This is a genomic window from Acinetobacter sp. 102 (genome assembly GCF_037028485.1).
GTDB lineage: Bacteria > Pseudomonadota > Gammaproteobacteria > Pseudomonadales > Moraxellaceae > Acinetobacter > Acinetobacter higginsii.
The window spans coordinates 1-50807 of record NZ_JAZEZK010000030.1; the positions used below are offsets into that span (position 1 = coordinate 1).

The 50807-nt window shown below is 40.8% G+C and carries 47 protein-coding genes and 1 pseudogene; 23 read left to right on the forward strand and 25 right to left on the reverse strand.

The features are described from left to right. From WA352_RS20380 to WA352_RS20400, 5 genes are all read left to right on the forward strand, one after another. Positions 1-985 (forward strand): HesA/MoeB/ThiF family protein (locus WA352_RS20380; protein WP_336143770.1); only part of this gene is annotated, 985 nt, incomplete at its 5' end. 5 nt (positions 986-990) lie between these two features. Beyond that, positions 991-1452, forward strand: coding sequence for a Mov34/MPN/PAD-1 family protein (locus tag WA352_RS20385; protein WP_005314752.1), 462 nt, complete (start codon positions 991-993; stop codon positions 1450-1452). Positions 1453-1454: 2 nt separating this feature from the next. Continuing rightward, positions 1455-2846, forward strand: coding sequence for a CD-NTase-associated endodeoxyribonuclease Cap4 (gene cap4, locus WA352_RS20390; RefSeq protein WP_005314749.1), 1392 nt, complete (start codon positions 1455-1457; stop codon positions 2844-2846). 44 nt (positions 2847-2890) lie between these two features. Next, complete coding sequence (locus WA352_RS20395; RefSeq protein WP_005314747.1) at positions 2891-4762, forward strand: hypothetical protein; 1872 nt, start codon at positions 2891-2893, stop codon at positions 4760-4762. Between the two features lie 213 nt (positions 4763-4975). Continuing rightward, the gene (locus WA352_RS20400) at positions 4976-5287 is read left to right on the forward strand and encodes a hypothetical protein (protein ID WP_225761778.1); all 312 of its coding nucleotides are present in this window, start codon (positions 4976-4978) and stop codon (positions 5285-5287) included. Positions 5288-5443: 156 nt separating this feature from the next. On the opposite strand, the gene WA352_RS20405 is transcribed toward WA352_RS20400, so the two are convergent. The 6 genes from WA352_RS20405 to WA352_RS20430 all read right to left on the reverse strand — a co-directional run bounded on the left by WA352_RS20405 (position 5444) and on the right by WA352_RS20430 (position 12664). After that, positions 5444-6493, reverse strand: coding sequence for a hypothetical protein (locus WA352_RS20405; protein WP_005314744.1), 1050 nt, complete (start codon positions 6491-6493; stop codon positions 5444-5446). 181 nt (positions 6494-6674) lie between these two features. Next, the gene (locus tag WA352_RS20410) at positions 6675-8105 is read right to left on the reverse strand and encodes a hypothetical protein (protein WP_005314740.1); all 1431 of its coding nucleotides are present in this window, start codon (positions 8103-8105) and stop codon (positions 6675-6677) included. An 18-nt stretch (positions 8106-8123) separates the two neighbouring features. Beyond that, entirely contained in the window at positions 8124-9215 is a 1092-nt protein-coding gene (locus WA352_RS20415; RefSeq protein WP_005314738.1) for a TniQ family protein, read from the reverse strand. A 19-nt stretch (positions 9216-9234) separates the two neighbouring features. Next, the gene (locus tag WA352_RS20420; RefSeq protein WP_005314736.1) at positions 9235-10086 is read right to left on the reverse strand and encodes a TniB family NTP-binding protein; all 852 of its coding nucleotides are present in this window, start codon (positions 10084-10086) and stop codon (positions 9235-9237) included. Continuing rightward, positions 10083-11972 (reverse strand): Mu transposase C-terminal domain-containing protein, encoded by a 1890-nt coding sequence (locus WA352_RS20425; RefSeq protein WP_336143776.1) that lies wholly within the window; start codon positions 11970-11972, stop codon positions 10083-10085. The genes WA352_RS20420 and WA352_RS20425 overlap by 4 nt, the downstream gene beginning before the upstream one ends. Then, positions 11969-12664: a heteromeric transposase endonuclease subunit TnsA gene (locus WA352_RS20430; RefSeq protein WP_004756440.1), complete on the reverse strand. Its 696-nt coding sequence runs from the start codon at positions 12662-12664 to the stop codon at positions 11969-11971. The genes WA352_RS20425 and WA352_RS20430 overlap by 4 nt, the downstream gene beginning before the upstream one ends. A gap of 113 nt (positions 12665-12777) precedes the next feature. On the opposite strand from WA352_RS20430, the pseudogene WA352_RS20435 reads away from it, so the two are divergent. After that, positions 12778-13368, forward strand: a pseudogene (locus WA352_RS20435) (ATP-binding protein); the annotation flags it as partial. 41 nt (positions 13369-13409) lie between these two features. Here WA352_RS20435 and WA352_RS20440 read toward each other — a convergent pair. Then, positions 13410-14198 (reverse strand): TorF family putative porin, encoded by a 789-nt coding sequence (locus WA352_RS20440; RefSeq protein ID WP_005314725.1) that lies wholly within the window; start codon positions 14196-14198, stop codon positions 13410-13412. Positions 14199-14607: 409 nt separating this feature from the next. Between WA352_RS20440 and WA352_RS20445 the strand changes: the two genes are divergently transcribed. After that, positions 14608-15372, forward strand: coding sequence for a sulfite exporter TauE/SafE family protein (locus tag WA352_RS20445; RefSeq protein ID WP_005314722.1), 765 nt, complete (start codon positions 14608-14610; stop codon positions 15370-15372). 99 nt (positions 15373-15471) lie between these two features. On the opposite strand, the gene WA352_RS20450 is transcribed toward WA352_RS20445, so the two are convergent. Continuing rightward, the gene (locus tag WA352_RS20450; RefSeq protein ID WP_005314719.1) at positions 15472-16284 is read right to left on the reverse strand and encodes a TorF family putative porin; all 813 of its coding nucleotides are present in this window, start codon (positions 16282-16284) and stop codon (positions 15472-15474) included. A 740-nt stretch (positions 16285-17024) separates the two neighbouring features. Here WA352_RS20450 and WA352_RS20455 point away from each other — a divergent pair. Next, positions 17025-18326 (forward strand): OprD family outer membrane porin, encoded by a 1302-nt coding sequence (locus WA352_RS20455; protein ID WP_005314717.1) that lies wholly within the window; start codon positions 17025-17027, stop codon positions 18324-18326. Positions 18327-18425: 99 nt separating this feature from the next. On the opposite strand, the gene ppa is transcribed toward WA352_RS20455, so the two are convergent. Both ppa and WA352_RS20465 read right to left on the reverse strand, forming a co-directional pair. Continuing rightward, complete coding sequence (ppa, locus tag WA352_RS20460; RefSeq protein ID WP_004656389.1) at positions 18426-18953, reverse strand: inorganic diphosphatase; 528 nt, start codon at positions 18951-18953, stop codon at positions 18426-18428. A gap of 115 nt (positions 18954-19068) precedes the next feature. Beyond that, the gene (locus tag WA352_RS20465) at positions 19069-19467 is read right to left on the reverse strand and encodes an MAPEG family protein (protein WP_005314714.1); all 399 of its coding nucleotides are present in this window, start codon (positions 19465-19467) and stop codon (positions 19069-19071) included. A gap of 150 nt (positions 19468-19617) precedes the next feature. On the opposite strand from WA352_RS20465, the gene WA352_RS20470 reads away from it, so the two are divergent. Further along, positions 19618-20010: a hypothetical protein gene (locus WA352_RS20470; RefSeq protein ID WP_004656392.1), complete on the forward strand. Its 393-nt coding sequence runs from the start codon at positions 19618-19620 to the stop codon at positions 20008-20010. A 48-nt stretch (positions 20011-20058) separates the two neighbouring features. Here the strand turns inward: WA352_RS20470 and WA352_RS20475 are convergent, their stop codons facing one another. From WA352_RS20475 to WA352_RS20500, 6 genes are all read right to left on the reverse strand, one after another. Beyond that, entirely contained in the window at positions 20059-21738 is a 1680-nt protein-coding gene (locus WA352_RS20475) for a long-chain-fatty-acid--CoA ligase (RefSeq protein ID WP_005314711.1), read from the reverse strand. Positions 21739-21894: 156 nt separating this feature from the next. After that, positions 21895-24114 (reverse strand): DNA topoisomerase IV subunit A, encoded by a 2220-nt coding sequence (parC, locus tag WA352_RS20480; RefSeq protein WP_005314701.1) that lies wholly within the window; start codon positions 24112-24114, stop codon positions 21895-21897. Positions 24115-24229: 115 nt separating this feature from the next. Next, the gene (locus WA352_RS20485) at positions 24230-24868 is read right to left on the reverse strand and encodes a tetratricopeptide repeat protein (protein ID WP_005314699.1); all 639 of its coding nucleotides are present in this window, start codon (positions 24866-24868) and stop codon (positions 24230-24232) included. 100 nt (positions 24869-24968) lie between these two features. After that, positions 24969-25613 carry a trimeric intracellular cation channel family protein gene (locus tag WA352_RS20490; RefSeq protein ID WP_004802075.1) on the reverse strand — a complete coding sequence of 215 codons (645 nt, stop codon included), beginning with the start codon at positions 25611-25613 and terminating at the stop codon, positions 24969-24971. Positions 25614-25665: 52 nt separating this feature from the next. Beyond that, positions 25666-26136 carry a YchJ family protein gene (locus WA352_RS20495; RefSeq protein ID WP_005314698.1) on the reverse strand — a complete coding sequence of 157 codons (471 nt, stop codon included), beginning with the start codon at positions 26134-26136 and terminating at the stop codon, positions 25666-25668. A gap of 81 nt (positions 26137-26217) precedes the next feature. Continuing rightward, the gene (locus WA352_RS20500; protein WP_004802070.1) at positions 26218-27801 is read right to left on the reverse strand and encodes a TerC family protein; all 1584 of its coding nucleotides are present in this window, start codon (positions 27799-27801) and stop codon (positions 26218-26220) included. A gap of 326 nt (positions 27802-28127) precedes the next feature. Here WA352_RS20500 and WA352_RS20505 point away from each other — a divergent pair, with 326 nt between their 5' ends. Further along, the gene (locus WA352_RS20505) at positions 28128-28754 is read left to right on the forward strand and encodes a TIGR00730 family Rossman fold protein (RefSeq protein WP_032859160.1); all 627 of its coding nucleotides are present in this window, start codon (positions 28128-28130) and stop codon (positions 28752-28754) included. A 57-nt stretch (positions 28755-28811) separates the two neighbouring features. On the opposite strand, the gene WA352_RS20510 is transcribed toward WA352_RS20505, so the two are convergent. Continuing rightward, entirely contained in the window at positions 28812-30599 is a 1788-nt protein-coding gene (locus WA352_RS20510; protein ID WP_005314696.1) for a choice-of-anchor I family protein, read from the reverse strand. A gap of 164 nt (positions 30600-30763) precedes the next feature. Between WA352_RS20510 and mdtD the strand changes: the two genes are divergently transcribed. The 8 genes from mdtD to WA352_RS20550 all read left to right on the forward strand — a co-directional run bounded on the left by mdtD (position 30764) and on the right by WA352_RS20550 (position 38784). Further along, a complete protein-coding gene (mdtD, locus tag WA352_RS20515) occupies positions 30764-32152 on the forward strand; it encodes a multidrug transporter subunit MdtD (RefSeq protein WP_005314695.1) in 1389 nt (462 codons plus the stop codon). A gap of 153 nt (positions 32153-32305) precedes the next feature. After that, positions 32306-33067: a glycoside hydrolase family 25 protein gene (locus WA352_RS20520; protein WP_005314694.1), complete on the forward strand. Its 762-nt coding sequence runs from the start codon at positions 32306-32308 to the stop codon at positions 33065-33067. Further along, the gene (dinB, locus tag WA352_RS20525) at positions 33057-34124 is read left to right on the forward strand and encodes a DNA polymerase IV (RefSeq protein ID WP_005314693.1); all 1068 of its coding nucleotides are present in this window, start codon (positions 33057-33059) and stop codon (positions 34122-34124) included. Before WA352_RS20520 ends, dinB begins: the two co-directional genes overlap by 11 nt. A 299-nt stretch (positions 34125-34423) precedes the next feature. After that, complete coding sequence (gene creB, locus WA352_RS20530; RefSeq protein WP_005314692.1) at positions 34424-35143, forward strand: two-component system response regulator CreB; 720 nt, start codon at positions 34424-34426, stop codon at positions 35141-35143. Positions 35144-35146: 3 nt separating this feature from the next. Beyond that, a complete protein-coding gene (gene creC / locus WA352_RS20535; RefSeq protein ID WP_005314691.1) occupies positions 35147-36613 on the forward strand; it encodes a two-component system sensor histidine kinase CreC in 1467 nt (488 codons plus the stop codon). Positions 36614-36688: 75 nt separating this feature from the next. Next, entirely contained in the window at positions 36689-38086 is a 1398-nt protein-coding gene (creD, locus tag WA352_RS20540; protein ID WP_005314690.1) for a cell envelope integrity protein CreD, read from the forward strand. A gap of 63 nt (positions 38087-38149) precedes the next feature. Beyond that, on the forward strand, positions 38150-38353 hold the full coding sequence (locus WA352_RS20545) for a hypothetical protein (protein WP_005314689.1): 204 nt from the start codon (positions 38150-38152) through the stop codon (positions 38351-38353). Positions 38354-38427: 74 nt separating this feature from the next. Beyond that, a complete protein-coding gene (locus tag WA352_RS20550; protein WP_004802050.1) occupies positions 38428-38784 on the forward strand; it encodes a RidA family protein in 357 nt (118 codons plus the stop codon). On the opposite strand, the gene WA352_RS20555 is transcribed toward WA352_RS20550, so the two are convergent. The 6 genes from WA352_RS20555 to WA352_RS20580 all read right to left on the reverse strand — a co-directional run bounded on the left by WA352_RS20555 (position 38781) and on the right by WA352_RS20580 (position 45772). Then, a complete protein-coding gene (locus tag WA352_RS20555; protein ID WP_004802049.1) occupies positions 38781-39323 on the reverse strand; it encodes a DUF2726 domain-containing protein in 543 nt (180 codons plus the stop codon). The genes WA352_RS20550 and WA352_RS20555 overlap by 4 nt on opposite strands. A gap of 303 nt (positions 39324-39626) precedes the next feature. Then, entirely contained in the window at positions 39627-42008 is a 2382-nt protein-coding gene (locus WA352_RS20560) for a YgiQ family radical SAM protein (RefSeq protein WP_005314688.1), read from the reverse strand. A 208-nt stretch (positions 42009-42216) separates the two neighbouring features. Then, positions 42217-42603 (reverse strand): hypothetical protein, encoded by a 387-nt coding sequence (locus WA352_RS20565; protein ID WP_005314687.1) that lies wholly within the window; start codon positions 42601-42603, stop codon positions 42217-42219. Positions 42604-42665: 62 nt separating this feature from the next. Continuing rightward, the gene (locus WA352_RS20570; protein WP_005314686.1) at positions 42666-43880 is read right to left on the reverse strand and encodes an MFS transporter; all 1215 of its coding nucleotides are present in this window, start codon (positions 43878-43880) and stop codon (positions 42666-42668) included. Between the two features lie 78 nt (positions 43881-43958). Further along, entirely contained in the window at positions 43959-45215 is a 1257-nt protein-coding gene (locus tag WA352_RS20575) for an esterase-like activity of phytase family protein (protein ID WP_171068193.1), read from the reverse strand. Positions 45216-45367: 152 nt separating this feature from the next. Then, positions 45368-45772, reverse strand: a complete 405-nt coding sequence (locus tag WA352_RS20580) for a helix-turn-helix domain-containing protein (RefSeq protein WP_005314680.1) — start codon at positions 45770-45772, stop codon at positions 45368-45370. Between the two features lie 81 nt (positions 45773-45853). Here WA352_RS20580 and WA352_RS20585 point away from each other — a divergent pair, with 81 nt between their 5' ends. The 5 genes from WA352_RS20585 (at position 45854) to WA352_RS20605 (ending at position 48906) form a co-directional block, all read left to right on the forward strand. Further along, complete coding sequence (locus WA352_RS20585; protein WP_005314678.1) at positions 45854-46345, forward strand: DUF2938 domain-containing protein; 492 nt, start codon at positions 45854-45856, stop codon at positions 46343-46345. Positions 46346-46356: 11 nt separating this feature from the next. Further along, complete coding sequence (locus WA352_RS20590; protein ID WP_005314675.1) at positions 46357-46932, forward strand: flavodoxin family protein; 576 nt, start codon at positions 46357-46359, stop codon at positions 46930-46932. Next, on the forward strand, positions 46929-47147 hold the full coding sequence (locus WA352_RS20595) for a DUF2798 domain-containing protein (RefSeq protein ID WP_004656444.1): 219 nt from the start codon (positions 46929-46931) through the stop codon (positions 47145-47147). The genes WA352_RS20590 and WA352_RS20595 overlap by 4 nt, the downstream gene beginning before the upstream one ends. A 315-nt stretch (positions 47148-47462) precedes the next feature. After that, positions 47463-48026 carry a lytic transglycosylase domain-containing protein gene (locus WA352_RS20600; RefSeq protein WP_005314663.1) on the forward strand — a complete coding sequence of 188 codons (564 nt, stop codon included), beginning with the start codon at positions 47463-47465 and terminating at the stop codon, positions 48024-48026. A 361-nt stretch (positions 48027-48387) separates the two neighbouring features. Continuing rightward, on the forward strand, positions 48388-48906 hold the full coding sequence (locus WA352_RS20605) for a lytic transglycosylase domain-containing protein (RefSeq protein ID WP_081401671.1): 519 nt from the start codon (positions 48388-48390) through the stop codon (positions 48904-48906). A 55-nt stretch (positions 48907-48961) separates the two neighbouring features. Here the strand turns inward: WA352_RS20605 and cysK are convergent, their stop codons facing one another. Together cysK and WA352_RS20615 are read right to left on the reverse strand one after the other, a co-directional pair. Continuing rightward, positions 48962-49963 carry a cysteine synthase A gene (gene cysK, locus WA352_RS20610; protein WP_004802030.1) on the reverse strand — a complete coding sequence of 334 codons (1002 nt, stop codon included), beginning with the start codon at positions 49961-49963 and terminating at the stop codon, positions 48962-48964. 190 nt (positions 49964-50153) lie between these two features. Further along, positions 50154-50696, reverse strand: a complete 543-nt coding sequence (locus WA352_RS20615) for a GNAT family N-acetyltransferase (RefSeq protein WP_005314656.1) — start codon at positions 50694-50696, stop codon at positions 50154-50156. Positions 50697-50807 lie beyond the last annotated feature (111 nt).

Consider the following 50807-nt stretch of genomic DNA (forward strand, 5'->3'; position numbering starts at 1 on the left):
AGAGGAATTCACAAATTCCATACAGCCTATATTGTTATATGACTTAAAGGGTAACTTGGAACTATTCTTGATTAATAATACAGCACCACTTTTCGTAAGTTATCCTGCTATTAATCTACATGATGATCAGAATCAAAGATTGCCAGCACAATTTAGCCATCTCAATAATACAAGGATAGCAATTGTAGGTCTTGGATCGTTAGGAAGTAAAATTGCAATTTCACTGGCACGGTCGGGCTGTAAAAACTTTCTACTTATTGATGATGATATTCTGGCTCCACACAATCTTGTCCGTAATGAACTCAACTGGTTAGATGTTGGCTTTGCTAAAACCCATGCTGTTGAAAGAGCATTAAAACGAACTGCATTAGACATGCAGGTTGAAACGTATGAAATGCAAATTGGTGGACAGGAAAATCCTCATTTAAATTCCAATATCGCTAATGCCATTGGTACATGTAATCTGATTATTGATGCGACAGCAAGCTCACATACATTTCTAACCTTAGCTGCAATTGCTAAAAGAAAACATATACCAATGGTATGGGGTGAAATCTTTGGTGGCGGTGGTGGAGCAATGATGGCCCGTAGTCGCCCAACGTTAGATGCCTCACCTTTAGAGCTTCGCAATCATATTTATGGTGTCTTACAAACGTTGGAACCAATCCCAGAAGGCAAAGTTAATAATTACGGCTTTCAAACACAAAACCAAACATATATTGCATCAGATGCAGATGTAACGGCTCTTGCAGCGTCTATGACGCAGTTCACATTAGATACTTTATGTACAATTGATGAGCAATCCTCTTATCCATATTCAGCATATTTAATAGGGTTCCGTAAATATTGGATATTTCAATGTCCTTTTGATACTCATCCTATCGATTGTTCAGGTGCGTTAGTAACAGAATCTCCTACGGATAAACAGATATCTGAAAGTGAAAATGGCAATTCTATTGAAGAGCCTGAACCGATGAAAGGTTAATACTGATGCTGAAAATATCCATTCCTACTGATATACAAATTTTACTGATAAAAGCCCTGTTGAAGTCTGGAACCCACGAATGTGGCGGTGTTTTAATGGGTGAGCATATAGGTACAAACCATTTTAGAGTTAGCTCATTAACTGTTCAAAAGAGTGGAACGATAGCATCCTTTGTACGTGGAATTACGGATGCTATCAAAGCAATCCGCCTTTTTCATAAATCAACAAACAATAATTATCAAAAATTTAACTATTTAGGTGAATGGCATAGCCATCCTCTCTTTAGTGTACAACCCAGCAGTAAAGACCATCACACCATGAGGGAATTGGTGTCCGATCCAAAAGTGGGTGCAAATTTTGTAGTCTTACTGATTTTTCATTTAAAAAACAATCATCTTGAGGGCAGTGCCCATACCTACCTACCAGATGGTTCCTGTTACCCATCCACCCTGGATTTAGAGAGATAATAATGAGTGCAAGTCTGTTAGAAAAACAATCAACTGGTGGTGCAATTGCACGAGTAGGGTTTGATTATCAGGATGCCTTTGTATTAAAGAACCTGCCACTATGGCTATCTGAAAGTGCTTTTAGTCACATTGTGAGTGAATCAATAGGTGATGTGGAGGTTTGCTATTTTTCTCCAGAAAAAAATTTACACCGTGTCATGTATGAAGCCAAGAATCATTCTCTTACTCCCACAAAATTTTGGGAAGAAATTGAACGTTTCAAGCAGGCTTTTGACATTCCATCAAGTGAATATATTCGCTTCGGTTTAGTGTGCCCCAGCTATTCAAATACACTTCACCCATTCCTTGCCCAGATTGAGAGAGTTAGAGGCGTTGGTGCTTCATACAATACAGATTCTGTAATTTTGTTAAAAAGCCGTCAGGATATTATTAACTGGTGCGTTGAAAAAGAATTTGACTCCTCGCTTGTTGAATTCGCTCTTGATCACGTTGATTTTATAACTTTCAACGCTGAGAGCAGTGATTCTATCTTTATGGGTGAAATAGGACATTTATCCAACATCGAATTGACTATGACTAAAGTCAGACAGTTAAAAGACCAATTTAAAGATTTGATTTCCCTTTCATCTTCTGGACCTATATACCGTAAAGACTATGAAAATCTTATTTGCCAGGCTTTAGGAAAAGAGAGGGATCAGTGGCTATGCAGTCCTATTAAAATTAACCTTTCTACTTCAACCAGTCAGTACCAAGACCTAAACTTAGATATTCGTGATTTCAATGGTCCTGATCGTGCCCAAAAAACCTCCAGCGACTGGAATAACCTAATCAAAAAAGCAGTATTGATTGGGGATTTCATTCATAACAGTGGTGACCGTAGAATCCTCCTTATAGATGGCAAACAAAGAATGTCCACTGCATGTATGCTTGGCTATGTTTTTAGTGCCACACGTAATTTCCTACTCGAAATAGAACATAATGGCCTCACTTATCGCACTGATGACCATAAACAGAAAGAGGGACAATTTTTTACTAAAATCGACTCTGTTGAGCTACAGAGTGAAACTGAAGCCATAGTCACTATTGGATTTCCTACAGCTATAGGTAAAGACATTGACTCTACGATTAATGAAGTAAAGAGCTTACCTAGACTGAATTTAGAAAGCTGTCATGCCATTGATAATATGGAAACTCTAAATCTTGCTGTCAGAGAGGCAAAATCCGCTTTAGTTTCATTCAAATCTGAAAATAAGTTATCTAAATTACACCTCTTTATTAAGGCACCCTCAGTTTTTGCAATGATCTTGGGACATCGCTTGAATGGTATTTGTGATATCCAGCTTTACGATTGGGTAGATGGGCAGTATATCCCTACAGCCGAACTGAACTTATAAGAAGAATTGACTAGTCGATAATATTACCAATAGAGAGGTTGATCATGAACAATCATTCTAATGAAGAAAATACTGATAACTCTTCAGATAAAAAAAAATCCCCCGCATTCAAAGTTCTTGAATCCAATGCTGAAAAGTTCTTAATGGTGTGGTGGTATGGGGCGTTAGCAAAAGCTGAACGTAGAAATACCCAACCTAAAGTTCATGTTGCTTTTAGGGAACTTCTTGAAGATTACACACCCACAAATAATTTTATTTTTATTGATGCCAATATAACAGATTTGGTGTCTTGGCCTATTGGCACAGTTTGGCATCATGAACGATTGGTTGATTATCTTCCTTTAGAAATACGGGAGTTTGATATTGACCATACGGATTTTACACATACCTATGTTCAAGCATATAAGCGAGACGAAAAGACAGGGAGAATAGATCATTTCTTCTCAGACAAGAATAAATTTTATATTAATCCAAGCCAACGTGAGAATTGCATTTCTTTCTCCTTAAAGGATCAGGAATATAAGGAACTACTCGTACCTTGTTTTGAGTTTCTGGTAAGAGGATATGGTCTCTCTACAGAACTTCCTAGAATTCTGACAACATATGATGAGGCCGAAAGACATGAACGGCTCTACACACCTCATCCACAAGAAGAAAATACCTGGACGATCCTTATAGGTGATAGCCTCACATCAGATGATCATGTATTTATTGCCTACTATAAATACAGCGAATATACCCAGGATGCCGTAAGGATCTTATTTAGCAGTATTGCAAAACATGATGATTTTACTCAAAGAAACCATATATACCCTAAAGTAATGCCATGGCATGAGGAAACGAGAAAAATTAGGGTTTCTGGTTTCTGTCTCCCTGACACCAATGCCTTTTTAGCCTTGACTATTCTTGGAATAGAATTACCTGATCAAACACTCATCAGACGCGTTCCAAAAGTAATTCACCGCGTTAAGAAACCTGTAGATGTTAACTCACCTAATCCTCCTCAATTGCAACTAGGTCCTGGTCAGATTAACGTATCTGAAGATCAAGGGGGGCGCAAACCATTATCACAATCAGTTATTTTAGGTCATGAATTTACCTGGTTAGGAGCAGGACCAGTAGGAGAGAAAAGTAAAACAAAACATGAAAAAACCATCACCCAACCACAAAGAAAGAAAAATACAAAGGAGACAAATACGATTGGTACAGGGCAACCAGATAGCTCCAAGGATATTCTTAATGCCACAATTAATCCGACCACTAATAAAGATAATGCCACAGAATTTGAAGCTCCAGAACAAGGAAGAATTATGGACCTTTGGAATGCTTGCGTAAAAGCACACTCGTTAAATCCCAGTATTGTCAATGCAGTACACTATTATACTTTTGAAGAAGACTTTAATTACAACGATAAACCCACTCTCATGGCCTTTTCCGTCAATTCAGAAACTTTAGAAAATGAAGATATTTCAGATGAAGAAAAACAAGCTTATAAAAATTGGTGTTATGCAAATTCAAATAAAACAGCAACCCGCGGAGCATTAGTCATTCGACTATCTCTTAGAAATTACCCTCCAGTTTATATTTTCGATATACAACCTGCGATTTATGTTTCAAATGCAGAAGGAAAGAGCGTCTACAAGGAACGTGGGCATTCTGGACTAATATTTAGGTCAAAGACCCTAGAACAATTCGAACAGTATATTTCCGATCTCATGAAAAGCTTGCCTTTGTCAGAGGGTTCTTATACGAAAACTCTTCAGGGCTCCAATCTTGTTACCCAATTATTTGTTTTTAGGCGCTCAAAATCTGCTGGCTTTTCAGATGGTGAATCAACTTTATTGAATGCTCTAAGAAAAATTGGAATTACCAATATTCAGCTAAAGGAAGAAAAAAAAGAAAAAAATGAGGGTTAAAATCCAAATTTGACAAATGTAATCATTTTCTTATAAGGGATTAGCACTAAACCTGTATATAAGCTCCCTTCCATAAAATAGTTGCAACAACCTTTGTCAATTTCTATAATTCAATAGTTGTTGAAATATTGAAATGTTGTTTTCTGAAGCCAAACACAATATTAGGAATGGATACCTGCTACAGCACTTGTTCTGTTTATTGTGCTCGCATCAGTGACGCCTCAAATTGGACTTGCTCAAAGTGCTGCCCTTCAGGCTTTACCAATTTACATCGCATTTGCCATTATTGCTCCCTTTGTAGGCTGGGCTATCGCATCCTTGTTTAAACTGGAGCCAAGTTCTACAAGAGCAGTATCTTTTTCAGCATCATATCGAAACTCTTTGGTTATCTTGCCACTAGCCTTAGCAGTACCAGGAAGTATGCCTATTATCCCTGCTGTAATTTTAACGCAAACAATTGTTGAGCTTTGCTTTCTACCAATATATATCCGCTTGATTCCTAAAATATTTCCACACAAGCATTGATTACAAACTCATAAACCAACGCCAAAAATCCCAAATATTTATATTTGGGATTTGTTATTTATGAATTTAGGTAAGTATGGATAATGCGCTTATACATGTTATTTTTATAAGAACTGTCAGAAATACATAATTTGGCTGTTGGAGAAATCCATTAGCTTATTTTTTCAAAATATTCTGCTTAGAAAGTTTTGCTGCAAGTTTTCTTAATGTTATTAGATTCTTTTCATAATGTTTATTTCGCCCCTTTAGTAAATTAGTCAATCGTTGCTGAAATAAACACTCCTCAAGCAGATTCTTCTGCTTACTGGCAATTTTACGTGCTTCTGAATACAACCATAATGCATTGTCCAAAGGGTCTTTGCGTCTAACTCTTTCATCCTGAACAATCCACCTTTTCACATACAGCATTGCAGCAGACATATCCTGATCCATCAGATTTTTAAGTACATCTAGATCATAATTTTCTGATTTGTCTGTTTCGTACATCTTGTGATCTAAACGTAAGACTTGCTCATTTCGCTCTTTGGCGTACTGCCATCCTAGTGGCAGGGGTTCGGGCGGTACAAAATCTTGTTGCTCTGTTAATCGTACTGTTCCACGCTCAATGACTTTGGCAATTAAAGCAACCATGGTCAGTTCTTTTTCATGAGGATAGTCAACAAAATATTGGTCAAAAACAATTTGGGCCTGTTCTTGTCTATCAGCAGCAACCAATGCTCGGACAGCTTTATCTAATAGTTGGATAGAACCCAGAGGGCGCAGAGCAAGAAGCTCCGCCAGTAAACCATTTTCAATAATAGTGTTTGCAAATAATTTGTGATACCTCAATGCTTCTATAAATAGATCAGCCTTTTCATTCACCTCCGTCGCTAACTCAGCATCCAACTCAGTTTTCTTTAACTTTGACTCAATCTCATTTCGATGACTTAAAGCCTCCATATTTAAGCTTCGGCTCATATTTTGACGATTAACCAACTGATCGCCATATTTTGAAAAAAGCTTTTCCTCTTCTTCTAATGCTTGGTTTTCTGATAATTGATCAAGTACGATTCTAACGTTGTATTGATTATTTAGATATTTTTCAACATACAAATCCCAATTCAAATCTCGACCTTTACGCCACGCTCTATCACCACATCCCTTGCCAACATAAAATACTTCACCTGATAATGTTTCATGTACATAAACGTAATACTTATAATCCATTGCTTTTCCTATAGTTGATGTCCATTTTTCTAATTATGAAACATAGAATATAAATAGACCATGTTTATAACAAGTACGTCTAACTTTCACCCTATTTATTGATATTTTCCCCACTATCCTTTCTCATTTTAATTTCTATTTTATAGACAGAAATCATGTGAGGGAGTTACTTACTTCTGGATTAGAATCTTATTGAGGAAAACTCCATGTTCGGTATCCAATATTGTTGATTATTGATCAAGACGTTAAAACCATCTATTTCAACATTCATATCAACTTTATCTACACGATTACAAATGTTTTTATCCAGTCCATGAAAATATCCCAAACACAGTCTCACCCAGGTTAACTCATCAAAATTTTCTGTTGGATTTTTCATCATTGTTAGTAAATCTTTTTCTAACTTCTTCAAATTACTTTTATTTTTCGATTCTTTATCCAACATTCTTGTTGAGTTCAACTGAGTATCATAATTTTTATTTAGAAAGTTAAGAAAGCCTGTTAATGCTGCTGCTTGTCCTGGTGATTGATATAAGTAATGTTTCACATGCCACATCGTAGGTAAGTCTAATCGAGACTGATTAACCAATTGCATTAATGCGGAAGCTGGTTTCATGGCTAAACGGGTCGAGCGAAGAGTGGTGTTACCCAGTTTCATTTTATTTTTTAAATATTGATCATATTCCTGAAGCACTTGGGCAGACAAAGTTAATTCTGGGGATGACTTTACCAACCTCTCCAATTGATCCAATTCTGAACACTGATCTTTTAATTCAGTATTGATTTCTAGTTTATACATTGAAACTAACCATCGCATTGGTAGCTCATATTTGCGTAGACCGCTTGCTCTTAGTCTGTGTAATAAAGGGGCATAATCTGGGATCTGTTCTCTCCAAAGATTATTGGTCTTTTCAAAGAACTGAATGTGTTTATGAATTAGCAATGCAGCCTTATGTGGTCCTAGCTCATGATCAAGCCAATTCATATATTCTTCAAAGTAACCTTTAACACTTGGATTCACTAATGTATTAACTAGTTCTTTAATCCTATTGCCCAATATTCTTCGCCATGAACATGATTCACAATATTTTCCACATCCAGCAGGAATTTGTTGCTGACAGGTTAAACATTGAAGTGGTGGACAGCTTGAACATTTTTTACAAAGCATTTTGCCTGACACAGCATCCTGTTCAACCGACCTATATCTTCTACAACTTTGGCATGTCTGGTAATCACGGGTTGCACACTTTGTGCAAACTCTTAAATTATCCTCAAAACGGCTGATACGAGACAAACGTTGTGATGCCATTCCACATCGTTCACAAGCTTGAAACTCTCTAAAATAAACTGAGCAGCTATTACAAACAGGTCCTTGTTCCGTTATTTTGCCTACAGGGTAATCAATACGTTGACATCGAATACAGGGGCGATTAGTTTCACATTTTTGGCAAACAGCCAATTCATCAGTTTTGTGCAATCTTGAGCTTTTACCACATGATGGGCAATCTCTTTTTTTAAAAACTCGCACATAGCATTTATGGCAATAGTTACGCTGTTTATAGCGTCGGTGTATCTTTTCAACCGCATTACCACATTCATCACACTGAGACATAGCGTTTCCCTCCAAACACTATCCTAATTTTCTTTTTAATCTCAAAAACTTTCGTATTACAGCCTCCTTACTTTTAGGTTTGCGTGTATCAACTAATGCTCTCTTTGGAGGGTAGTTCCTATAAACCGAGCCCAACTGTTCTTCAATAGGTCTTAATATGGCTGGCAACTGGTTTCTCTTATCCCAAAATGAAGATCTGTTCATATTTAAAGATTGTGCTGTTTCAATAAATTTTTCTAGAGGAATGATGAGTAATTGATAAATACAGGAAAATAGCCGTTCCCTCTCGATAACTTGAAGTTGGCTAATAACCAATCCATTCGAGATAAGCTCAGAATGGGGTACCTGAATCTTGAGTTGTTCAAGAAAAGCCCATCCTTTTCCATTTGATGAACTAGCTAGAACTTTTCTAATAAATTGTGAAAATAACTTAATCACCGTTAACCAATCATTTAGTGAAATCAAATTATCCTGATAGGTTGCACGGCCTTGTTCCAAGAATTGATCAAAGATTTTTTGGAATGCCAAGGCATGACAATCCATAAAACGTTCATTAACCTCCAATAAGCTTTTTTTACATATTGAACAGCAAGTCATAACCTGATCAGGGGCTTCAAGTCGCCTAGGTTGAATGGCATTATGACAATTCGGACATTGATCATGTAAACGCTGATTATGTTTCATACAGCCTGTATGCCAGGCAAAGCGCCAGGGCAAACGGAAATAGGCAACATCATCCTCAGACAAACACTTAGGACAATATTGCCAGCCACCTCGATGCTTGCGGTTTCTTGTACCTAATACCAGATACCATGAATCAAGGGTTCCATTATCCAAGTTATATTTAAATAAGAAATTGCGAAGCGTAGCCGAATCAAATTGGCTTTCATCAATTTTTGTTGTATTGACCAAGGCCCGTAAATGCTCTGAGCTTAAACCTCGATCTACATCTACTGACCAAATTCGCCATTTAGGCCAGAGTACCCCTGTTAGACTTAATGGGTCACAACCACTATCGAGTGCAGCACGTATCAACCATGAAGACAATGCCTCATCTTTCTGTAAAGTCGTGGGGATAATCCATGAATGGACTTCTGTTGTACCTATCATACCTAGTCCTCCACATGGCTTATTTCACACTTTCTAGTAAGCTGCGGTCGATAAACTCCTGACCAGAAACAATAGCTTTCTTTGCAGCTTCCCGTAAAAGCGTTCGCAGATTACCTAAATTTCCATCGGTAATATCATGTAGATATTTTACTGTTGCTGGCTCAGCCAGTTTTGAAGCCTGTTTGAGTGGAAGAACTTTTTCAAACTTATTTACCATGGCCTGAAAGTCCTTATCTAGCTTCCATAAGGGCAAATTAACCACACGAAAACGGCTTACATGCTGTGGATCAGTACGCAGGACACTAATCGCTTCTTCTGTACCAAACCCAACAATGGGTATCTGTGTTTCATTACACAAATACTTAATTGCATTCATTACTGTTCTTTGCTTAATCGGGCTGCCACATAATAAAGAATTCATTTCGTCGATAATGAGGAGTTTTACCTCGTAAAGTTTAAGGCAATGGACCACTTGGTAACGTAGCTTCGCAACAGGATCTCTTTCTCGAAAGGGAACCCAGAACTTATCAAGAATAGCCATATACAAAGCTTTTTCATCAGGTGAAACAGGTGCCTGCACAACAATTACAGGTTTTACTGCATTATTTTCTGCATTGACATAACCCTCCCCATACAGCTTAAAGAACTGATTAATAATTGAGGTCTTACCATTATTTGGCTTACTCAATACCAGTAAGTTGGGCATACGGCTCCGCTTCGGAAGTGTCAGGAATCCTTTCAATTGGTCTAGTAAGTCATTGGCTGCTGGATACCCAATCCATCGGTCCTCTTCCAGGAAGTAGAGCCTGTCCTCATTAGACTGTTCCACAATAGGGCGAAACTCTTGAAAAACATGTGAATAGTTACTCATGAAATATCCTCATCATTTTCCAGTTCATCGAGAGGCAATAAACCATATACGCTATCAAGCTGTTGCTCCAAAATCGTACTCTCTTGTTGAGGTTTTTTGCCCTGAATTGATGCAGGATTAACACTCATTTGGTGTTGGGTACTGCGCTGACGTGATCTGCGAGCCCGTCGAGTTTTAGTGCTTGCTTCCTGAACACGTTCCCTAAGTTTAGCTAGAGCCTGTCCAAGTTCATGATCTTTTAGATATTCGCCATTTTCCTTTTTTAGCTCTTGAATCTTTTTGTGTTCCCAAATACTAAATGGCGGAATACTTTGATCCGCTAAAGGTACCTTAAAATAATTTTTGATTTCGGGATCAAAGAACCATATCTCACTAATATTTCTTGGATCACGCCTAAAGATAAATTTACGTTTTTCCTTTTGATTATAGGGGTCTACAGCATTAATCCAACCTCTTAATACATCAGCATAATAAGCAAGGCCATCAATTGTTACACCTGTTGTTTGAATCGTCCTTTCAAAACTTGGTAGAAAATCAAGAAAGAAATTATGATCATTTGCAGGCAATCTGGCAGCTCCAGAACCTAACGTGTTTTTATCGCCAAAGATACCCAACTCAAAAGCATGTAGTGGAGAAGTACCTAAAGCAGAGTGTTTTCTTTTGTGGTAAACATTACAGATAAAATCAATTAGCCAGTCCTCAAATTCGGAAAATGTGAAAACTGCTTCCGTATCTGAGTTATAGCCTTTTCTTTCAAAAATATTTGAAAAAGTTGTTCCTGGAACTGCGTGAATATCCGTTGCAAATGTTCCCATCAAACGTTCAATGTGCCCACCAAAACGTGGTTTTTTAACTGGTCGGTATTCCAGACGAATATCATGTGCCATACAGGCATTTCTGAAAGTTTCTGAGTGAAACTCAGGTCCATTATCGACATGAATGGTGTTCATAATTCCCCAGACAGGCCATTCAGCTTGAATCTTGCGCGAAGCTAGCCATTTCTCTTTGGGCAGTACAGCTTGAGAAACGCTCATTGCAATCGACATAACAGAGGGAGCATCTAATGATAAGTAATATCCCACAACTACCCTTGTACGCACATCAATTGCCAATGTAAGAAAAGGTCGTCCTATAGGGCACCTGCTAAAATCATCAACCAGAATAAGATCAACGGGTGTATGGTCAATCTGTACAACGGCAAGTGGATAATCAGCATGAGGGAATTTCCCTGCGGCAGGTGTAAATTTGTTATCGGCCTTTTCCTTATACCCCCTCTTACGAAGAGAGTCTCTCTGGCTAATCGCTGCAATACGATTTCTTACTGTATTGGCATGAGGCACCTCTAGGATATGGTATTCATGACATAAGCGTTTCACTTCAAGTACAACTTTTTGAACACTTATTCTTTGATTAGTTAGGTATAAATCGTTGATGGCTTTTTCAATGATTGCTTCAGCATGTTTATTAATTATCTTCTTGCCTTGTGGCAATCCCTCTTTTCTAGGTCGCAATCCATCAATAGTTCCATATGCTTTATAAATTTTTAACCATCTATATATGGTGGCTGGATTTATATCATGTTCCTGAGCACGTAATTCTACTTCCTTACGACCACTCACACCTCCCTCAATGAAAGGACGGATGATGTTGAAACGCCTTTCAGCCTCAATCCAGTCTTTATCAGCGATGAGCTCTAGATCTTCATGTTGTTCCACAGCTATTGACGGCCTTAATTCACTGATAGCCGCAACATTTTTCCTACCTGTATTATTGTTTTCAACAAAAACTGATTTCAGGTCAATGACTTCAATAATCGTATGGGGAATCCCTTTTATCTGAACAGGCTCCCCAGCAGCTATTTTGATATTCACACGTCTATCATTCATGACAAACTCCCACTTACCCAAAGTTCAGTAGATGGCTGTAAAGGTGCATTTAAATCGCAAACCAGATAACCATGAGCAACTAAATACCAAATTTGACTAATTCCATTTGCTCTGTCCCATTTGCCAAGGAAATGTCTGGCTAATAGAGTCTCAAAAGTTACGGCTCCTCGATCTCTCACATAAGCCAATAGGTGCATTGAATCGGCAGGAGGAAATTCCATCTTTCGGTACTTTTGTAAAAACATGGCATTCGACCATAACTGATCCCGAATCCGACCCTCATGTGCAATATGAAATTTCCAACCCTCTTCTTTGCATACCCTCATGGCAGCACGATATCTAGCTTTCCATAAATGTAAATTAACTTGCAATTCATCTATAGGTTTTACTTCAACCAGTTTAGGTGCAATAAATGGAAGAAAATCATCATGCTTATAAGTTACGAGAAAGTCAGGGGTATAAACTCGTTTCTGTCCATTATCAAAATACTCAATGGTAAAGGGTTGAGACTCAACAGCAAGAACATTAGGGTCAACCTCTAATCGAATGAGAAAATCGCGTTCCAATGTTGATTCAAAGGCCACTGCGGAATCTTTTTTAAAAGGGTATAAACCAGATACACTAATGCGTGTATTACCAATTTTTCTTCGAGCTGGTACGATGTTAACGGTGTCGCATGATTGATTGTTCATTCTAGGTTCCGTTGCATAGTTCTTTATAAAATTTGTCGCATAGTTCTTTGTAAAATGGGGTCTAAGTCATTGAGCCTAAATCATATTGTCGCATAGTTCTTTGGAAATGACATGAATTACCTGAGTTTGATCGCAAGGTGCTTGAGGTACTACGCCAACCACTGGAATCTAAAGAGATCGTGATTTCACGCGCGGCGCGGCAAATGACTTTTCCTGCAAATTTTCAGTTTATAGCCGCAATGAACCCTTGCCCTTGTGGTTATGCCTTTAATCAGGATAGTCGTTGCCAATGTTCTCCAGACAGCATTCAACGTTATCAAAATCGAATTTCCGGCCCGCTATTAGATCGGATTGATTTACATATTGATGTTCCACCTTTACAGACACAAGAATTACAGGATCGTACTCCAACCGAAAACTCTAACACGGTACGACAACGCGTCATCCATGCTTATGAAAAACAAATCCAGAGACAACATTGTTTAAATCAGGCGCTCTCTCCCAAATTATTGGAACAGCATGCCTTATTAGATGGCAGCTCGACCAAAATTATTGAAATGGCACAACAGCGGCTCAATCTTTCTGCTCGCGCCTATCATCGGGTGTTAAGAGTGGCTCGAACCATTGCAGATCTAGCCGAAAGCGAACTCATCAGTAGCAGCCATATCACTGAAGCCTTGTCCTACCGCAGTCAGCAAAGCTAAAAAAGCGACCTTGAGGTCGCTTTTTTATGGCTCAGACTCCATTAGAAGGCATAACCTAATGCTAAGACTACTTTATTCTTTTGTTTGGTTTCATCACGAGTATAGCCACCAAAAATATAATCCAGACTCCACGTTGCGCCAGTATTGCCCAATGGGTGCGATAAACCGAGCGTTGCATGACGGAAGGCAAAATCCGTTTTGGTTACATCGCCAGCTTTGGCTTGGTAAGCCAGATATTCATCGTCATCGCCATAATAATAGGCTGCAACTTGCGCTTTACCTGTAAATCCACCTGCTAGTTTTGGTGCATAGGTCGCCAAGAAATAGGTATCTCCCTTATTTCCGAAGGTGACATTATTCAACAAAGTCTGTGCTGTAATGCTGAAATCTTTATAGCTCAAACCCAAGATGGTTTCATAACCTGTCGATTCCCAACCTGGATAATAGTAATAAACCGTTCCGCCGATTTGATAACCAAGATCCTCGGTAATTTTGCCTTTATAGCCCGCGTAAAAATCGTTTTCGAAGGATTTTTTCTCTTCTTTCACATCAGTAGGCGAAGTATTAAAGTCTGCATAGGCAGCGGTTAAAGTCGAAAACCAATAGCCCAAATAAAAGCCACTGTCATGTGTATAATCCAGCCCCCCTTGCACTGCGGGTGTATCACTTTCTGGTGAGTTGGTCATCCCACGTAAATTATAGCTTGATACCACATTGACATTACCCGTAACGGTACCTGGAAAAGGGAGTTTACTCTCCTCAGCCAAGCTTAATGTTGATGCTGTGGTCAGCATTCCCAGTACCGCAGCCTTGCATGCAAGTTTCATCATATTGGTCTCCCCCTATATTTTAGATACTCAATTGATTTTTAAGCTTTAAATTGCATCACCAGCTATTTAGCAAATGCTGTGCCAAGCTCAAATAAAAAAGAAATACCAATAAAATCAATGTTTAGGAATACAAAAGATGGAACTTGGGGGTGGAGAGCAGCATTTGTGCAGCCAGAAATATGGCTATCTTGCAACCAAAATGGGCTATTGATGCTCGCCATAGCGCACAAACAGCACTGTTTTAGCCAAGCAAAGAACTTTCATACATTCAAATCTTTATTTTTAATCTGCATAAAAAAACAACAAAGCTAAGCAAACGATGTTTTAATCATTCGATTAGATTCTTATTTAAAACACTGCATAAAGCACATACAACAACATCATTTTTCCCTCAGATTGGCTGATTTTTATGATTGATCAAACCGCCCTACTAACTTTAGGACTCTTTGCCTTCTGTGGTGGTCTGATCGATGCCGCAGTAGGTGGTGGTGGTTTAGTCCAAATTCCGGCGCTGTTACATGCCTTGCCTCAGCACAATATTGCAACCGTTTTTGGCACCAATAAATTAGCGGTTTGGGCGGGAACCACCGCCTCATTTTTGAGATATGTTCATAAAATTACTTTTGTCTGGAAGCTTCTGATCCCCACCATGCTTGCGGCATTTATATGTGCATTTGCGGGTGCAATGACAACAGCCCATGTTCCAAAGCAGCTCATGAGCTATGTTGTTTTCTGTTTACTCATCTTGATGGCCATCTATACTTTTTTAAAGAAAGACTTAGGTGCGCGCAGTACCTATGTGAAATGCGGACATAAAGAAATTTCTCTGGGCATCCTTTTTGGCGGGTTGATTGGATTCTATGATGGCGTTTTTGGGCCAGGCAGCGGCAGCTTCCTGCTTTTTCTGTTTGTAAAGGTTTTTGGTTTTGATTTTCTCAATGCCTCGGCATCGGCCAAAATCGTGAATATTGGTACCTTTAGTTCAGCACTTTTATTTTTTATTCCCACAGGTCATGTACTCTGGCAAATCGGTTTAATCGTTGCCTTGTGCAATGTGCTGGGTTCCTTCGCGGGTGTTTTTCTGGCATTACGTTATGGTAGCCAATTTATCCGATGGTTTTTTCTGATCCTTTTAGTTTTTCTCATTTTAAGAATGGGATTCTCTCTCTTTTAAATCGGCCATAAAGTGCAGAACCAAAACGAGTAAATCACCAAGCGTATAAAATAAAAAAAGCCAGCATGGTGACTGGCTTTTTTATTTATTCGAAGAATATTAGAAGGTTTTGGTCAAACTAAATAACACACCAGTGTCATATGGTTTCTTCTGCGCATTAGTCATACCAGATTTACTGATATTTGTACCAACCACATCAACCTCAGCTAAGATACCAAGAAAGTTATAATTTACACCCAGTTTATAATCAACATAGTTATCGTCCTTGCCGGGCCCGCCAGCAACAACACTTAATGAGTCTGCATTTTTGAGTTTGTTGTAACCGACAGATGCAAGACCTGTTAAGCCTGTATCCGCAATTGGTGCAGAATAGCCAAGGTTAAAATACCAAAAATCATCACTTCTACCCCAGTAATCTGGCGAATAATTCACACCAACACTTAGAGCATCACCAGCAAAAATGGTTTCAGGGAATGTTAACTTTCCGAATACTTCAGTAAATGCCAGACCTTTTTTACCATTATAGCTATTTGTATAATTTGACTTAGAGCCAATATAACCATAATGGATAACACCAACGTCATATACTGGCTTAATTTTATCGGTCAAAGCAAAACTATTGGTAAAACCTAATGTAGCGTCAGTTTCAGTTGATACACCTGATATACCAAAATCAACACTCGATCCCCAAAGAGCTAGATAAGCACCTGAAGTATGTGAGAATGTAAAACCGCCTTGAATCGCAGGATTATTTGAGGATTGTGTTACACCACGGAAACGGTAGTCTGTTGTTGCAGAGACATTACCTGATGCCGTTACACCATAAAGTGAAGGCTTATCTTCCGCCATAGCAAAAGTCGAAGTCACTGCACAAATACTCAACGCGATCGCTTTACATGCAAATTTCATCATATTGATCTCCCCCATGATGGATATTCGACTGATTTATGTTTTAAATTGCATCGCAAAGTAATTAGCAATTGCTGTGCCAACTCTATAAAAGCTGCGTCAAATCTCGATTCCGTTCCATAAAAGTGCCGATACAAGAATATCAATGCCTCCGAATTGCGCTTTGTCAGGAAATCTTTTTATTTTTTGAGCGATTTCAAGGCAGCAGAGATTTTAAGCATTTTTTTTGCACAAAAAAGAGGCATATCCATAAAAACAAAATCATTCGAAATGCTTAAAAGATCGGCGTTATGCCGTAAAAATCAATAATGTTCTATAAAAGTGCATGAACAAAAAACTTAAATCAGCCTGAAGCGCTGTAACTATTGGATTGATCAGTCACTGTCATTCGTCGGGATGTCATTTTTTGCAAATCGATTCGCTTGTTTTTTAAACAAAGAAAAAATAACTCTTTCAATAAAAAGAAAAAATACAGCAATAAATCACATATTTTTATAAAAATAAATCAAAAAATATACAGCTCATTTTACAACCAAATTAAATTAATTAATATATAAAAATCATTATCTTAAATTTAATTTGATGACTTTTTAAACGAGAAACAAATCATAAAATTATATAAGTATTTTATTTAATAATAATTAAATTATTTTAATAAAAATCTATCTTTTTTATGCATAACTTATACAATTGGTCAAAATTTCGGTCTTATCCCAAATTTATTTTTTTTAATGAGGCGAGCTATGCCAAAGGCAAATAAACTTACTTTAGCGGTTTTGATTAATGCCGCGTTAATTACCTCAACATATGCAAGCGAACAAAGCGAAGCAAAAGGACTTGTTGAAGATGCCAAAGGGGATATTTTATTCCGTACTGGTTATTTAAATCGTGACAAGAAAAACTACATTGATCAAAAAGGTGAAGAAATACGAGTTAAAGATACTAGCTCATATGCCCAAACTGCAATGGTAAAACTGGAAACTGGTTTTACTCAAGGTTTAATCGGTTTTGGTGTTGGTGTGATCGGTGACGGTTCTTTCAAATTAGGCTCAAACAACAATTCTGGCAACGGTATGATTCCGAAACGTCCAGATGGTTCGGCTTATGATCACTGGGCACGTGGTGGCGGTTTTGTTAAAGCCCGTATCTCGAATACAACTGTGACTTATGGTACTCAAATTCTAGACCTACCTGTCTTGGCAAGTAATACCACGCGTTTGGTTCCTGAATACTTTGAAGGTGTTTTGGCAACTAGCCGTGAGATTGATGGCTTAGAATTAACAGCGGGTAAATTCACCAAAGACCAATACTCTGATCAAATCAATCGCGATGGCCGAAAGCTTGATAGTGCTGTGGTTTGGGGCGCAAAATACAAATTCGATGACAATTTAAGTACATCTTATTTTGGCATGGATAGCAAAGACAAACTAAAACGTCATTATGTCAATGCGAACTATAAACAACCCTTGGATAAAGATAGCGCACTGACTTATGACTTAAGTGCTTATCATACTAAGTGGGATGAAAAAGCGACAACGTATTCAAGCACGACTGATGATTTGTCTAATCGCAAAAATACCATTTGGGCGCTTTCTACGACCTATAACACTGGTCCGCACAGCGTGATGTTGGCTTATCAACAAAACAATGGCAACACTGGTTATGACTACGGCGAGAACGCTGATGGCGCTCAAAGTATCTATTTACCAAACTCTTACCTATCTGACTTTATTGGTAACAGCGAAAAATCTGCGCAATTACAATATAACGTCGACTTTGGTGGTTATGGTGTTCCTGGCTTAAGCTGGACCACTGCATTTGTTTACGGTTGGGACATTAAAGTTAAAAACGTAACAGACAATGCTCAAGAACGTGAATTCTTTAACCAAGTGAAATACACCGTTCAATCTGGTTTTGCAAAAGATGCAAGCTTACGTTTACGTCACTCTTATTACCGTGCAAGCGATGCTTATCAAGCGGGTAACTATATCGGTGATACCAACGAATGGCGTATCTGGCTTGATATCCCTGTGAAATTATTCTAATTCACAGTTGATCAAGCAATAAAAAAACTCCATTCAAATGAATGGAGTTTTTTTATGACCAAACTTTAAAAAACTAAAGCTTGGTCTAATATTTCAAAGTTACTTTTTAGCAGCTTCGATTGCTTTAAGTACTTCTGCTTTCGCAACATCTGCACCTTCCCAGCCACTGATTTTCACCCACTTACCAGGCTCTAAATCTTTGTAGTGAGCAAAGAAGTGCTCAACTTGGCTGATCAATAACGGTGGAAGATCCGTATATTCTTGAACATCTTTATAAAGTGGAGATAATTTTTCGTGTGGAACAGCGATGAGTTTCGCGTCGATACCACCGTCATCTTCCATTTTCAATTTACCGACTGGACGGCAACGAATCACAGAACCAGCAGCGACAGGGTGTGGAGTTACAACAAGTACGTCTAATGGGTCACCATCTTCAGACAATGTATTTGGTACATAACCGTAGTTTGCTGGATAGAACATTGCTGTACCCATGAAACGGTCTACAAATAACGCATCTGAATCTTTATCGATTTCATATTTGATTGGCGCTGCATTTGCAGGAATTTCAATGATGACATAGATGTCGTTTGGTGCGTCTTTACCCGCAGGAATATTGCTATAGCTCATATCAACACTCGTTTATATTGTGAAGTCAGATGTAAATCGGACAGATTATAACGTGAATACAATGAAAATGATGCTAGATATACGCCGAGCTGGTGAATTTTATAGCCAGCCATGCTTAAGTCATTTTGATTGTGATCACGAACAGTAAAATTGGACAAAGTAGCGAGAAAAACCAAATGATTGAACGCAAAGTTGCAAGATTGGCTAAATAACAAATCCCATAAATCACGCGAAATACAACATAGGCCCAGCCCAAGCTAAAAATGAATCGCTCTGGTACCACCATATATTCAGCCATCAAAATCGCAGCGATAAACAAAGGTAAGCTTTCAAAGCTATTCTGTTGCACCGCATTGGCACGTGCAGACAAGCCCGTGGTTTTGGCTAAAAACTCACGCGGATTTTGATTATCTTTTGCTTGAAAACCACCTTTTGATTTCGCAATCAAGGTAAACACATACGGCAACAAACATGCGACTATAATCATCAATATAATGCCGCTAATACCTTGCATGCTGATATCCATCATTTGAAGTTCTTCTGATCATGCTATCATAATCTATAATTTATTGAACTTTCATTTGTGCTTGTTCAACAAGCGTTTCTTTTACACAGCATGTTTGTGTAAAAGTTGTGTTTTTTCATACAGTTTTAAGGTCAACCTATGCAGCAGCAAGATCAAAAAGAAATGTTTGATGTTCTGGCACAGCAACGACAACATCAGCTTTTGGTTGATCGTGTATTGAAAGTCGTGCTCCCAATCATGGCGTTTTTACTCAGCGTCATTTGTGCAAATCTGAATTGGCAGTCGACCTTGGGTACTTTTGTGATCCTCAGCATTGCCTTCTATGCGGTCGGTATTTACCGTTTGACCCTATGGCACTGGCTAGCAGTGATTGTGCTCTATGCTGTTGCTGATAATTATTTTAGCTTTAATGGTATTGATCCAACCCGTTTACGTTTCCAACTGGCAACCATGGTGGTTTTTGTCGGCATTGTCGGTATCGGACGACCGTATATCGATCGCTGGTTAATGAAATCAAATCGTACTAAATAAATCCAAATAAAAAACGCCGCAATTGCGGCGCTTTTTTTAGCTTTATGCTTAAGCTGGTTTACGTAAGTCTTTACGTAAGATTTTACCTACGTTTGACTTCGGTAATTCTTCCATAAACTCAACATAACGTGGGCACTTATAACCTGTTAGGTTTTGTTTTGCATAAGCAATAATTTCTTCAGTGGTTAAAGACGGATCTTTCTTCACGATGAATAATTTTGGCACTTCACCTGATTTTTCATCTGGAACGCCAATTGCAGCCACTTCCAATACTTTAGGATGTTTCGCAATCACTTCTTCAATTTCACTTGGATAAACGTTGAAGCCAGATACCAAGATCATGTCTTTCTTACGGTCAACAATCTTCACATAACCACGTGAATCCATCACACCGATATCACCGGTACGGAAGTAATTGTCAGCAGTCATCACTTTGGCAGTTTCGTCTGGACGGTTCCAATAACCCTTCATCACTTGTGGGCCACGGATCGAGATTTCGCCTTGTTCACCTAGTGCAACTTCATTACCGTCGTCATCCAAGATTGCAACTTCAGTTAATGGCAATGGAATACCAATGGTGCCACTGAATTCAGTTGTCGCAGGTGGATTTGCTGTTGCAACTGGCGAAGTCTCAGATAAACCATAACCTTCGATAATGGTTGTACCTGTGATCTTTTTCCATGCTGCTGCAGTCGATGGCAATACTGCCATACCACCACCCATCGCCATCTTCAGATTGCTATGGTCAAGCTGTTTAAATTCTTCATTGTTCACCAAAGCATTAAACAAAGTGTTTACCGCTGGGAAGAATGAAGGTTGGTATTTACGTAATTCACCAACAACGGCAGGTAAATCGCGTGGATTCGGGATCAAGATATTCGCTTGGCCTTTGTACATACCGTAAAGCGCGCACACCATGAATGCAAAGATGTGATACAGCGGCAATGCACAAACAATGCGATCACCTTTCGCACTGTCAGAAGTACCAAACTTACTTGAGAAAATGGCTTCACACTGAAGTAAGTTCGCCACAAGGTTACGATGCGTTAATTCAGCACCTTTAGAAACACCTGTAGTACCACCCGTATATTGCAGGACCGCAGTATCGCTTAAGGTTAAGCTTGGACGTTTATAATTGCTTGGATTGGCTTTGTTTAATGCAACATTAAATTTGGTATGGCCCGGAATATTCCACGCTGGGATTTGCTTACGCACTTTACGTAGCACGAAGTTGACCAATGTACCTTTTAGCGTACCCAACATATCACCTACAGAAGCCACCACAACATGCTTCACAGGTGTTTTACCAATAATGCTTTGATAAACGCTGGCAAAGTTTTCAATGATTACCAACGCTTCAGCACCCGAGTCATTCAATTGATGCTCAAGCTCACGCGCTGTATACAGTGGGTTCACGTTTACAAGCACTAAACCTGCACGGAATACCCCTAAAGCCACCACTGGATATTGGAAAACGTTCGGCATCATGACCGCAACACGTGTTCCTTTTGCTAAACCTAAGCTTTGTAAATAAGCAGCGAATTTACGGCTAGCGACTTCTAATTCATTAAACGTTAAAACTTTATCCATGAAGATAAAGGCATCACGTGAACCAAATTTTTGGAAATTGCGTTCAAAAATATCAACAAGTGAGGTGTTTTCAGCAGGCAGTTCAACTGTTTCTGGAATTCCTGTCTTTTGGTATTCAGCAAACCAAATCTTTTCCATAATGCCATTATCTCCGAGTGGTAATCCTTAAAAATGTAACAACGTTACGTCCATGACAAAACATTTTTTTTAACTTTTTGAATTGCCCTGTCAATCTATCCAAACAATATGAATACATTGTCATATATAACGTATTTGTATCACAGAATACTAGCCTTATCTCTGAATGAAGAGTCTATTTGCTTTTTGATATCCGCGTGGTAAAAGTTGCCCCTTTGTTGCTCTTTTTCCTAGATATTTTTGGAGATCATCCCCTTTCAGTTTGAGATGCTGTTGTCCTGCAGCGACTTGGATTATTTCATCTAAACTCAGGGTTGTCATGGATAAAATTTGCTCTTTTTCATCAAGTTGTATCAACTTGTTACCTTTACCTTTATTCAGAACTGGAAGTTCAGCTAAATCAATAATCAGTAGGCGCCCTGATGAACTGAGAATTGCAACATGGCTTGCTTGCTGAATTGGCAGCAATGGTAAAGCCGTTGCCTTATCTGCAACCGTCAAAAACGCCTTACCGGCTTTGGCATTGGTATCCAGTTGCGCAGCTTGGGTTTTAAAACCATAACCTTTCGAACTGACCGCAAGTAATTCACTATTATCGTCATCAATAAACACTTGAATAAATGAAACACCACTGGCTGGAGATAGTTTTGAACTGAGCGGTTCTCCTAAGCCACGCGCCGACGGTAAGCTGCTAATTGGCAAGGCATAACTACGCCCTGTTTCATCCAAGAAGTACACCCGCTGATTGGTTTTACCCACAGCATGACTTAAATACTGATCCCCCGCTCGGAAGTTAAGATTAGCAGCATCGACTTCCGCACCTTTGGCAGCACGCACCCATCCAGCTTCTGACAAGACCACGGTCACTGCTTCAGCTGGCATTAAATCTTGTTCTTTAATCTGAACCGCGTCTGCACGGGCAACGATTGGTGAACGGCGATCATCACCAAATTTTTTCGCGTCTTCTTTTAGCTCACCGATAATAAGATTTTTCAATGATTCTGGATTTGCCAATTGCTCACGAATAATAGCAGCTTTGGCTTCTAGCTCTTCTTGCTCACGGCGAATTTCCATTTCTTCAAGCTTGGCTAAATGGCGGAGCTTGAGTTCCAAAATTGCTTCAGCTTGAATCTCATCAATACCAAAATGCTGCATTAATACAGGTTTTGGCTGGTCTTCTTCACGAATAATCCGAATCACTGTATCAATATCTAAGTAGGCAATTAAAAGACCTGCCAAGATATGTAAACGCTTTTCAATTTTGGTTAAATGATATTGCAAACGACGCGTTACCGTTTGCTTACGAATCTCAATCCATTCGAGCAAGATGCGGCGAATCGATTTCACCTGTGGGCGACCATCCGCCCCAATCATATTCAAGTTGACACGATAGCTTGATTCTAAATCAGTTGTTGCAAATAAGTGACTCATCACCGTTTCGGCATCGACACGATTGGAACGCAGCACAATTACCAAACGGGTTGGATTGCGATGATCAGACTCATCTCGAATATCGGCAACTAGTGGCAACTTCTTGGCAATCATTTGATCGGCAATTTGAGTCACAACTTTTGAACCAGAAACCTGATATGGCAATTCGCTAATCACGATTTCATTTTTTTCGACTGTATACACCGCCCGAACACGATAACTACCACGACCTGTGGTTTGAATTTTCAGTAATTCTTCAGGCGGAGTAATAATTTCAGCTTTGGTCGGTAAATCGGGGGCAGGAATATATTCTGCTAATTTTTCATCGGTGGTTTCAGGATTACGAATCAGCGCAATGGTACCTTTCACCACTTCACGCAAGTTATGTGGCGGGATATCGGTTGCCATCCCGACCGCAATCCCCGTGGTACCATTCAATAAAATATTGGGAATACGTGCAGGTAAGGTGATTGGTTCTTTCATCGAACCATCAAAGTTATCCTGCCATTCACTAGTGCCTTGCCCGAGTTCACTCAGCAATAACTCACTATAAGCCGAAAGTTTGGCTTCGGTATAACGCATGGCCGCAAATGATTTTGGATCATCAGGCGAACCCCAGTTGCCCTGACCTTCAACCAGTGGATAACGATAGCTAAATGGCTGTGCCATCAATACCATCGCTTCATAACAGGCGGAGTCACCATGCGGATGGTATTTACCGAGTACGTCACCGACAGTACGTGCCGATTTTTTCGGTTTGCCTGTCGACTTTAAGCCGAGCTCGCTCATCGCATAGACAATACGGCGCTGTACAGGCTTTAAACCATCACTGATATGGGGCAATGCACGATCCATAATCACGTACATGGCATAGTTCAAGTAAGCCTGCTCAGTGAATTCGGCTACGGAACGGTTTTCTGTTGCATGATGTGCAAGGCTGGTCATTTCAGCGAGTCATCCAAAATCATTTATTATCGTCAATGTTTTGTATGCTATGTGGATGAAGGCGTTGTGACAAGCCCTTGTTGTTGTTTAAACGTCAAATGGTGTCTTGTTAAGCTTAATGCAGCATATTCAATAGAATTTCTGATGCTGGAAACCAGCCATTTTTCTCCGCCTTTTTTAACCACTCTCTAGCAACTTCGTCATCTTTCTCAACATAAAGCCCCTTTAAATAAAAAAGACCCAAGCTAAACTGAGATGCTGCAATTGCGTGATTGACTGCGGCAGAATAAAACTCAAAGGCTATTTTTAAATTTTTTGCAACGCCAGTGCCATTTTCATATTTATCTGCAAGATTATTAATCGCAGGCGGAAACTGCTGCTGTACGGCTTTCTCATAATATTTTAATGCAAGCTCAATATCCAAATGTTCATCTTCATTCGAACCTGAATAGTAAACACCTAACAGATATAACGCCGCAGCATTACCTTGTTCAGCAAGTGCCTCAAGCTCTTCAGTATAAATCATGTCATTTTCATTATAGATGGGTTGCGCCATCCAAGTTGAAGCCCAATTATATTCAGCAACAAGTGATTGATTATAGGTAGCAGCAATCCATAACCAATTTCTACCCAACAAGAGATTTTGAACGACTCCATTGCGTCCTAGACAATAATTAAGTCCTGTTTTTATTTGCTCACTTACATCTAACTCCATCACTTCGGGAGCCATTTCTTGCACAGATAAAAGATTCATTTTTAATTTAATAATCGTATAAAAGTGATCATATTTAAGATCAATAATTCTAAGTAGGCATTAAACCTGCAATAAACTAAATTGCAGGCATGCTTTCCAATCAATGCTCATCGGTTGAAGACGCGGACTCGGCATCATCTTCTTTATAAATAAATTTTGGCATTTCCAAACCAAAATAGATCGCAATCAAACGTAAGGTAAAGCCAAAAACCAAAGTAAAAATCACGGTAAGATCGTGTGGCAAACCAACTTCCAAACACACCCAATAACAAATTACCGCAACAAAGGAAATACTGGCATAGAGCTCACGACGGAACACCAACGGTACGTCATTACACAAAATATCACGCAGAATACCACCTGATACTCCAGTTAATACCCCAGCGACCGCAGACACCACAAAGCCATGCCCCATCGATAACGCAATCTGGCAACCAATGATGGTAAAGCCAATTAAACCCAAGGCATCCAGTACCAAGAAGATATTACGCAAATGGCGCATCCACTTGGCAATAATAATGGTGACAAAGGCCGCAATACAGGTCAGCACCAAATATTCAGGATGTTTGACCCAGGTCAAAGGATAATGCCCGAGCAGCACATCACGTACTGAGCCACCACCTAATGCCGTGACACAGGCAATCAGCACCACACCAAACCAGTCCATACTGCGTCGACCTGCGGACAATGCGCCTGTCATCGCTTCCGCAGTAATGGCAATAATATAAATTACGGTGAGTAACATCTGCCTACATCCCTAAATCAGGCGTAAAAGTGTGCGCTATTCTAAGACAAACTTAGATGAATTGCGCACAACATTGCTTAAATTTTTTCCCCGAGCCACAAATGCAGGGTTGTTTCATGGTGATTTGCATGTCCAGCGTCGGGTCAAGGAAATACCACTGCTGTTGGTGCAATACAAAATGTGAAATTTCATGATGAACATGGGCTTGTGTACCATCATGATAATGTGCCTTGAACTCAACCAACGCATGAGTTTTATCTAGCTTGGGTTGATGCTGCACCACGTCCAGTTTGAGCCATTGGTTCGATTGACTCCAGTCAGCAATCGCAGCCCGATCTAAAGCGCTTTGCTGCCCCAAGGCTGTCGTTTGCAAAATATAGTCAATCTGCTGCAAGGCAAAAGCACTATAACGTGAACGCATCAATTGTTCTGCAGTTTGAGCAACTTGCTGTTTTAAGTGCAAAGGCTGACAGCACGCAGCATATTGCCCCTGCCCACATGGACAATCTTGTGATGATGTCATTTCCGATTCTCAAATAAAAATAGCCCTGAGACAAACCTTGTACCACAAGGTCAAACTCAAAGGCTATTTGCTAAAACTTAATTATTTCTCGGTCGTCTTCTCTTTCGCGATAATGCGCACTTTTTCAATCTTGTGCCCATCCATTGTCACCACCTCAAAACGATAACCATCCACTTCAATCATGTCACCATTTTCAGGTAAACGACCCAGATGGAATAAGATATAGCCCGACAAAGTAGAGTATTCTTCGCTTTCATCGACCAAATCTTTGCCCAATAACAAAGAAACATGACGAATATCGGTTGAACCTTCTAACAACATCGAACCATCATCTAGACTTTCGGCAGTTGCTTCCAATTCATCTTCATCAGGGAATTCACCTGCAATTGCTTCTAGCATATCAATCGGTGTTGCAATCCCTTCAATCGAACCATATTCATTCAGGACAATCGCCATTTGCAACGGTGCTTGACGTAATTGCTCCATCACCATCAGGACTTGTGCATTTTCATGCACAATCACAGGTTCGCGTAAGTGTTTACTGAAATCAATCGCACCTGTTTCGATGTATTCATTCAATACTTTATGGGTGAGAACAATCCCTTCGATATTGTCTAACTCGCCACGCGCAATGATCAAACGCGAATGGGTCATTGCCATTAAACGTTCTTTTAACTCAGCAGGATCGTCATCCAAGTCTAACCATTCCAACTCTGGACGTGGTGTCATCACCGACTTAACTGGACGCTCAGATAAACCCAAGACCCCTTGAACCAAGACACTATGATATACCCCATTGTCTTCATCAAAGACTTCTTTGGCATAGGCCTGTGTCGCTAACACATCTTCCGCTTCTTTGTTCTGACTTTCATTACCATTGCCTTTACTACCCAACATACGCAGTACGGCAGAGGCAGTGCGATAACGTAAATCAGTGGTGGTGACCAATTTCTCTTGGTTACGGCGCATGGTTTGGTTGACCATTTCCACCAATACCGAGAAACCAATCGCAGCGTATAAATAACCTTTTGGAATATGGAAACCGAAACCTTCGACCACCAATGAGAAACCAATCATCATCAGGAAGCCAAGACACAGGATCACCACGGTTGGATGCTTATTGACGAAATCCATCAATGGGCGTGAAGCCAGCAACATGATACCAATCGCAATCGTTACCGCGATCATCATCACCGAAAGCTCTTTCACCATCCCCACTGCAGTGATCACACTGTCAAGCGAGAAGACAGCATCAAGGACCACGATCTGCACCACAACCATCCAGAACACGGCATGCACTGGATTTTCTTCTTTATGTGCTTGTGTACCTTCAATCCGCTCATGCAGTTCCATGGTGCCCTTAAACAATAAGAACACACCACCAAACAGCAGAATCAAATCACGTCCAGAGAACGGATGATCAAAAATATGGAACAGCGGTGTAGTTAATGTCACCACCCATGCGATCGAAGCAAGCAAGATCAAACGCATTAACAGGGCGAGAATCAAACCAATTTTACGCGCAGCATTACGTTGTTCTGGTGGTAATTTCTCTGCCAAAATTGCAATAAAAACAAGGTTATCAATACCTAATACAATTTCAAGCACCACCAATGTGGCTAAGCCAACCCAAGCAGCAGGATCTGACATCCATTCCAGAATCATTGAGGTGACTCCTCTGCAAAATCAGCAATATTGTTATGAAGTTGAGATTTTAAAAGGTCGGCACAAACAGCCAAAACATTTTTTTTAGGAAATAAGAACAATGCGGAGCGACAACAACCACTACTCATAGAGGTACATAAATTAATAAAAGGATTTTTAGTATAGGCAAGATTTCAGTGAAATTCATCTTTTTTTGTGTTGAGGATGTTTTCAAATTCTTTCGAGACGCGACAAAAGTACATTGTATGTAAAATGTGCATAAAACTGTCACAAACCTGATTTAGCCTAGACAAGCACAGCGAAAATGATAAGGTGAAAATAAACGAATGAATAGTGTTCTGATAATGACTGAAAAGAAAACCACAAGCTCTCCCCCTATAAAAACCACTCAATCTCTTATTGCGTTATATTGCGGTTCGCGTACTGGCAACAAGCCAATTTACCGAGACAAAGCCATTGAGCTTGCCCAGCATATTGCCAATCAAGGCTTTGGTATTGTCTACGGCGGCGCCAGTATTGGTCTGATGGGGCAAGTTGCGGATACTGTACTAGAACATAGTGGCGAAGTAGTCGGTGTGATTCCAGAATTTATGCTGGATTATGAAATTGCCCACCATAAACTGACCGAACTCCATATCGTCAACAGCATGCATGAACGTAAAGCCCTGATGGCAGAGCGCGCCAGTGCCTTTATTGCCTTACCAGGTGGTTTGGGTACTTTTGAAGAAATTCTGGAAATTGCCACCTGGGGACAACTCAATCAACATCAGAAACCCATGATTATTTATAACGTCAATCGTTTTTATGATGCCTTGATTGCACAGCTTGATCATGCTGTTGAAGAAGGCTTCTTACCACCGCAACATCGTGCCAAAGTGATTATTTGCGACACACTGGAACAGATTTCAAGTGTGATTAAAAACTTAAATACACCTAGCCATATCGAAGTCTAAAACCGCCCAATATAAAAAAAGCGGATCACATCGATCCGCTTTTTTTATATTGAGAACTTATTGCACATTCACTTGATAGACAGCAGTTGAGCCACTGACTTCATTTCCCACCACCAGTAAAGGCTTGCCATTTGGTGAATCTTTTGCCGTAATGAAAATCAAACCTTCAGGTCCTAAATCTCCCTGCTTGGCCGCATCGGTTTCGACAAAATTACGTGTCGTAAAATATTCAATAAATTTCGGTTTATTCGGTGTAGTGATGTCATACACCATCACTCCACTCATCCGCTCTAAGCCAATAAAAGCAAAGGTTTTCTTACCGATCGTACCAACAGCAATACCCTCAGACTCTGGACCTTTATTATCACTACGATCATCAAAAGCTACCGCTTCGTGGTCACTATTAAAATAGTTCGGGAACAATTCAGCGGTTTTCTTTTCAAACTCGCTGCCTGAGTCCCAAACCAACTGACCTTGAGTATTCCAGATACTGAATGAACGCGCGCCATAAGCGTAGAGCTTGTCATAAGTGAGCAAGCCATTGGCATCTAGTTTGGCTGAACCATCTGCATTGGTTTGATAACCCATGTTCCATGCAATATTGAGACGCCCCAATGCAGCATCATCACGGCATGCACCCGCAGTTGTCGCAGTGGCGCCACAATATGCAAAGGTCACTGGATTGAGTTTTGCCCCTTTCACCCCTGCAGCCAGTTGCTGTAAATGTGCTGGATAATCGCCATCCTTATTAAAGCCTTTGCTGTTAAACAGATGCTTCATTCGGATATTTTCAACAAAACCTTTACTGGCATCGCCCGCATAATAGGCTTTGGAATCCTTCAACCATTCACGGCTATCGCCTTCATTCGCAGTGACCAGATAGGTTTGACCATTGGCTTGATAATTGGCAATCGAGTCAGGTTGATACATCCCGACCAAGCCAGCCCAAGTCTTGATATCAATCTTTTTGTCTTTATCACTGACATCTAGTTCATTGCCAATTTGCCCATGATCTTTATAGCCCAATGGATAAATATCCGTCACTTTCTGCTGTGTAATATCGATCCGAGCAATCGCATTATTTTCCTGCAATGTCACCCAAGCAGTTTTGCTGTCTGCAGAAATGGTTATATATTCAGGTTCTAAATCCTGAGCCACACTCGCATTTGGTCCAAAAATACGTACCCCTTTGCCGATTAAATCCGCCTTTTGTGAATTCCACGCCTTAAAGTCCGCTACGCTGGCTTTAGGTTGTTGAATATTGCTGATATCGATAATGCTGACTGAACCTTCAGGATCAACCGAGTAGTCATCGTTTGGCTCGCCTTCATTGGCCACTAAAACAGTTTTGCCATCGGGGCTAAAAGTCAACATATCGGGCAATGAACCCACAGCAACTTTGCTGATAAAACTTAAGTCCTTGGCATTAAAAAATACCACGATCCCTGTATCGGTTTTCTTCTCGGCTTGGACTGCAATTGCAACAATGCCATTTTTAACCGCAACGCTGTTGACTTCCGAGTTGGCTAAATAGGTACGGGCAGACAGTTCTGCAATATGGACGGGCTTTTCAGGTTTAGATGCATCTAAAACATCGACTAAACCCTTCTGGGCATTGACCACAAAGAGACGTTTGCTTACAGCATCATAAGCGGGAATTTCAGCAGCACTTTTGGCAAAGACATTGGTTTCATAGCGCCCTAATAAACTTAGCTTAATCGTTTCAGGGGTTGTTTCAACTACTTCTGCTGGCGTGTTTGTTTTACTATTGTCGTTGTCATCATTACACGCCACTAACCCCACCGACAGTAACGCTGTCAATAATACTGAAATCCTAAATTTCATGATCAAATTCCATACAATTTATTCTGTATGGCTAATCTAGTCGTTGGTGATGCAAATTCGATGACACTTTAATGTCAGTTTCATGACCACTCTTTGACAATTTTAGGCTTTATTTCACGCACAGTTGCATTAAACTAAAACTGCCTTTTTATCCATCATGGCTCATGACAACGACAACACATCAAGCGGTACAGCCTGAATTCCGAATGTTGGTGCTCTTGGTCTCGATTGGCTTTTTTATGCAAGCCTTAGACACCACCATCGTCAACACGGCAATTCCTGCCATGGCAGTACAACTCAATGAAAATCCCCTGCAAATGCATAGCGTCATTGTGGCCTATGTGCTGTCGGTTGCGGCCTGTATTCCGCTCAGTGGCTGGTTAGCCGATCGTTTTGGCATCCGCAATATTTATCTGAGTTCCATGGTGATTTTCAGCTTGGCCTCGCTAGGCTGTGGCTTGTCACAAAACCTAGAACAATTATTATTTTTCCGCGTCATTCAAGGTGTTGGTGGTGCCTTACTGATGCCCGTGGGGCGCTTGGCACTGTTAAAACTGATCCCACGCTCCCAATTTCTGTCTGCCATGAGCCTGATGAGCCTTGCAGGTCTGATTGGGCCATTGATGGGACCAACTTTAGGGGGTTGGCTCGTCGAAGTAACAACTTGGCACTGGATCTTTTTAATTAATATTCCGATGGGAATTTTGGGAATGATTATGACCTTCAAAGTCATGCCAAACCAGAAAGAACCAAGCGTTAAATCCTTCGATTTAAGTGGCTTTATCCTGTTAATGGTCGCAATGGTAGGCTTGTCTTTAGGCATTGAGAATATTGCAGCATCGCAATATTCCCGCTGGATCAGCGTGGCTTTATTGATTTCCGGACTGCTGGCAGCCACCGCTTATGCCTACCATGCGCATACGCATCAAAATGCCCTGTTTCATGGTCGCCTATTTCGCTACAAAATCTTTTCAATCGGCGTATTGGGCAATTTCTTTGCCCGCCTCGGTAGTAATGCGATTCCCTTCATTTTACCGCTGATGCTGCAAGTCGCCTTTGGTTTTGAACCTTTCTATACCGGTTTAATGATGATTCCACTGGTGCTCGGCTCCTTATTTTCCAAACCGATTATTCGTCCCTTGATTCAACGGGTTGGTTATCGTCGTTTCTTACTCACCAATACCGTTTTAGTCGGTTTATGTATCGCCAGTTTTTCTCTGATGACCGCAACAACGCCATTGTGGTTAAAAGTCCTGCACCTGTTTATCTTTGGTACGCTCAATTCATTGCAATTCGTGGGCATGAATACGCTAACTTTGAAAGACTTAGCACAACAGGATGCCAGTAGCGGCAATAGCTTCTTGTCGATGATTATGATGCTTTCCATGAGTATCGGGGTGGCCTTGGCAGGAACCTTAATTAATCTGTTTGGGCAACAGTTTTCCAGTGCCTCGATTAGCACCGCCTTTCACGCCACTTTGATCACTCTCGGCTGTATTAATATCATTACCGCCTTGGTGTTCTGGCAAATTCCCAAAGAAACCACAGATTAAAAGATGCCCAGAAAATTGCTCAAATGGGACACCATGCAGCATCCAAATGTGTGGCACAATTGTAGACACAGATCAGGTTTCACAAGGCAAAACCTGTACAATTCACTCATAAACAAGCGCGTTATTACTTAGGCACCGCATAACACAAACGATATGGCAAAAAAATCTGCGAAATTTCCATCGACACCACATTATCCGACTTATGCCAGTATCGGTTTAGCGGTCATGCTGGGTGTGGTCAGTTACTTTGGTTTGTTCTATCAGCAGAAAGCATCAGCACAGGATTATTCCATTCGCGGCTTTGATGTATCCCATCATCAAGGCGAGATTAACTGGAAAAAAATCTCGCCGATGCAATATCAATTCGTCTATCTCAAAGCAACCGAAGGCGGTGATTTTAAAGATCGTAACTTTCAGGAAAACTGGCTCAAAGCACGTGAACGTGGCCTGCATGTCGGTGCTTATCATTTTTATCGGCTGTGTCGTGATGGGGCTATACAAGCCGAAAATTTTATTGCGACCGTTCCGAAAAAAGCCGATGCCCTGCCACCTGTGATTGATTTGGAATATGACAGTAACTGCATCAACACCTATACCAAAGAGCAGCTCATCAAAGAAATTCAGGTCATGCATGACCAGTTGCAACAGCATTATGGCAAACAACCGATTTTTTATATTTCAAAGAGCTTTTACCATATTGTCCTAATGGGGAACTTTAACAACACTCCGTTATGGGTCAGAGACTATGAAGGTAAACCTGAGCTCAAAGATGGTCGACAATGGCTGTTTTGGCAGCATAGCAGTCAAGGTAAAATCGACGGCGTTCCCAAAGCCGTCGATTTAAATGTTTATGCTGAATCCCCAAAGCAATGGCGGATTTTTCTGAAAGCACAAGGCATTGAAGATGCCAAATGAGTTACGCAAAATCATCCATATCGACATGGATGCCTTTTATGCCTCAGTCGAGCTCAAAGACCGCCCAGAGCTAAAAGATTTGCCTGTGGTGATTTCCTCACATCATCCTCGTGCAGTGATTGCCGCAGCGTCTTATCCTGCCCGTGTCTTTGGACTCCGTTCTGCCATGTCGATGGGACAAGCCAAAAAACTCTGTCCACAGGTCATCGTGATTGAACCCAATTTTGAAAAATACCGCGAAGTTTCAGCGCAAATTCATCAGATTTTTCAGCAATACACCCCTTTGATTGAGCCGCTGTCTTTAGATGAAGCCTATCTGGACGTGACTGAAAACTTAAAGAATATTGCCAGTGCCACCGAAGTCGCTGCGCAAATCCGTGCTGATATTTTGGCGGTCACAGGACTAACCGCCTCTGCAGGCGTGGCACCGAATAAGTTCTTGGCAAAAATTGCCTCGGATTGGAACAAACCCAATGGTTTATTTGTGATTAAACCGAATCAGGTGCTACGTTTTATTCAAGATTTAGCCTTGAATAAAATTCCTGGGGTGGGCAAAGTCACCCAAGAACGATTACAGCAACTGAATTTACATACCTTGGGCGATCTGCAAAAAATCGACGAAAATGTGCTGATCCATCATTTTGGCAAATACGGCAAACAGCTGTATTTATATGCGCAAGGCATTGATCATCGACCAGTCAAAGCAGAACGAGAACGTCAGCAGATTTCCAAGGAAATTACTTTTGACGATGATTACACCCTTGCTCAATGCAGCCATGCGTGGCAGCCCTTGACCGAGCAAGTCTGGCGCAGTTTAAATAAAAAACAGCTAACGGCTCGCGGTGTGACCGTCAAACTCAAGCTTAAAAATTTCCAAGTCTTACAGCACAGTAAAAGCTTTAAGCAGGCACTACAATCACAACAAGACTTGGGGCAAGTGGTACTACAACTGCTGGATGAAATGCATATTGTCCCAGAATTCCAATTCCGTCTGGTCGGCGTCGGGGTATATCAATTACAGGCGCTAGAAGAAGAATCACAACTTTCTTTGTGGTAGTGCTGATTTTTTACACAAAAGTACAATCCATGCTGAAAATTATGTTTGCTTTTTATCCAGTTTTCAGTACTCTAAGCAACGCAGTAACATTATCCTTGTTATTTGCTTTGCTAAAGAAAACCTCACTTTTAGCATCTGCTCCTGTGGTTGGCGTGACGATCAAATCCGAAGATTACAGGGCACTTCAGGTCTTCTTTCGCTATCCTCTTGTTCCTATAAAAATTCTATATTCCCACTACACTCATAACTTCAGTTAAACTCAGCAGATAAAACTAGAAAATTCTGTATGTACATGCCTTATGAAGCAAAAACAAATTCTCTGTGTCGAAGATGAAGCCGCCATTGTCCTGCCGCTACGTTATGCGCTTGAGCGTGAAGGTTGGCAAGTCAGTTGGGCCAATACAGGAACACAGGCACTGCAATTACTGACGCAACAATCCTTTGATTTTATTATTTTAGATGTCGGACTCCCTGATCTGAATGGTTTCGAAGTCTGCAAACAATTACGTCAAAAAGATCAAACCCCTTTACTGTTTTTAACAGCCCGTGATGATGAAATTGACCGAGTAGTTGGTCTCGAAATTGGGGCAGATGATTATTGCAGCAAGCCCTTTAGCGCACGAGAAATTGTGGCAAGAATCAAAGCGATTTGGCGCAGAATGGAAGCGCAAGCTCAGCCTGTTACAGCCTCTGTAGCAGCGACGAAAACTGAAGTTATTGTGCAATCGGCAATTTGGTCATGTAACCCGCAGTCCTTGCAGATTCATTATCATCAACAAATGCTACAACTGACTCGCTATGAATACCGCTTGTTATTTTTACTGATTCAGCATCCAGAACAGGTGTTTAGCCGCCAACAATTGATGGATCATATTTGGGAACATCCAGAACATAGTTTGGAACGTACTGTCGACACGCATATCAAGAGTTTAAGGCAGAAGCTCAAACAGATTACCCCACATGATGACCCAATTCGCACCCATCGTGGCTTTGGCTATAGTTTGATAAAGTTGAGCTAAAGCATGTCTATCTTTGTCCGTATCTGGTTTTTCTTTAGCTTGGTGGTGGTACTCAGTCTAGGCTTTATCGCCTATACCCTAACTCAACAAGTGAAACCCAATGTACGACAAGTGGTTGAAGACACCCTCGCTGAAAACGCCAATATCATTGCCCAACTGATTGCGGAAGATGTCTATCAACATCAGGTGGATACGCCAGAATTTGATCAAAAAATTCAGGCAGCGTTATCCCGTCAACTGAATGCCACCATTTGGCAGCATCGCAAAGAACAGATTAACCAGCAACTGTACATTACTGATCCCCAAGGCATCGTGATCTACGACTCCGAAGGACAAGCTGTGGGGCAAGACTATTCCAAATGGAATGATGTCTACTTAACACTGCGCGGTAAATACGGTGCACGCTCAACTGCTACCAATCCTTATGATCGCAACAGTAGTGTCATGCATATTGCAGCACCAATTATTTACCAGCAACAATTGCTCGGTGTAGTCAGTATTGGCAAACCAAATCAGTCGGTACAACCCTATATCGAACGTGCTGAGCAACAACTGATTTATCAAGCCCTCTGGATTGCAGCACTCAGCCTGCTCTTGGCTAGTATGGTGGCCTATTGGCTAAGACATAGTATTGATCGGGTTCGACGCTATGCACAGGCGTTGGCACCGGTGAATCAGGCACCTTTCTTTTATTCCGCTAAAGAACTCAATCAAGTGACTCAGGCACTGAGTGAAATGCGGGAAAAACTGGAAGATCGTGGCTATGTGGAGAACTATGTCAATACTCTCACCCATGAACTCAAAAGCCCGCTCACCGCGATTCAAGCCAGCGCTGAATTACTACAGGATGATATCCCTCTAGCTGATCAGCAACAGTTTGCCCATCATATCGTCCAGCAAAGCCAGCGTTTGCAATCCTTGATTGAACGGATGTTGTTATTAACCCGACTCGAAAAAAATCAGCATGTTTTAGAGTTTCAAAACTTAGACCTGAACGAGCTCATTCAACAATGCTTTCAGCAACAACATAGTGCTTTGCAACTGAAACAGATCCAAACACAGCTTGATCTCCCCCAACACTGTGCAATCCACGCCGATCCATTTTGGCTGAAACAAGCGCTGAATAATCTCTTAGATAACGCCAGAGACTTCTGCCCACCACAAGGTAAAATCGCAGTTCAACTTCAGCAAGACCCAAGCCATCACAACATCACCCTACTGTTTTTTAATGAGGGCGATGCGATTCCTGAGTACGCCTTAAACCGCGTATTTGAAACCTATTTTTCTCTACCGCGTCCGCATAATCAGCAACGCAGTACTGGCATTGGGCTCAGTATCGTCAAACAGATTATTCAGCAGCATCAAGGTCAGATTAGCATCCAGAATATTCAGGCAAATAGCCTCGACGTCTTACAAACTCATCGATCTGGTGTGCTCTTGACCCTCACACTTCACACAAACTTCATCTAAGCTTCAAACCGAACTCATCCGAAGCGCATATCGCATGTAGATACTGGTCATATCCTAATGACCATGGAATTTCATATGCGTCGCAATTTTATCAACCTTAAAATCGGAGCCATTTTGTTCCTGATTTTAATTTTTTATATCGGTTTATTTTTTATTTCGGGCTTAGTCTCTGAACGTCAAAGCTATCAACAACAAGTCATTCGCGACATTGCCAATGAACAAATTCGTCCACAACAAATCGTTGCCCCTTATTTAAAACTGCCTTATCAAGTGCAAACCACCTGTACCGATGAACAAAAGAAAAGCTATACCTGTACGCAAACCCTATTTGTTGCTGTAGGTGCTGAAACGACCGACTGGAATGCTCAATTTAAAGTTTCGGACAGTACCTATAGACGCAATATTTACAAAGCAATCAGTTATCAAAATTCGATGTCAGGCAAAGGTACATTCAAGGCCATCGATAACGAAGTAAAACTTGATTATCTATGGGAACAGGCGGAAATTATTTTCCCAATCCAAGATGCGCGTGGGCTGAATGCCAAACCTGTATTCAATATTGATGGCAAGGTCTATAAGTTCGACTTTTCTGAGCAAAGCCAAGGACAACGCGGTTTTGACTTAATGCATCTGACGGCTAAGCAATACCCTGAACTGGTGCAAAAGTTCCAACAGGGTTTTAAGTTTGGCCTGCAGTTCGAGCTTGAAGGACTGAGTGAATTCAGCTTCATTCCAACCAGTTATGAAATGACCTATCAAGCCACAGGTAACTGGGGTGACGTCAAATACGATGGACAAAGCCTACCCTTTAAAAAATCCAGTGAAAAACGCCAATTTCAAGCAGACTGGAAAAATATCGCACTGGGTAAACGTAATTTAGAAAATGTGTCGCTGTGTGAAAATAGCCAATGCTTTTATAAAATTTTAAATGCTCAAGATCCTGTACCAACAGCAGCGGTAGAAACATACGATACAGGCACCCCAGCAAATATCTCTGGTATTTCCACTCAATTCCTAGAACCTGTCAATATCTATACCCAAACCGATCGTGCCATTAAATACGGTGTGATGGTGATCATCATTACCTTTGGTTGCTTCTTCCTGTTTGAAGTCTTAAAACAACTCAAAATCCATCCTGTGCAATATGCACTGGTTGCGATGGCACAAGGTGTGTTCTTCGTGTTGTTACTTTCGATCAGTGAATATTATGCCTTTGCACTCGCCTATCTAACGGCAGCAATCGCTTGTGTCGGTCTCATCACATGGTATTTATATTTTGTGGTCAAAGGGATTAAGCCTGCGCTGTTATTTGGGATTTTATTGGGTGTGCTCTACGGCATGATGTATCTATTACTCCAATCCAGTGGCAAGACCTTCTTATTTGGCTCCATCCTGTCCTTCATCCTGATTGCCTGTGTCATGTTCATCACCCGTCATGTCAACTGGTATCAATCCGAACAACAAAGCCAATAAAAATATATAAGGGCGAAGTAATGTCTTCGCCCCTTTTCACGGCATTGATAAGGAATAAAAACCATGTACCAAACGACTTATTTAGCGTTAAAGCAACTTAAACAGCTATGTCCTTTACACAGCTCGATTGCAAGCTGTCTGAATCAATTACGGCAAGCCAAAATTCAGTTTTTGAATCTGGGAAATATTATTATTTGCCCACAACAACGCTGCATTTTGGTTTTCAAACATCGTAACTTAATGGAAATAGAAAGTTTTTTAGCCTGATTTATAGAAAATTACATTGCAGCTGAATGGCATCAAGTACAATCCCCACTATACTTTTCGATTTGGGAATCACTATGTCTGTGCAACGCCTTCATGTCACATCACGTTATTGCGAAGTTGCAATTTCAGGAAATCTTGTTCATTTAGCAGGTCAATTGGCTGATGATACCAGCGTTGATGTAACCGCACAGACACAGCAGACCTTAGATAATATTGATCGTTTATTGGCAGAAGCAGGTACAGATAAAACTCATATTTTATCTGTACTGATCTTTTTAAAAGACATCGAAAAAGATTATGCAGCCATGAATGCGGTATGGGATGCATGGATTGCTGAGGGACATCCCCCAGCACGTACCTGTGTCGAATCTAAACTCTACACACCTGATGTTTTGGTTGAAATGACAGTCACTGCGGTTCGCCCAGATTAATAAGATTTAAATGCGAATTCATTATATTTCATCATTCGATCTGCTTTAGGCAGCGACATTGATGCTGAGGTACCTGCCGCTGAAATAGCGGTAGGCTCAAACAAATCAGGCACTAAATCTTCTCTGAGCTCCTGTTCAGTCGGAATGCTGCTATAACGCAGTACACGATAGCCTGCCAATTCAAGTAAACTATCTTGATAATGCTTTTGATGCAGGCGGTTCACATAAGATTCGTCAGCAATCTCAATAATCGCAAGCACTTGATGCTGCTGATCTAAAATGACGAAATCTGCAACTAAACCTTGATACTTCCGACGTGTGTGCGCAAATTTAGTGGTCAGTAAAGCATCAAAAGACACATGCGCCAACACGGTATGACGTGGTAATACAGCTTGTAAACGCATCAAGGTAATTTGCTCCGCAATATTTAAAATACCACGGCGTTTTAATGGACTGTCCTGACGCCTATTTTGTTGTAAGCGACGAAGTGCAAGTGCTGTGATTAACAGCAACCCAACTGTTGTTATAAAATAATACATTTCTAACTAATCCCTTTAGATTTTTTATAATCATTTGGCTTTATGCCAATTTTTTTAATCAAGAACATCGATAGCAAAGTCATTTTGCAGTGCAAACTTAAGTTTTTTAATCGTGTTTTCCTAGACGACCAAAGTCGTAATAGCCCTCTGCACTTTATTTATAATCATTCGTTTGCCAAGATTCAAGTCGTTATTGTCAGTTTATGTTTCTATGGGCGATAGTTTTACGATCAAATTGTGATCACATAATAATTTAGGCATAAAAAAGAAGGCATGAACTCTCATGCCTTCTTCTATACCCAATTAACGAGGTGCTTTGGTTTTAGACTTTGGCTTTCCTGAAAATGGTCTTTTCTCACCCGTTTCACGTGGTGGTAAACCATTATGTTGGGTTAAGACCTGTCCTTTTTGCGGACGCTGTTGACCAGACTGCGAACGAGATTGGCCTTGACCACGTTTTGCAGAATCCCCTGCGACAGATGAATTCTTCTTACGTGCCGATTTATATTCACCTTCAGCAGTACCTTGTGGCTGATACGTTGGAATCAAATGCTGCTTTGAATTTCCGATTAAATCTACACGCCCCATCTCTTTCAAGGCTTCACGTAATAAAGGCCAGTTGTTTGGATCGTGATAGCGTAAGAATGCCTTATGCAGACGACGACGCTTTTCGCCTTTCACGATATCCACATTTTCCGTATAACGTGCCACTTTAGACAATGGATTTTTGCCTGAGTAATACATTGTGGTTGCCGTTGCCATTGGCGATGGATAGAAGGTCTGTACCTGATCGGCACGGAAGCCATTTTTCTTCAACCAAATCGCCAGATTCATCATGTCGTAATCGGTGGTACCCGGATGTGCGGCAATAAAGTATGGGATTAAATACTGTTCCTTACCTGCTTCCTTACTGAAACGCTCAAACATTTGCTTAAAACGATCATAAGTCCCGATACCTGGTTTCATCATCTTCGATAATGGGCCATTTTCGGTATGCTCAGGCGCAATTTTTAGATAACCACCGACATGGTGCTGTACCAATTCTTTCACATATTCAGGGTTTAGGACTGCAAGATCATAACGTAGACCAGAACCAATCAGAATCTTCTTCACCCCTTTGATTTCACGGGCTTTACGATAAAGCTGAACCAAAGGTGCATGGTCTGTATGCAAGTTCTGACAAACGCCTGGATAAACACAAGAGGGTTTACGGCAATTCTTTTCAATTTCAGGATCTTGGCAATGCAAACGGTACATGTTTGCCGTTGGTCCACCTAAGTCCGAAATAATCCCAGTGAAGTTAGGTGCAGTATCACGGATCTTTTCAATTTCACGTAAAATTGAATCTTCCGAACGGTTTTGGATAATACGACCTTCATGCTCGGTAATCGAACAGAAAGTACAACCACCAAAACAACCACGCATGATATTCACAGAGAATTTGATCATATCAAATGCTGGAAAACGCGCATTGCCATAAGCTGGATGCGGTAAGCGTGCATAAGGTAAATCAAACACATAATCCATTTCCTCAGTGGTCAGAGGAATTGGCGGAGGATTGATCCAAACATCACGCTCACCATGACGTTGCACCAATGCACGCGCATTACCAGGGTTGGTTTCTAGATGCAAAATACGATTGGCATGTGCATAGAGCACCTGATCCTCAGCCACTTCTTCATAAGAAGGTAAACGGATTACAGCCAATTCGCGTGGTGGTAATTTATGTTTAATTGCTTTTGATGGTGCAGGTTTCAGCTGTACGATCTGCGTATCTTGATCTAGATTGTCGCCTTCACGTACGATTGGATTTGCCACAAATTCTTTTTGGAAGTTTTGATACTGCGCCAATGAGTTGCCTTTTTCTTTTTCAACTTCACAGCCATCAATATCTTCAGTCATCACATAAGGATTGATGATCTGATCAACACGACCAATGGTATCAACATCGTTACTGGCGATTTCAACGAATTTTGCTTTCGATTTTTTATTATGTTTATTAATAATAAATGCAGTACCACGAACATCAGTGATCTCGTGAACTTTTTCACCTTTGGCTAAACGATGCATCACGTCGATAATGGCACGCTCACCATTGCCATACATCAACAAATCAGCTTTAGAGTCCATCAAAATTGAACGACGGACTTTGTCTGACCAATAGTCATAATGTGCAATACGACGTAAGCTGCCTTCAATTCCACCAAGTAAGACTGGAACGTCTGGAAAAGCCTCACGACAACGCTGACAGTAAACCGTGGCTGCACGGTCTGGACGTTTATTCGCTTCATTATTTGGTGAGTACGCATCATCAGAGCGGATTTTACGATCTGCCGTATAACGGTTGATCATTGAATCCATATTCCCTGCGGTCACACCCCATGCAATGGTTGGCTTACCTAAAACGCGGAAGCTCTCTACATTGGTCCAATCAGGTTGCGCAATAATTCCGACACGGAAGCCTTGTGCTTCAAGTACACGCCCAATCACACCTGATACAAAAGATGGATGGTCAATATAGGCATCGCCACAAACTAAAATAAAGTCACATGCATCCCAGCCGAGTAGATCCATTTCTTCTCGTGACATCGGCAAAAATGGTGCGGGTTCAAAACACGACGCCCAATATTTGTCGTAATCAAACAGCGCTTTAGGCGCAGTCTGCATGGTATAGGCAGTAGACATAGCTTGCGAATCTCGGCTAGCAGATGAAGGAGAGACATTTATCGGGGTTGCTGGTATTTTAACCCCTAAAATGAAAGCCGATCATTTTAACATGAATTTCATTCATTTTCCCTGTTTATAAAACATTCAGGAACAAGGGGATAACAAATTATTTGTATAAAGTTTAAGCAAAATATAAATATGAGCATTAAACTGAAGTTTTAACTAACTAGGAAGCAGTAGTGGTTATTCCATTTGATCGAACCACCTCTTTGACCGTATAACCCGACTCAATATAGCCGCTACCTCCAGAAACGGTTTGACCATTCGCAAGTGTCACTTCCAACTGATATCCACCTTCGCCCTGTACAAAGAATTGCGTTTCTATTGTCTTGTTATTTTCTAAGGGCTGGAAAAAGATCTCATGCTGCACACCTGCTGTTTGCACATGTAGCTTCAGCTGACTAATCATTTGCCCGCTGTGATTTGAAATTTGCATGTGGACTAAGGGCTGAAACCAATAATTAAAGCCCGCAGTTAAAGCACCTATACAGAAGCTCATCCCTAAAGAAAGGACGACTAACACTGGTATAAATATATTTTTAACTAATTTCATTCTATTTCTTTATCTTTTTATATTGATTCAAAACTTTAAAACATAAATCTAAAAAACAAAAACTAATCAACTTTCTGAATCAGTAAAGCCTTTAACCGCAACGCTAAAAATAGCCCTATTGCTAAAACCACAGCCACCATAAGATTTATTCCCGTCCAGCCATAGTTCTCCCAGACCAACCCACCACTACTGCCCAATAAACTCGACCCCATGTAATAGCAGAATAAATACAGCGAAGAAGCCACTGCCCGATACTGAACCGCTTGAACCGAAACCCAACTGCTAGCCGTCGAATGTGCCGCAAAAAAAGAAAAGGTAAAAATGGTGAGACCCAGTAAGATGGTCCAAAGCGCTGGAATCAAAGTAATCAATAGGCCGATGATCATCATCACCAGTAAAACTGGCAATACTTTATCCCGTCCAAATTTAAAGCCCCATTGCGCAGCTTTGGGTGAGCTATAAATCCCTGCCAGATAGGCAATTGAAATCAGACCAATCCATGTTTGCGATAGATGAAACGGGGCTTCTAATAAATGGTAACTGATATAGTTAAAGACCGTGACTAAGCAGCCCATTAGAATAAAACCTTGGGCAAATAAAATGCGTAATTTCGGGTCTTTTAGATTTTGCTCAAAGGCTGCTTTAAAACGTGAAAATCGGAATGGAAATGGTTTGAAATGCTGTGATTTAGGTAGTAACAGATAGAATAAGCAGGCAATCACAAAATTCAGAAAACCAATAATATAGGTTGCCGATTGCCAAGAAATAAAATCAACCAAAACGCCTGCAATCAGACGCCCCCCCATACCACCAATCGCCGTACCTGAGATATACAGCCCCATGGCAAAGCCGATATCCTGCTGTGCAATCTCCTCTCCGATATAAGTCATTGCCACAGCGGCAACCCCACTGACCGCCAAACCAATCAAAACACGGGTACTTAGAAAGATTTCCCAGATTGGAAAAGAAGCACTGATCAGCAATAAAATCGAAACCAGAAATAAGGCACATACCATGATGGGTTTACGCCCAAAACGGTCAGAAATAAAACCAGTGAACAACAGGCCAATCGCAAGTGCAATGGTGGAAAAAGACAGAGGAAAACTACTGTGGGTCGGAGTGACATGAAAGAATTCTGCAAAGATCGGCATCATCGGCTGTACACAGTACAACGAGGAAAATGACGCGAAACCTGCAAAGAACAATGACCATAAAATCGCAGTAAACGATTTCGAACCATATTCAATATGGGTTGGGCGCAGCACTGATTCAGACATGAGGACTCCTTATGCCCGATCAGTATACGCCTTCGACCGAAATGCGGAATGATCATTTCGGCCATTTTTATCAAATGTTTAAAATAATGCTTTAGGCAGGCGAATCTGAATGATTTCATTATCATCGGCGAGTTTGGCATTACGGCCCGATGAACCTGGGAAATTATTGTCATTCAATACCGTCAAAGTCGTGCCATTTTCAATAATCACATCTTCAATGGTTTCAAATGGGAAGGCAAACACCTTGCCTGTACCAATATCTCCATCACGCGCTATGCCATACAGCCCATTCGGGTTGGCAATTTTGATTAAATCAACCAAGTCTTCGCGTGCCACCACCTGCTTCGGCTCATTGAATTTAATCCGAATCAGTTTCTTATGGCCACCGAGATTATTTTGACTCACATCGCGCTCAATAATGATGCCTTCTTTGTCATTAAACAGCTGGAAGTCACCAATATTGGTGGCTTTACTATCCAGTACAAACCAATAATAAACACCCGTATAGGCTTTCTTCTGAAGATCAAATTGAGAGATCAGCAGCCGACCTGTCGAGTCATTCAGCAATGGCTTTTCCAGTAGCGGATACAGGTATTTGCCATCAGGTGAAATTGCCATGCCTTCAAAACCACTACTGCGCCCCACCAACGGCTCAACATAATTGATATTGGCTTTATTCAGCTGGTTTTGCGGAGAGCGTAATTCTTGACTCGGATTAAATGGATTTGGCAAAGCAATCGGTGCATCGAGTAACACACCATCGGCTGAGAAATGTAGTAAGAATGGGCCAAATTCATCACCAATCCAATAAGTACCATCTGGCGCACGTTGCATTGATTCAGGATCAAAGTCTGCCCCTGTCAATAAACGTTCTGCCGTATTGCCATTCACAATCTCAAAAGGAATTCGCTTATTGGGATCACGTAGCTGAATGAAGCTTTGTACGGATACTTGTCCTGTACCTTTACTTTTGGTTTTAAAATCGGCTTTGATTTTATAAATGCGTAATAAAAAATCAGCTGAATTATCCTGTGTGCCAAAACCATTATCGGCCATAGCCATATAACTGCCATCCTCATTTTTTAAGGCAGCAGAAAAGCCCTGTACAGGTTGTCCTTTAAAAGGTGGATAGATGCCATTGGCCCCACTCACCGCTTTACCTGAATCTGGTCCAGCGGCATAAGTTGCGACAGGAAGCTTGGCGAAAGAAATCAGCGTGGGTTCTGTGACTTTGTCTGTCGATGTATTCTGATCTAGATTATTGTCATCATTATTACAAGCCGTTAAACCCAAAGCACTACAGCAGAATAAGGCCAATAAAGTTTTCTTGTTCATGGTTTTATACATTTGGTAAAAAATTAGGCAAATTAAAACAAGTTTTTATGACGCTTTTACTGCAATAAAATGAAGTCTTTATGGCGAAAAGATGACAATGTAACGCCATGCTTGGCTCTATAAATAAAATAAACCCGCTCCATTCAATATCATTAAAGCTTGATCGGATGATATTCACCAGCAATCGCAGCTTTTAAAAAGTTTTGAAAGGTTGGGCATTGCATATGATTTTCTGCGGGACATACCGCAGCATGTCTCAGTCCTTGGCTGATAAAGTGCAAACGTCGGGTCATTTGTTCCAGTTGCTCTGCTTTCTCATTGAGCATGGCTCGGTCCAATTCGGGCTGACCACCCTCCCCAAACATATGCGCAATTTCATTGAGGGAAAAACCTGCCGCCCGCCCCAAAGCAATCAATGCCAATTGATCCAAGACATGCTTGCCATATTGTCGGCGTAAGCCATGACGGCCTATTGATTTGATTAAGCCTTTTTCTTCGTAAAAGCGTAAGGTTGAGGTGCTCACATTGCCCCGTTTAGCCACTTCTCCAATATCCATAAATACCCCTTGACTTCAAGTTGACTTGAACTTGCACACTATCTTTATCGCGTTTTATGCAAAAAAGAGCAAGGTGAAAAAATGGAAACTGCGGAACTGTTATTTCAAATCCTCTGCCTAGGTATAGGGGCCACAATAATGATGGATATGTGGCTATTGCTGTTAAAAAGACTCCACCTCCCAAGCTTAAATTTTGCCTTACTGGGTCGTTGGGTCGGTTGGATGTTTCGGGGCAAGTTCATCCATGCATCGATTGCGCAAAGCCCTGCCATTCAAAGGGAATATGCCTTGGGTTGGTTGGCACATTACAGTGTCGGCATTCTCTTTGCATTCAGCTTTGTCCTGATTGTAGGCGAAGCATGGTTATTGCAACCACAATTCATCTCTGCCTTTATTTTCGGGGTGATTACAGTGCTCATTCCCTTTTTCATCATGCAACCGGCTATGGGCGCAGGCATGGCGTCAACGAAAACAGCACAACCTTTGCAAAATTGCCTACGAAGTCTGATTAACCACGCTATTTTCGGCTGCGGTTTATATCTCAGCGCTCAATTGCTTGTACTGTTTCACTGAGGGAACAAACCATGAAATCCATTGCCATTGTTTATCATAGTCGTCAGGGCCATACTCAATTTATTGCCCAACAGATTCAACTCGGTGCCACACAAGCTGCACAGCTTAAAATTGATTTATTCACCGCTGAACAGCTAATATCACAACCTGAATTACTCTGTCACTATGATGGACTGATTTGGGGTTCACCAACCTATTTGGGTGGTGTCTCAGGCACATTGAAACAGTTGATGGATGCCACAGGACCTTTATGGAAAAAACAAGCATTTAAAGGAAAGTTAGCTGCAGGATTTACCGTTTCCTCGCTACCCTCAGGTGATAAGCAATCTACACTGATTTCACTTTTCACCTTTGCGATGCAACACGGTATGATATGGGTCGGTAATCCTATTTTACCTGAGCAACATCAAGGTGTTCCTTATACGCAAGCGGCTAATCGTCTCGGGTCATGGTCTGGCCTTATGGCACAAGCTGAACATGCCAGTGCGGAAAATGCTTTTGATTTTGGCGATATCAAAACCGCTCAGTTGTTTGGACAAAATTTTGCTTTGAGCTTAAGTGCATATCAAGGAGTGATGATCACGTGAAAGCAGCAAGTCTTTTATTTCCATTGATTTTATCCTGCATGATGTCTTTTTTAATCTCTGGCATCACCACATTAAAGGCAGTCGGTTTTATCGATCATTTCTTTGCCATGTGGATGTCAGCATGGATCGTAGCGTGGATGTTTGCCTTTCCTAGCGTATTGGTCTGCGCGCCAATTGCACAAAGGTTGGTCGGCTGGATTCTAAAGAAACGCTAATTTGCACTTTGTAAGTAAAAGCCTACAGTGACTGTGGTGATTGGCGAATATCCCTGATGAGATAGATTCGCTAATATATCAAGCATAGAGAGACAGGATGTCTCATTCAGAATAACAAGAAGCACAGGATGTGGTCGTTGACAGGAGTTGGCGGCAAGAAACCAAATATGAGAAAGCCTCGACAGGATGTCGGGGCTTTTTTATTCGGCTTAATATCTAAAACTAAACGATTTACCCCTATAGATTGCATTGACTGTCATCGACTTGCTCCCTACCATCCGCATGTTTTATAGATGACGGTCAAATTTTTCCACGATGATAATTCACAAAAAATTTTCTTTTTCATATTTTCAAATCTCATTTGCCAAATTAGCACTCATTTTTTTCAGTACTTATCTCACCGTTGCTTGTACCAGTACCAAAGGGCCCAGTATTAACCACTCGCAAAAACTATCTTCTGGTATTCAAAATGCTTTTTCAGTATCACCAACAACCGCAAATCGGGTTGCTCCCATCATTCTGCAAACAGCTGAGCGCCATAATATTTCACCACATTTGTTGGCTGCGCTGATTCGTCAAGAATCTAGCTATAGAACTCGCGCACGCTCTTCAGCAGATGCCGTGGGTTTAACCCAAGTACGCCCAAAATTCTGGCAACAGTTCTGCCCTGGTGATTTATATGATGAACACGTCAACATCAATTGTGGTGCCTACATCTTAGCGAATTACTATCAATCCACAGGCGATTGGTCCAAAGCCCTCGGTTATTACAATGTTGGTCCTACAGGTTACAGACGAAGCCCCTATATGCGCCAGCAAGCTGAACGCTATGCGAACTCGGTTAAACGCCATGAACAAAGCTTAAAAGAAGCGCTATAAAGTTCTGATGTAAGCAAAAACCTACAATAACTGCGGTGATTGCCGAATATACCGAATGAGCTAAATTCACTAATATATCAAGTATAGAGAGACAGGATGTCTCATTCAGAACAACAAGAAACACAGGACGTGGTCGTTGACAGGAGTTGGCGGCAAGAAACCAAATATGAGAAAGCCTCGACAGGATGTCGGGGCTTTTTTATGGCCACTCTGATTCATTCATTACCGTAAAATAACTCCTATTGACTCCCCTAAACTGAGTGCATACCATCCTTATACTTCTGTTTGGTATCGGGTTCTGGTTTTGCACATCACATCGACTTCTTCTGATCAACTTGCGGCCTTTAAAGCGTTTGCCACAATCATTTTAAAGATCAGCCTTGTTGTGCTAGCAATCAGTCTATCTGCATGTAGCAGTTTAAGCGGATCCTTTGCCAATCGCTCGAACCAACTTTCCTCAGGTTTGCAAAATGCGTATTCGGTTTCTCCGACTACGGCCAATCGCTTATCGCCGATGATCATTCAAAGTGCTGAGCGTTATGATGTATCCCCGACTTTACTTGCCGCGCTCATTCGCCAAGAATCGAATTACAACAGTTCAGCACGTTCGCCAACAGGGGCAATCGGTTTAACCCAGATTATTTCCAGCCATTGGCGTCAGTCTTGCCCTGGTAATCTCTATGATGAGAATATCAATATTAACTGTGGTGCACATGTGCTCTCGACCTACTATCGATCTGCTGGCAGTTGGTCTAAAGCGGTCGCCTATTACAATGTTGGACCAACAGGCTACGAACGCAGTTTCTGGACACGGCATAAAGCCAAGAAATATGCTCGTTCGGTCAAACGCCACGAAAAAACCTTAAAGAAAGCGCTTTAAAATCAATAAAAAAACCATGCCTCAAGCATGGTTTTTTATGGGCTGAATCACGAAATTACGCTTCGTCAAATAAACCTTCAAATAAAACTGAAGATAAATAACGTTCACCGCTATCCGGTAAAATCACCACAATAGTTTTGCCTGCATTTTCAGGACGTTCAGCAATTTGCGCTGCTGCCGCTAATGCTGCACCACTTGAAATACCGACTAAAATCCCTTCTTGAGTTGCGCACTTTCTTGCCCACTCAATTGCATCTGCGCTATTCACTGGCAACACTTCATCCACTAGATCCAAGTCTAAGTTCTTAGGAATAAAGTTTGCGCCAATTCCCTGAATTTTGTGTGGCGCAGGTGTGATGCTTTCACCACGTTTAGTTTGCGTGATGATTGGTGATTCTGCAGGTTCAACTGCAACTGAATACAATGGTTTATTTTGAACTTGCTCAAAATAACGTGAAATCCCCGTAATGGTACCACCTGTACCGACACCAGCAACCAAGATATCCACTTGACCATTGGTTGCCTGCCAAATTTCAGGGCCAGTGGTGTCGGTATGAATTTGTGGATTGGCTGGATTCTCAAACTGTTGTGGTAAGAAGTACTGTTCTGGATTTTCAGTGGCCAAACGAACGGCTTCATCTACCGCGCCTTTCATACCTTTGGCTGGATCAGTCAGAACCAGATTCGCGCCTAAAGCTTTCAGTACTTTTCTACGCTCTAAACTCATACTAGCTGGCATGGTTAAGGTAATTGGATAACCTTTTGCTGCTGCGACAAATGCCAAAGCAATCCCTGTATTGCCACTGGTTGGCTCAACAATATGCATACCTGTTTTAAGTACACCACGTTTTTCTGCATCTGCAATCAACGCTGCACCAATACGACATTTCACTGAGAATGCAGGGTTACGGCTTTCCACTTTTGCCAGTACCGTTGCACCTGTTTTGATGAGGCGATTAATACGGACTAAAGGTGTGTTACCAATCGCTTCGGCATTATTTGAATATACTGCGATACCGAGGTTGGCAGGTGTTGGAAATTGCTGATCGGTCGACATGTTATTTCCTTATTAGATTTGGAATGATTCTCAATCATTATAGGCTTGTCAGCCAAGGAGGAAAGTAGAAAACGTTAAGATTTATGAAAAGTTATAAATTATCGAAGTGAAATACCAACCGATTCTTATCTTTATACAGTCTTTAAATTAAAATAATTTTATTCAATATTAATACGCTATACAGTGATTACTACCAAAGCTCGCCCTCTCGCCAATCCGCGCAAATAGCATCATCAGCTGTATGATGTGATAGTAATTCTTTCAGCTTAGCACTTAATGGATACAACAGAATTTCATTCTCATCTGTCAAATAAGTAGAGCTATTTTGTTTGATATATAAATCCCCCAACCAAGAAATCCAGCCTAGTTTTTTATAGAATGCATCATCTTCGGGTTGTAATGCAGCAAGTTCATAACCCCAAGTCGTTAAAGCATCGATCAAATATCTTAATAACTGTGATGCTAGCCCCTTCCCCCGCATCATTTCATCAGTCGTCACATATTCAACATAAGCAGTTTTTACACTGATATTGTCATTAACAATGAACATTCGATCCGTCCATAGAGCGTGCGATACAATCTTTTCATCCAACATACCGACTAGATGAGAAGCTTTTTGCATGAAGGCATACTGACTCCAAGGATCTTCATCAAAAGCTGTAAAACATAACTCAGCAATCTGTTGTCGCTGTAGTCTATCTAGATCTTGAGCGGCAAGAATTTTAAACTGCATGAACTGATGCTCGATTCAAATTGTTTATATTTTAAGCAAGGAAAGGGAGAGTATGAAGTATTTTTAGTCAGATCTAATTAAAATAAGTGGATATATAAAATTCCACAGATA

Excerpts from the sequence above, each read along its gene's own strand:
- WA352_RS20385 (WP_005314752.1), top strand. The coding sequence starts at position 991 with ATGCTGAAAATATCCATTCCTACTGATATACAAATTTTACTGATAAAA.
- cap4 (WP_005314749.1), top strand. The coding sequence starts at position 1,455 with ATGAGTGCAAGTCTGTTAGAAAAACAATCAACTGGTGGTGCAATTGCA.
- WA352_RS20395 (WP_005314747.1), top strand. The coding sequence starts at position 2,891 with ATGAACAATCATTCTAATGAAGAAAATACTGATAACTCTTCAGATAAA.
- WA352_RS20405 (WP_005314744.1), bottom strand. The coding sequence starts at position 6,493 with ATGGATTATAAGTATTACGTTTATGTACATGAAACATTATCAGGTGAA.
- WA352_RS20410 (WP_005314740.1), bottom strand. The coding sequence starts at position 8,105 with ATGTCTCAGTGTGATGAATGTGGTAATGCGGTTGAAAAGATACACCGA.
- WA352_RS20415 (WP_005314738.1), bottom strand. The coding sequence starts at position 9,215 with ATGATAGGTACAACAGAAGTCCATTCATGGATTATCCCCACGACTTTA.
- WA352_RS20420 (WP_005314736.1), bottom strand. The coding sequence starts at position 10,086 with ATGAGTAACTATTCACATGTTTTTCAAGAGTTTCGCCCTATTGTGGAA.
- WA352_RS20425 (WP_336143776.1), bottom strand. The coding sequence starts at position 11,972 with ATGAATGATAGACGTGTGAATATCAAAATAGCTGCTGGGGAGCCTGTT.
- WA352_RS20430 (WP_004756440.1), bottom strand. The coding sequence starts at position 12,664 with ATGAACAATCAATCATGCGACACCGTTAACATCGTACCAGCTCGAAGA.
- WA352_RS20440 (WP_005314725.1), bottom strand. The coding sequence starts at position 14,198 with ATGATGAAACTTGCATGCAAGGCTGCGGTACTGGGAATGCTGACCACA.
- WA352_RS20445 (WP_005314722.1), top strand. The coding sequence starts at position 14,608 with ATGATTGATCAAACCGCCCTACTAACTTTAGGACTCTTTGCCTTCTGT.
- WA352_RS20450 (WP_005314719.1), bottom strand. The coding sequence starts at position 16,284 with ATGATGAAATTTGCATGTAAAGCGATCGCGTTGAGTATTTGTGCAGTG.
- WA352_RS20455 (WP_005314717.1), top strand. The coding sequence starts at position 17,025 with ATGCCAAAGGCAAATAAACTTACTTTAGCGGTTTTGATTAATGCCGCG.
- ppa (WP_004656389.1), bottom strand. The coding sequence starts at position 18,953 with ATGAGCTATAGCAATATTCCTGCGGGTAAAGACGCACCAAACGACATC.
- WA352_RS20465 (WP_005314714.1), bottom strand. The coding sequence starts at position 19,467 with ATGCAAGGTATTAGCGGCATTATATTGATGATTATAGTCGCATGTTTG.
- WA352_RS20470 (WP_004656392.1), top strand. The coding sequence starts at position 19,618 with ATGCAGCAGCAAGATCAAAAAGAAATGTTTGATGTTCTGGCACAGCAA.
- WA352_RS20475 (WP_005314711.1), bottom strand. The coding sequence starts at position 21,738 with ATGGAAAAGATTTGGTTTGCTGAATACCAAAAGACAGGAATTCCAGAA.
- parC (WP_005314701.1), bottom strand. The coding sequence starts at position 24,114 with ATGACCAGCCTTGCACATCATGCAACAGAAAACCGTTCCGTAGCCGAA.
- WA352_RS20485 (WP_005314699.1), bottom strand. The coding sequence starts at position 24,868 with ATGAATCTTTTATCTGTGCAAGAAATGGCTCCCGAAGTGATGGAGTTA.
- WA352_RS20490 (WP_004802075.1), bottom strand. The coding sequence starts at position 25,613 with ATGTTACTCACCGTAATTTATATTATTGCCATTACTGCGGAAGCGATG.
- WA352_RS20495 (WP_005314698.1), bottom strand. The coding sequence starts at position 26,136 with ATGACATCATCACAAGATTGTCCATGTGGGCAGGGGCAATATGCTGCG.
- WA352_RS20500 (WP_004802070.1), bottom strand. The coding sequence starts at position 27,801 with ATGATTCTGGAATGGATGTCAGATCCTGCTGCTTGGGTTGGCTTAGCC.
- WA352_RS20505 (WP_032859160.1), top strand. The coding sequence starts at position 28,128 with ATGAATAGTGTTCTGATAATGACTGAAAAGAAAACCACAAGCTCTCCC.
- WA352_RS20510 (WP_005314696.1), bottom strand. The coding sequence starts at position 30,599 with ATGAAATTTAGGATTTCAGTATTATTGACAGCGTTACTGTCGGTGGGG.
- mdtD (WP_005314695.1), top strand. The coding sequence starts at position 30,764 with ATGACAACGACAACACATCAAGCGGTACAGCCTGAATTCCGAATGTTG.
- WA352_RS20520 (WP_005314694.1), top strand. The coding sequence starts at position 32,306 with ATGGCAAAAAAATCTGCGAAATTTCCATCGACACCACATTATCCGACT.
- dinB (WP_005314693.1), top strand. The coding sequence starts at position 33,057 with ATGCCAAATGAGTTACGCAAAATCATCCATATCGACATGGATGCCTTT.
- creB (WP_005314692.1), top strand. The coding sequence starts at position 34,424 with ATGAAGCAAAAACAAATTCTCTGTGTCGAAGATGAAGCCGCCATTGTC.
- creC (WP_005314691.1), top strand. The coding sequence starts at position 35,147 with ATGTCTATCTTTGTCCGTATCTGGTTTTTCTTTAGCTTGGTGGTGGTA.
- creD (WP_005314690.1), top strand. The coding sequence starts at position 36,689 with ATGCGTCGCAATTTTATCAACCTTAAAATCGGAGCCATTTTGTTCCTG.
- WA352_RS20545 (WP_005314689.1), top strand. The coding sequence starts at position 38,150 with ATGTACCAAACGACTTATTTAGCGTTAAAGCAACTTAAACAGCTATGT.
- WA352_RS20550 (WP_004802050.1), top strand. The coding sequence starts at position 38,428 with ATGTCTGTGCAACGCCTTCATGTCACATCACGTTATTGCGAAGTTGCA.
- WA352_RS20555 (WP_004802049.1), bottom strand. The coding sequence starts at position 39,323 with ATGTATTATTTTATAACAACAGTTGGGTTGCTGTTAATCACAGCACTT.
- WA352_RS20560 (WP_005314688.1), bottom strand. The coding sequence starts at position 42,008 with ATGTCTACTGCCTATACCATGCAGACTGCGCCTAAAGCGCTGTTTGAT.
- WA352_RS20565 (WP_005314687.1), bottom strand. The coding sequence starts at position 42,603 with ATGAAATTAGTTAAAAATATATTTATACCAGTGTTAGTCGTCCTTTCT.
- WA352_RS20570 (WP_005314686.1), bottom strand. The coding sequence starts at position 43,880 with ATGTCTGAATCAGTGCTGCGCCCAACCCATATTGAATATGGTTCGAAA.
- WA352_RS20575 (WP_171068193.1), bottom strand. The coding sequence starts at position 45,215 with ATGAACAAGAAAACTTTATTGGCCTTATTCTGCTGTAGTGCTTTGGGT.
- WA352_RS20580 (WP_005314680.1), bottom strand. The coding sequence starts at position 45,772 with ATGGATATTGGAGAAGTGGCTAAACGGGGCAATGTGAGCACCTCAACC.
- WA352_RS20585 (WP_005314678.1), top strand. The coding sequence starts at position 45,854 with ATGGAAACTGCGGAACTGTTATTTCAAATCCTCTGCCTAGGTATAGGG.
- WA352_RS20590 (WP_005314675.1), top strand. The coding sequence starts at position 46,357 with ATGAAATCCATTGCCATTGTTTATCATAGTCGTCAGGGCCATACTCAA.
- WA352_RS20600 (WP_005314663.1), top strand. The coding sequence starts at position 47,463 with ATGATAATTCACAAAAAATTTTCTTTTTCATATTTTCAAATCTCATTT.
- cysK (WP_004802030.1), bottom strand. The coding sequence starts at position 49,963 with ATGTCGACCGATCAGCAATTTCCAACACCTGCCAACCTCGGTATCGCA.
- WA352_RS20615 (WP_005314656.1), bottom strand. The coding sequence starts at position 50,696 with ATGCAGTTTAAAATTCTTGCCGCTCAAGATCTAGATAGACTACAGCGA.